Below are 56,105 nucleotides of genomic sequence, written 5' to 3' on the forward strand. Positions count from 1 at the left end.
GGCGGAGCGTCGATGGATCGGCTTATTCTCTTGCGGCACGGCAAGGCGGAACGAGATGCGGGCAGCGGCGAGGACTTCGACCGCAAGCTGACGGACCGCGGCGTGCGCGAGGTGGGCGAGATGGCGGCGAATCTGGCCGATCTGGGCCTGCTGCCGGACATTGCGCTCGTGTCCTCGGCGGTGCGCACGCGCGAGACCTGGGCCGCGGCCTGCGCCGCCTTTCCCAATTGCGCCGTCCGGTTCGAGCGCTCGCTCTATCTGGCCGAGGAACGGACGATCCGCGACCTGGCCGAATCGGCGGGCGAGACCTCGCGCACCGTGATGGTGATCGGCCACAATCCGGGCCTGCAGGAACTGACGATCCGGCTGCTGGCCGAGGGCTCGGCGCCTTCGACCCTGATCGCCCGCGCTCACGCCGCCTTTCCGACGGCGGCGGCGGCGGTGTTCCTCTTCGACGCCGGGGGCCGTCCGTCCTATGACGGCCTCTTCTATCCGCGGGGCTGAGATGGCGCGCATCTACAAGATCCTGCCGCGCGCGGAGTGGCGCGCAGCCCAGGTGGCTGGCGCCTTCGCCGGTTCGGCGGTCGATCTGGCCGACGGCTATATCCACTTCTCCACCGCCGCCCAGGCGGCCGAGACGGCGCGACGCCACTTCGCCGGCCAGGCCGATCTGGTGGTGCTGGAGGTCGAGGCCGACGATCTTGGCGCGGCGCTGAAATGGGAGCCGTCCCGCGGCGGCGATCTCTTCCCGCATCTCTACGGCCGTTTGCCTGTCGCAGCGGTGCGCGCGGTGACCGAGGCGCCGCTGGGCGCCGATGGCGTTCCGCAGCTTGGGGATCTGGCATGAGCCTGCACGACATCGCCGCCCGCGCCATGCACGCCTTCGATCCGGAGGATGCGCATCGCCTGACGATCCGGGCTCTGGCCGCGGGCCTGGGGCCGTGCGCCGGGGGCGACGATCCGATCCTGGCCACCGAGGTCGCGGGGCTGAAATTGCCGAACTGCGTCGGCCTGGCGCCGGGCTTCGACAAGAACGCCGAGGTGTTTCGGGCGATGCTGCGCGCCGGCTTCGGCTTCGTGGAGTGCGGGACGGTCACGCCGCTGCCTCAGGCCGGCAATCCGCGCCCGCGCCTGTTCCGCCTTTCGCAGGACCGCGCGGTCATCAACCGCATGGGCTTCAACAACGAGGGACTGGAGCGCTTCGCCGCGCGCCTGGCCTGGCGTGGGCCGGGCGTGGTCGGGGCCAATATCGGCGCCAACAAGGACGCTGAGGATCGCATCGCCGACTATGTGACCTGCCTGCGCCGCCTGTGGGGCCTGGCGTCCTATTTCACCGTCAACATCTCCTCGCCCAATACGCCGGGCCTGCGCGCCTTGCAGACCAAGGCCGCGCTGGAGGAACTGCTGGGCCGCGTGGCCGAGGCGCGCGATTCGCTGCCGCCGGAAGGCCTCGTCCCCATCTTCCTGAAGGTTGCGCCGGACCTGGAGGACGGCGAGGTCGAGGCGATCGTCGAGACAGTGGCGGCCGCCGGCCTCTCGGGGATCATCGTCTCCAACACCACGATCACCCGGCCGGGCCTGTCTTCGCCGTTGGCCGCCGAAGCCGGCGGGCTCTCGGGACCGCCGCTGTTCGAGCTCTCCACGCACATGCTGGGACGGTTCGCCGACGCGGCGGCGGGCCGCGTGGCGCTGATCGGCGCAGGGGGAATCGCCTCGGGCGCGGACGCCTACGCGAAGATCCGGGCGGGCGCTTCGGCGGTGCAGTTCTATTCCGCCATGGTCTATGAGGGGCCGGGCCTGGTCACGCGGGTGAAGCGCGATCTGGCTGCGCGCCTGCGCGTCGATGGTTTCACCAGCGTCGCCCAAGCCGTGGGCGCTCGTTGAGGGATCGAGGCCTTATTGCAGAGCTTGCGGCGAAGCCCCGCGTTGCCGAACCGTTCCGGGTGAAGTAACGGGGAGTTGTGATGGCGGACGCCCCCTCTCCCCCGGCGCCCAACAAGCCGCCCGCGCGCCGCTTCTTCTGGCCGGGCGGTCTGTCCGCACGCCTGCTGATTCTGACGATCCTGTTCGTAGCGGGGGCCAGCGCCTTCGCCTTGCCCGCCGCCCTGGCCTCGTTCGAGGAACAGTGGCTGCTGGACCGCGTGCGCGCCGCCGAACTCGCCTCCATGGCCACCGAGGTCGCGCCCGACCAGGTGCTGAGCGAGAACCTGGCCTCGCAGATGCGCGACACCGCCGGGGTCCAGACGGTGGCCATACTCGACAATGACGGCAACCGCTTCCTGAAGGTGCCGGGTCCGCGGCTGGACGAACCGCCCTATCTGGTCGACCTGCGCGACCAGGCGCCGGCGTCGTGGCTGTCGGCGCCGTTCCAGACCCTGCTGGGGAACGACGGGCGCATGGTGCGGGTGATCGCCGAGCCGCGCTTCTACAAGGCCCAGTTCATCGAGGTGGTGGCGCCCGACACCGAGCTGAAGGCCGAGCTGCGCGACTATCTCTGGCGACTGCTGGCGATCATGGGCTTCGTCTCGGCCATCGCCGGCGGACTGGTCTATCTGTCGCTCAATTACTTCCTGGTCCGGCCGATGCAGCGGATCACCCGCTCGATGGAGCGGTTCGCCGCCGATCCCGACGATCTGCAGGCGCATATCGAGCCGTCGGGCCGCCGCGACGAGATCGGCCGCGCCGAACTGCAGCTCGAACGCATGCAGGAAGAGCTGCGCGCCGCCCTGAATTCACGCGCCCGGCTGGCGGCGCTGGGCGAGGCGGTGGCCAAGATCAATCACGACCTGCGCAACATGCTGACCAGCGCCCAGATCGCCTCCGAGCGGCTGGCGGCGCTGAAAGACCCCAAGGTGTCACAGGCCTTGCCGCGCCTGGAGCGGGCGCTGGACCGCGCGGTCAAGCTGGCCTCGGACGTCCTGACCTATGGCAAGACCGAGGAAGCCGCCCCCGATGCGCGGCCGATCCCGCTGGCGCCGGCCATCGAGGCGGCCTCGGAAGAGGCGCGGTTGTCTCTGGAGGGCACTCAGCTCGTCTCGCTGGTGGGGGCCGGAGAACAGGTGAACGCCGACCCGGACCAGCTTCACCGCATCCTGGTGAACCTGATGCGCAATGCGCGCGAGGCGGTGGAGCAGCAGGCGGGCCGCGACAAGCCCGGCCTGATCGAGGTGAGCCTGTCGCAGGCCGAGGGGCTCAGCGTGATCCGCCTGGCCGACAACGGTCCTGGTGTTTCGGAGCGGGCGCGCGAGCGCTTGTTCCAGCCCTTCGCCGGGTCGACCCGGCCGGGCGGCGCGGGCCTGGGCCTGGCCATCGCCCGCGAGCTGGCCCAGGGGCACGGCGGCGACCTGTTGCTGGCCGAGACCGGGCCGCAAGGCTCGGTCTTCGAGTTGCGCCTGCCTGGCGCGCCGCCGCCGCTGGCGCCGCCGAAGCGCCGCCGTGCGAAGAGCGCCGGCGCCTAGAACCCCTTGGCCACGCCCTCGCGGCGGTCGTCGGCGCCGCCTTGCAGGCCTTGCGGCGTCACCTTGACCCCATGCAGGCCCGAGCCTTCGCCGCCGCTGCCCTTGAACACGATCCCCTTGGCGGCCAGGGCGTCGACGACGCCGGGCGCATAGCGGTCGGGTTCGGAAGCGAAGCTGTCGCCGCGCGCCACGAGATTGGGCAGCTTGAAGGCGTCCTCGACGCTCATCTTCCAGTCCAGGATCGCGACCAGCGCCTTCAGGTTATAGGCCAGGATCGAGTTGCCGCCCGGCGACCCGATGGCCGCGACGAGCTTGCCGTCCCGGTCCAGCACGATGGTCGGGGCCATGGACGAGCGCGGCCGCTTGCCGGGGGCCACCGCATTGGCCGCCTGGGTCCCGTCGGCGTTCTGCGGCGACCATGAGAAGTCGGTGAGCTGGTTGTTGAGGAAGAAGCCGCCGACCATGCGGCCGGTGCCGAAGATGCTCTCGACCGTGGTGGTCATCGACACCACGTTGCCGGCGGCGTCGACCACGACGAAATGCGAGGTGCCGCCCGGTTCCTTGGTCGCGTCGGGGGCCAGGGCTCCGGCGCCGCGCGGCGTCCCGGGAGCCGGCGCCGGGCCGGCGACCTCGCCGATCAGCTTGGCGCGCTGGGCGACATAGGCCGGGTCCAGCAGTCCCTCGATCGGAACCGGGGTGAAGGCGGGGTCGCCGAAATAGCGATCGCGGTCTGCGTACATCAGGCGGCTGGCCTGGGTGAACAGGAACCAGGCCTGGGGGTCGGCCGGGCCGCGCTCGGCGATGTCGGTGTTGGCGAGGATGCCCAGCGCCTCCAGCAGCGCCGCCCCGCTCGAGGGCGCGTCCGGCACGCAGACGACATAGATGCGGTAGGGGCCGCAGACGGCGTCCCCGGCCTTGGGTCGGTAGGCCTTCAGGTCCGCCAGGGTCATGGTTCCCGGCAACGGCCCCTGCGCGACCTTGGCGACGATCGCCTCGGCCAGCGACCCCTCCAAAATGGCCTTTGGGCCCTCGGCGGCGATCTTGCGCAGGCTGGCGGCGTAGGCGGGGTTCTTCAGCACGTCGCCGGCCTGGTAGCGCTGGCCGTCCGGCTTGGTGAAGTAGGCCTTGGCGTCGGGGGTCTGGCTCTGCGAGAATGGGCCGGCGATCATGCCGGCCAGGCGCGGGCTGACGACGAAGCCATCGTCGGCCAGCCGCTCGGCGTCGCCGAACAGGTCCTTCCAGGCCAGCTTGCCGTGCTGGGCCTGGGCCATGGCCAGCATGGCCACTGCGCCGGGCACGCCGGTCGCCTTGCCGCTGGTCACCGCCGCCGGAAAGCTGAGCGGCTTGCCGTCCTGCAGGAACATGTCGGGCGTCGCCCCGGCCGGCGCAGTTTCGCGGCCGTTATAGGCGATGACCTTCTTCGTGGCGGCGTCGTAATAGGTCATGAAGGCGCCGCCGCCGAGGCCCGAGCTCTGCGGTTCCACCAGGCCCAACACCGCCTGCACCGCCGCTGCGGCGTCGACCGCCGAACCGCCCTTCTTCAGCACGTTCAGACCGGCCTCCACCGCCAGTGGGTTGGCGGCGGCGACCATGACCTCGCCCGTCGCGGCGCTGGCCTTGGTCGGCGCCGGCGGCGGGGATGCTGTCTGGGTGGTGGCGCAGGCGGCCAGGGCGAGGGCGAGCGGAAGGGCGCTGAAACGCTTGAAATGGAACACGGACACCACGCGAGCGGCAGGGGGAGGAAAACGCCACCATAGCGTTCCGGGCGTGGACAACAAATGCGCAGGCTGCTTTCGATGCCGATTATGAGCCAGCCCGCCCCCGGACCTCGCAACCTGATCACCGACGTTCCCGGCCTGCAGGTCGGCCAGGCCCATGACGAGGCGGTGCGGACCGGCGTCACAGTCATCCTGCCCGACGACCGCGCCGTCGCTGCCTGCGACGTGCGTGGGGGCGGGCCGGGCACGCGCGAGACCGATGCGCTGGCGCCGGAGAACCTGGTCGAGGCGGTGGACGCCATCGTGTTGTCGGGCGGCTCGGTCTACGGCTTGGCCGCCGCCGACGGCGTGGTCGCCTGGCTGGGCGCGCGCGGTCGCGGCTATGGCCTGGTTCCGCGCGACGGCGTGCCGCGCTCGCCGGTCGTCCCCGGCGCGATCCTCTATGATCTCGCCAATGGCGGCGACAAGGGTTGGGGCGAAGACCCACCCTATCGCCGCCTGGGCCGCGAGGCCGTCGCCGCCGCCAGCAGCGACTTCGCCCTGGGGACCGCCGGGGGCGGCTATGGCGCCATGGCCGGGACGCTGAAGGGCGGGACCGGTTCGGCCTCCATCATCGCCGCCGACGGGATCGCGGTCGGCGCGCTGGTGCTGGTCAATTCGTTCGGGTCGGTGGTGGCTCCAGGCGGCGGCTTCTGGGCTGCGCCCTACGAGATCGGCGCCGAGTTCGGCGGGCGGGGAACCGCCGGCCTTGCCGCCGCGCCCGACGCCTGGGGCCTCGCCAAGTCCGATCCCAAGGCGCGGATGAACACCACCATCGCCTGCGTCGCCACCGACGTCGCCCTGACCCCGGCCCAGGCCAGGCGGGTGGCGATCATGGCCCAGGACGGCCTGGCCCGCGCTATCCGCCCCGTGCACGCCCCCTTCGACGGCGATGTGGTCTTCGCCCTCTCCACCGCCCGCCGGCCGCTGGGCGCGGAGGCGGACTTCACCGTCGCCCGGATCGGCGCCCTGGCCGCCGACGTGCTGGCCCGGGCGGTGGCGCGGGGTGTCTACGAAGCCGCCGGCTGGCCAGGGGCAACCACCTGGCGCGCCGCCTTCGGCTGACGTGGCGAAAGTTCCGCTGTGATTTCAAGGTGTTGAGGGCGGTGTGGGCGAGCGACCCGCCACCCTGAACAAAGAAAACCGTCCCGATCGAAATTTTTGCCCCGTCCCGGCTTGCCAACCCGCCCAGCCCCGACTAGGTTCCGCGCCCTCGCCGCAAGGCAAGACGCGCCCGTAGCTCAGCTGGATAGAGCATCAGACTACGAATCTGAGGGTCGGACGTTCGAATCGTTCCGGGCGCGCCATTTTCTCTTTAAAATCAACATCTTGTTGAGAGTTCACGGTTTCCGAGAACGCGCGGCGCGTTCGAGTACCGGATAGGTACCGAACGGAGCGTCTTAAGGCGGGCTTCGCGCCCGTAGCGGAAGTTGGCATTTGGGTTGGAAGCGGACGTCGTCGCGTTCTGTCCGCGGTCGCACGCGAAAGAAGATGACCGAACCGGACAACCACAGTTAGGGTTTCTACCCGGTGTGCCAATTAGATACTGGCGCAGTTCGGGGAGCCGGCGGCGGGTCCGCTAACGGCGAGGGCGCAGTCGTTGGATAGCTATCTGACTATCGCAGAGGCGGTTTTGCGCTTGGCGCGTCGACCGCTGTCTTCTCGCGAAATTGTCGAAGTGGCTTACCGGCATGATCTCGTGCCCTCCAGGCTCTTTGGCAAGACGCAGCACAAGACCGTAGGGGCACGACTGAGCGAGGATATCCTCGCCCGGCGCGACCGCAGCCTTTTTTACCGGAGCGAGCCGGGCAGATTCTTCCTGAGAGAATTCCTCGCCGCCCCAGACATTCCAGAGGCCTATCGTTCTCCAATCGTGGCGCGGCGTCGCCAGCGGGAACTGAAGAGAGGGGCTCCGCTCGCTATTAGACGAGCTAATGCAGTAGCGGCGGCTACCGCACTTCGATCTGCTACTGACAAGCTCCGGCTCATCATCGACATGTGCCGATTTCACTACAGCGATCCGACAAGCAACCGGAGCGACCCTGATGAGCTTCACGTCTGGTCGTTCGTGATGTTCATGCGCGGCTCTGAGGTGCTGACGTACCGACATGGGCGGTATCGGGAAGGACGGGACACGTTCCTAAAGCGCCGATCAGTTGGGTTTTTCACGCCGGTCGCGGACAATGACCTCGACCTATTCGATGAGGGCGATCACGGCATTGTCGCAAGCGGCCTCCGAGCAATCGCTTTTGACCTAGACCTTCCTCATGTTGTCTTTAGCGGACGCTTTCATAACTCACCCACAAGGATCGAAGACCTAGTTGTTGCAGAAGATGAGACGGGACACGCTGACCTGCTGGCGGTGGTTTCCATGGAGTGCCCGCCTCACTTTGAGCCGCTTACGCGGCGTCTTGCGATCAACGATCTAAGCTGGATGCGATTGGACGTTCCAATCAACCACATCGAAGATTTCGACCCTTGGTCTCAAGAGGTCGTCCAGAGAGCGCAGCGACAGCACGCGAATAGCGGCGAGTAGCACGGTGAGGCCTTCTGCTCGCGGATTCATTGGCCAACAAGAGGCCAACTACATTCACCTTTTGTTGGGGCATCCTGAGCCCAAAGGCAAGGAATCGGCGCTCGAACTACTGTGCGCGCATTACCGAGGTGGACGACGCCTTCGTGATCCACACGGGATTTGCCAGACACTCACCGGCCTCTTGTACCATCCAAACCCAAGCGTTCGACGCTGGACGTTCAACGCGATAGCCCTGGTCGGGAATAAGGCGCAGAACCTCGACGCAACCCTCGACGCTCTTGAACGGAATCGCGGCGACGACGACATCTTTGGCGCTGGAATGGCTGCGCTTCTCGCGCTTGCGGGTGAAACAGAAACTGAGGCACGTCTGAAGTCGATCGGTGTGGAGCTGGACGGTGCGGTCTTGCTAGCTGCCGCGCAGCAGGCACCCTCCTACAGCGAGAGGCTTTCGACGCGCCGCGTTAATCCTGACCACGCATCAGCGTCGGAGCTAAGGCTCGCCGCCGTTCTCGTCGGCCTTAACAAGGCACCTCGTCACCTATTCACATTAGGACACGAGAACGCTGCTGTGATCGGCAGTCTAAACGGCCACGACGACAAGCAGGTCGCCCAGTACGCCGCCTGGGCGGTGTGGGAACATCCAGACCTTGACCTTAGCCACCTCGGCTTCCCGCCAGCGCGGCTAAGAGATCAGCCTCCCGACGTAAGGAAGTACGGGTTCCGCCTGTTGACCGCCGATGACGCAACGGTAGAGCGTCACTTCGATTTCATTGCAGAGGCTACCTTTGACGAGGATCGGAAAGCCCGCGAAGGGTTGGCGATGGGCCTAGTCAACTCCTACGTTGCAGGCCTAGAGGAAGTCACGCTGGAGTGGTTCGCCCGAGAGCCCGAAACTGCGATCAAAGACGCGATCCTGGATCATTTCGTAGCCCATGCAGACCGGTCACCCGTCTATGAAGATAGTGCGAAGGAGGCCTACCGGAAGGCCGCCACCGGCTCCATGTTACGCGCTAGGCTCGAAGCCCAGGCAGAGGGAAAGCCGATCTTCCGCGAGTTCAAGAAGATCGAGTTTCAAGCGGCGTCTTTGGACCTGTTCGGGGCGGATACGGGATTGTTGGGAACTGTAACCGTGAACAAGACCATCAACGTGCAAGCGCAGAATATTGGGGTGATCGCCGACACATCGAATGTTGAAGGCGGCATCAACCAAAGTGCGACGAACCATGTGGAACAAGCGCAAGCGCACCTTCAGAGCCTGCTGGAGTTGCTCGATAAAGCAGGGGCCGATGACAAGCTGAAGGAAGGGAAGCAGCTTGCGTCGGAAGCGCTAGGGAAACCCACCAAGGGCATGGTGGAAAAGGTTCTGGGCTGGATGACAACGGCGAAGACCGCCTCGGGCCTCGTGGTGGCCAGCGTCGAAAACTTCGAAAAGCTAGCACACAAGCTCGCAGAGTTGCTGCCCCACCTGCCGCTAGGGTGACTGCACCCCTACGGATGCCGGCGTTGCGCAACTGGCAATCAACTCTAGCAATGCTAAGCGGTCTGGAACCAAACGTACCCAACTTCGGCTATGAGCCCAAGGCGTCACCGGCAATTCCGGTCTCATCAGGTGTCTAGCAAGTCTCGCGGATGCACGCCCAGCGCCGCCGCAAGCCGGCCAAGCACGCTGACTGACGGATTGCGCCGGCCGCGTTCGATCCCGCCCAGGTAGGTCAGGTCGATCTCAGTCTCCATGGCGAGTTGCTCCTGCGTGAGCTTCCGCTCCTTACGCAGGCGGCGCACGTTCGCCCCGACAACTCGACCCCAATCCATTCCATGGATGGGCCGTTCGGCGCTCCACAGGGTCTAGGGACTATAAGCCCGATTTCGTTGACACGGTCGGAGGGCGTGGCATGCAGGGACCATGTTCGATGCCTGGGCGCCTGAAAACTCAGTCCTGCGGGAGAAGGTGCTGGAGCATGTCTTCCTGTCGGAGCTGGCCAAGACGCTGCTGCTGGACATGCAAACGCCCTTCGAGGTCCTTCGGTCCGAGTTCGACGGGCATGGCTACGACGTGGTCATCGAGGCCCGGGGCGTCGTTCGGCACGTCCAGCTCAAGGCGACCCGGCTCGGCGGGAAGCGGGCCAAGGTGGACGTAAACCTCAGCCTGACCCGCAAGCCGGGCGGCTGCGTCGTGTGGTTCATGGTGGACGAGACGACGCTGGAGATCGGCCCTTACCTTTGGCTCGGCGGTCGGCCGGGCGAGCCGCTGACCGCTCGCGGGGCGAGGCCGGCGCGCCATACTAGGGGCAATGCCGCAGGCTGGAAGGCCGAGCGGCGCGGGATCGTCGAGGCGCCGAAGGGCATGTTCACCAGGATGGAGACGATGGAGGAGGTCGCCCAGGCGATGTTCGGGGTCGAGGACGACCACCTGACGCTGCTTCGTCGGCACCTTCTGGAGAGAGGCCATCCGCTGGAGGCCGTCGTGGTCAATCCTGGGCTGACTTGGGAGCGCTCGGTGGACGTGGCCTACATGGTCGATGGCTACGAGCTCGCCGAAGCGGCCGGGCTGGGCGATGTCCACCAGTTCGCCAACGGCTGCCGGGCTACGGCCGAGGCAGGCGGACGGTGGCCCGCCGACCTGCTGGAGCTATGGGTGCTGCTGTTCCTGGAGCACCGCAGGGACCACATGTCCGGCGGGATCGGGCTCGGCTTTGAAGCCGAGCCTTCACCGCTGCTGGACGATCTGTGTCAGGCATTCGTCGGCGCCCTGGCGGCTGAGCGCCGCTGAGAGCGGTCAGTCGAACTGAGCATCCTCTGGCCAGCGCTCGTGCCTGACCCAGCGCTCCTCAAGGGGGCCGTAGAAGTTGATCGGCACCATCTCGCGCCGGTAGCCGTGGGCCCGCAGGTCGCGGGCCGCCTCGCTCTCCATCCGAGACGTTACGTCGTCGAAGTCGACGCCCATGAAGATGCAGAGCTCCTTGGGCGTGGTGACCTCACAGCCGGCCAGCGCCGCCCGCACCGCCTTGTAACGGGCGCTCCAGGTGATCGGGTACGTGAAGGGCTCCAGCATCACGCCCCCCGCAGCGGATCGCCGCCCCGCGTCAGCGTCGGCCAGGTGGTCTGCCCGATGGCGCCGATGGGCGGCGTGCCCTGCACCACGAACGGCGGGGTGTTCTCGGTGACGTCGATGGCCAGGTACTCGGCGAAGGCGCCGGGCTGGCCGATCAGGCCCTCGGCGACCGAGCGGGCGGCGGCCTCGGTGGCGCCGTGGGCGACGACGGTGTTGACGCCGTCGGCCCGGCGCTTGCGGGGCTCGTCGGCGTAGAAGACGAAGGTGGCCATGGTCAGTTCTCTCCTTGTTGGTCGGGGGCGGTCTGGTCGTCGTCGCTGACGGGGAGACCCTCGGCGACGGCCTGCTCGGCCTGGATCATCCGGGCGATCTTCAGGACACGAAGGTTGTCGGGCGCGCCGCGCTCGAACGTGGCCTCGTCGTTGGCGACCTCTTCGGCGAGGCGCTCGGCCTCCATGATCGACAGCACGACCTTGCGGTGGTCGCCGCCGACCAGGGCCTCGGCGAGATCATGGGACGAGAAGGGCCGCTGGTTCGGCATGAGATCAGCCACGCGTGAGCAGAGGGCGGCGCCGAGCTCCATGTCCTTGGTGGCGGCCGCGTACTCGGCCAGGGACGCGAGCTCGGCCGGCCCGGAGGCGGCGATCTGCTGGAGGATGCGGCTGCGACGCTCGGAGCCGAGGTTCTCGCGCATGAGCATCTGGACGGGCGACTTGTAGTGGTCGCGGACGGCCACGAGCTCGTCCCTCAGGCGGACGGCCTCCCGCAGGAGGGCCACGCGCTTGTCGTAGGTCTCGCGCTTCAGCTCGCCGCGGCGGCCTGACGCCGCCCGGTTCACGAGCGGAGTGCGCTGAGAGGGAGGCAGGTCGGAGAGGGACTCCTCGATGGACTGGCGCCGACTCCGGACCTGCTCTTCAAGTTGGTCGAGCAGGCGACGCTGCGCCTGCCGGTTTTCATTCGCCTGTCGGAGTTTTCCGCTTACGTCCGTCACGGACGCCCAGCGGGCTCCGAGAGCCGCCTTTCGTATTCCCATGTCGTTCTCCACTTCCGGCTTTGCATCACGCGGGGCCTGTGGGTCGGACATCGACGCGGCGTCAGCCGCTTGCCGTCCCCGCCACCGCGGTCAGGCCACCCATTCGGCGGCCAGGACGTGATCAGAATGTGCGGTGGGGCGGTCGGCGCGGACCATCATCCGAGGTCGACCGAAGGCGACCTCGGATGCACTGATCAGCGGGGCTGCTTCGCCAGCCAGTTGCGACGATAGTCCTCGGGGAACGCGGCGAAGATCGCGTCCAGAGGCAGGTGGCCGGGCCCGATTTCCACCTGAGCCCTGCGGGCGGCGGCGAACACGGTGGCGAGGGGTACGACCGCCCTGGTGGGGATTTCACCTTGGTCTGCAAGACGCTGGAAGCGTTCTCGATCAGCTCGCTTCGCCGAGACAATAAGCTTCCGAGGCATATGCTTGTGAGGGCGCTTCGTGGAGATCACGATTGATCCTCCTCGGCGCTGATGAGGTTGAAGCGCTTCTCGGCCACAGCGCGGATGGTACCCGTGCAGCCCGTAGCCAGCAGCCAATCGAAGTAGTCGCTGGTCAGGAAAGGCAATTGCTCGGCGGCCGCCCAAAACGCTGCGAGCCTGAGCCTTACTTCGCCCTCGTCCAACTCCCAATCAGCGAAGGCGCTGGCGATCCGATCCATGGCCATGGGCCCCAGGCATTCCCAGGCTTCGTGCATATCCCCAGGGGTGATCTTGAGGGGATAGGAATAGCCATTCATCAGCACATCAAGCGCGGTCTGCTCAGCGCGCGGGTGATCAACGTTGGACATATCAATAGCTCCTGTTCTGGGCCTCGATGGCCTGAAGAGCACATTGTTGATCTAGCGCTGAAAGTCATCTAATGCCTTGTTTTTATAGATAAACAATGGTCCTAAGTGTCTCGGTATGCCGAAGGTGCAAGATGACTGGCCAGAATGGCTGAGGGAGCAGGTGGGACTTCGGTATGCCGAGGTGCGGCATGACCCGCGATTGGCCGCCCGCTTCATGAGCAAGGGTGACATCGTCCGGGAGTACGCACGGCATCTCCAGGAGGTGCGCGGCGAGCCCGTCACCTATCCGAAGATCAAGGCGATGCTCGAAGCCCTCGACCGGGGCTACGCCGACAAGACCGACCAGCTAAGCTTCGCACTCTATCGCCATCGGCATTGGAGCAAGCGGTTTAGGTTGGACCCGTTTCCGAACGGCCAGGCCGTCTCTATCGAGGGCCGGTCTTATCGGAGCATCAGGGAAGCCGCCAAGGGGGAAGGAGTCTCGCCGGAGACCGTGCGGCGCCGGATCAGGGCGAAGCGACCCGGATGGTCGTATTGGGAAGGCACGGCCAGCGGACCGGCCCGGTAGGCCTCAGAGCTCCTCGGTGTTCTCCCGATGCCGAGCCTGCCCGACGGCCGCCTGGGCCTCCCAGGACGACGCCGAGGGCGCCGGAGGCACGACCAGGGCGCCGCCCGTGTTCTTCACGCTGACGTCCACGCTGACCCCGCTGTCGCGGTAGCCATGGCGGCCCTTGAGGGCGAAGATCAGGGCGGTCGTGTCCCCGCCGCGGGCCTTGTCCATCAGGAGGGAGACGAGCTCCTCCTCCTCGACCTTCTTGGTCTCGGCCAGGGCGGAGGCGATCCGGTGGTCCTGGACCCGAAGGCGCATCCAGGTCCGGTAGTTGACGCCGAGGGCGCGGGCGATCTGCGTCTCGGGCACCCCGCGCCGGCAGGCGTCCAGGATGGTGGAGACGTCGCCGGGGGCGATGACCACCTTCCGGCGGTCGGTCCGGGCGTCCACCGGGGCGGTCTCGCTGTGCTCGGCTCGGTGCTCGGTAGGTTCGGTCGCAGACAAGTCCTTACGCTCCTTGGCTTTCGGGAGCGCCGACCCTCGAACTCAACATCTCAGGGTCTTCACGCGCCCACGCGCGCGCGTTTTGTGTCGCGGGTTCTGCGCCTTCGGGCGCCATCGTTGGCGGGGCTGTCCGGCGATGTGGCTAAGGGGGCCGTCTGCCAATTCGCCGAAGTGGGGGTAGGCAGGTAGACAGGTAGACGACCACTTTCCGAAACTTTCCCGGTTGTCGGGCTCAACGGGCGGGAATGGGCAGTGTCTGCTGCGCTGTTTCGATTAGATTGAGAATACTACCTGTCTACCCTGTCTACCTATCGAAAACTCCTTACAGAACTATAGCTTATGGGTAGGCGGGGGCTGCTTCCCGAGCGAGCGCCCCCCTGTCTACTGTTTGACCTCAGCTGGTCGTAAAACGCCCCTCTGCGAAGGCGTCAGCCCTAGCGGCCGCTGAGACGGCTGCCCAGTGGTCGTGATTGGTCAGCGACCAGAGGAAAGAGGAGGTGCGGCCGGATCGATCCTGCTTCTTGTAGCGCTCGTGCTTGATGGCCTTGGCTTCGTTCTGCAGCCAGTTGCGCACCCTGTGTTGCAGGTTCCGAGTGCGATTGGCGATGGAGGTGGGGATCGCCCCCAAGACATCCTCGATCCGAACAAGCTCGGCGTCGAAGGGGTAGACCTGCTCCTCCAGGAGAGACGCAAGATACTGCTCAGGCTCACCCTGCGAGAGCGACTTCATCTCTTCCTTGCCGGCGGTGGTGGGCGCGACCCCCTTCGGGCTGAGGGCGACCTCCCGCTTCGACAGAAAATCTGCGACTGCCGCGGGGCCATCGCCATCGAGGAAGGCGAACAGGCTTTCGTAGTAGGCTGCGTCCTTCTTCTCGGCCGGCGAGAATACGACGAGCCACCTCCGATCGTCCTTTTCGATGGGAAGGGCGTCGGCGTAATTGGTGAAGCAAATCAGATTGAGATGGTTGGGGATGTTATAGGCCCGGCCGTAGAGCTCCCGGATAGTGAGGTACGGATCGGTGATCACCGGCTTGAGCCGGTTTGCGATCTCCTGCCGGCCAAGGGTCATGAGTTCCTCAAGTACGGCGATCTGCGCCCCCTCCTGCCAACCTGTGTAGGTTTCGCTGACGACTGAGTTGGAGGGGCGCGAGATGTTGGGCTCACCCACGATCTGGCCCACCAGTCGGCCTAGCCAGCTCTTGCCTGTGCCATTGGCGCCGCGCACGAGAAGCGCGAAGTGGATCTTCTCCGAGGGCCGCCGCACTAGAAGCGAGAGATAGTCGAGGACGTAACCCCGCTCGCGTTCGTTGGGGAACAGGTAGGCCATGTGCTCCATGAAGATGGTGACGTCGCCAGCCCTCGGCTTGACGCTCGTGTCACGCCAGATGTTGTAGAGCCGCCCTCCATAGGGATTGGCAACATGCTCAGGCTGATCAGGGAGGTAGACGAGCGACTCGAACTTCTCGATGGGAAGGCGGTCCTTCCAAATGGCGCTCAAGATGTCACCGTCCGGCCAATACCCGCCCTTGAACGACTTGAACTGAGCGGCCGAAAACTTCTTCGTGTCGCGGCGGCGCACGAAGCACTCCGCATCGACAACCCATGCGTACTCGTCCGCCAGCTTACGGCTGACTTCCTGCAGCGCCTCATCCGGGAAGTCGTGCTCGGCGCTGTCGCGAGGCAGGAGATCAGCGCGTCCGGCGTCGACAAGCGCCTTGAAGAGCGTCTTCACGGTGACCCTGCGGCCCGCGCTGTCCGCGTGCAGGCTGTCCCAGCGACGACCGATGATCCAGGCAGCATCGGAATACTGCGGATCACCGGTGGACCACGCGATGAACTCCTGCCTGCCATCGCCAGCGGTGGCGTGGTGGCTGGCCATCATGATCTCCAGCCATCGAGCCTGGTCGCGGAATTGCGTGACGTCGAGGCCGTCGAGCATGGCGGCGAGTTCCTCGGGCGTATGCTCACCACCACCCGACGTGCTCGTCACCGAGGGACGCCGCGCGACGTCCATGAGGGACGACGGAGCGGATCGAACAGCGCTGAGCGGGACGGCGAGCACATCGTCATCCCACCGGTAGGGCAGGCGGGTGCCAGGGTGGACTGAGCCGGCGGCCACGACCTGACGGCCGAGGGTCTTGAACTCGATGCCGGGGTATTCCTTCAGCGTCTCGCTCAGGAGCATATCAGCGGGCTTGAGCATGTAGATATGCTTGCCGCCAGAGCCGGTGATGACGGTGGGGTAGTTTCCGAGATCGAAATCGAGATCCTTTTGAAGCCGGGCCAGCGGATCGTCCCCGTCCTCGAAATTCCGCGGATCGACATCCAGGACCAGATCGACGTCTCGAAGGCGGACGCCGACATTCGCGCCGCGCTGCATGTGAGCATGAGCGTCCTCGGTCGAGATGGGCGGGTCCTGGCGCCAGCCCTTGAACGGCGCCTTGCCGATCGGGCGACCCTTCTGGTCGACGGCGTCCGGGGCATGGAGCGGGATCAGCTCGTAGCCCGTGCCGGCGTACGCCTCCAGTTGCTGGGGCTCGAACGAGGGCGTGGCCTTCCGCTCGGGCGCAGCATGTTCGACATGTTCATTGCTCATGTCTCCCGAGCGGTCGCACCAGGGCGCGCCGGCTTCCCTATTCCGGTCGGCGTGCCCACCCCTCTCCTGAAAATCGCTCATCGCGCCACCTCGCCACGCACGAAGGCGTCGAGTTCGTTGCGGTGATACCGGACGAGCTTTCCGTTGATCACGTGGTAGGGCGGACCCTCGCCGCGGGCCCTCCAGGTCTTCAGTGTCCCAGGCGCACAGCCCAGGTAGGCGCCGGCGTTCTCGCAATCGAGCCAGGGGCTCGGCGCAGCCTGCGCGATGGCGTCGAAGACGACCTGGCGGAGGCCGTCGTAGGTAATGTGTTCAGTCAAGGCATGACTCCTCGGTCCCGCCGAAGCGGGTTCATTGAGACGCTGTATGGATCTGTCTGAATGAGGAGGCCGGCGCCCGGAGACGCCGGCTGCGCTCGTTATCCCGGAGGACCTCCCTCGGAGCGCGGACAGCCTAAGATCACAAAATTCCCAGCTGTAAACCTATTACTTCTCGTCTTGCTGGTCGTCGTTGAGCGGCCAGATTGGGCCGAGTACGAGATCCTCGAGCGCCTGCGCATGCGGGCGAAGGTGCTCGACAAGGTGTTCGGCGTGGACGTAGCCGCCCGACGCGCCGGGCAAGCGTTGTCCGAGCAGCAGGGCGCTCTCGGCATAGGGCACGCCTGCCGCGATGAAGAGCGTGCGGGCGTGGTGGCGGTACTCGTGTGGGCTCGGCAGCGCCCGGCGCTGCTCTTTCGGCTCGACGATCCGGCCGCAGGCGCTGTTCGGCGACGGCCAGAGCCAGGGACTGCCCAGCGGCTCGTCGGCCGCCAATCGGTCGGCGATGATCGAGCTGAGCCGCTTGCCCATCGGGAAGAGCATCTGCCCGCCCGTCTTCATGTGGCGGAACGTCATCACGTTGGCCGTCAGGTCGATGTCCTCCCGGCGCACCTGGAGAATCGAGGAGCGGCGGGCACCCGTCAGCATCATCGCCCGGTGTAGGTCCCGGCGGATCGGGCCGCAGGTCTCGGTCTCCTGCCACCAAGCGGTGAGGTCGAGGGCGCCCACCTCGCGGCGGTTCGAGGTCGGCACCCGCAACACGGCTACCGGGTTCTTCTCGATCGTCTCGTCCAGGCGCATGGCCGTGTTGATCACCGCGCGCAGGGTCCGCATGACGCAGGAGGCGGTCGTCTGGCCGCGCTGCTTCTTCAGGGTGTCGTAGAGGTCGCGGACCTCGGTGCGGGTGATGTCGGCCACCGCCCGGCTGCGGAAGCGGGTGAGGTACTTGTCGAGGTGGTAGCGATAGCTCTCGGCCGTCGCCGGCCGGAACTGCTTCTCCGACAGGTGGTGGTCGAGCGCCGCCTTGAGGGTGACGCCGGTCTCGTCGGGACCGGCGGTCGGATCGACGCCGGATTGGATCTGGCTCATCAGCGCTTTTGCCCGCGTGCGGGCCTCACGCAGGCCGATCCGGTCACACCGGTCGATCTTCACCCGCACGGTGCGGACGTGCCGCCCATTCCGCCTGACGTCGCCCTGGACCGCGTAGGTCTTGGTCGACTTGTGGCAAACGACCATCAGGCCCTTGACCTGCTCGTCCCGCCAAATTCCAGAGCCCGGAGCGAGGTCCCTAATGCGGGCCTCGGTCAGGTTCACGACTGCCATTCATCCACTCCACGAACACCGAAATGAGCACCGTGAGGACGCCTCCCGTGAAGCACCTCACATTACCCATCGTGTCGCTCAAGCCTTTGAAAGTACGCCATTAATCGCCCATGGCGCGCCCCTGGTCACCCGGACTCCGCCCAGCTACGAATCTGAGGGTCGGACGTTCGAATCGTTCCGGGCGCGCCATTTTCTTTCAGGCAACGCAGTTTCGCTTGGTTTCGAGGCCTGTGTGCCTTGAACACACTTGTGATATCTTCAAGCCTCAAGCCTGAGGGGCGGCCGCCCCGATCCTACGCCAAGGCGACGGCCCCGGTCAGGACCGCGGCGGCGAGGGCGAAGAGGCTGAGCAGCAGGGCCCAGGGCAGGCCGAAGCGCTGCAGGGAGCCGACGTCGCAGCGGATGAGGCTGGCCACCAGATAGATCGGCGCGATGAACGGGCTGATCACGTGCAGGGGCATGCCGACCATCGAGGCCCGCGCGATGTCCTCGGGCGAGACGCCGTAGGCCGCTCCGGTGGCGGCGAGGACCGGCAGCACGCCGAAGAAGAAGGCGTCGTTGGACATCACCACCAGCAGCGGCATGCTGATGAGGCCCGCGATGGGGCCCATATAGGGGCCGAATTCCGGCGGGATGGAGCCGACCAGACTCTGGGCCATGGCGTCGATCATGCCGGTTCCGGCCAGGATGCCGGTGAACGCGCCGCCCGCGAAGATCAGCGAGACCATGCTGAGCACCGCCTCGCCATGCACGGCGAGCTTTTCGCGCTGCTCGTGCAGCCGCGGGAAGTTGAGCGTCAGGGCGATGGCGAACGCGCTCATCACCAGGGCGGGTAGGGGCATGAAACCCGTCACCATGCCGACGACCAGGCCGAGGGTGAGCAGCAGGTTGAGAATCAGGTTGCGGGTCTGCTTGGGTGTTGCGGGCGTGACGTCGTCCGGTGGGACGAAGCTGCGCCCCGCCGCATGGTCGGCGGCCAGGCGCCGGCGCTCGAGCCGGCCGAACAGGTAGGCGAGGGCGAGGATGGCCAGCAGGCAGAGGCCGAGCGCCGGCAGCAGCGGGCCGACCACGTCCATGGTCTCCACGCGAAGCGCGGTCGCCGCCCGGGCGGCCGGACCGCCCCAAGGCAGCCAGTTGATCACCGAACTGGAGAGCCCGAGCAGGATCGCCAGGATCAGGAGGTTCATCCCCAGGCGGCGGTAGACCGGGTACATGGCCGAAATGGTGACCAGGGCCGTGGTCGCGCCGTCGCCGTCGAGGGAGACGGTCATGGCCAGGATCGCCGAGCCGACCGAGACACGCACGGGATCGTCGCCGGCCACGGCGAGCACCTTGCGCACCAGCGGCTCGAAGAGACCCGCCTCGATCATCACCGCGAAATAGAGCAGGGCGAAGACCAGCATCAGGCTGGTAGGCGCGACCGCCTTGACGCCCTCGATCATCATCTCGCCGAGCTGCGGAGAGAAGCCGGCCAGCGCCCCGAAGATCACTGGGACCAGGATCAGGGCGACGACGGCCGAGAGCCGCTTGGTCAGGACGAGCGCCAGGAAGACGCCGAAGGCCGCAAAACCCAGGACCGAAAGAGACACCGCGTTCCCCCATGTCGCCGGCCTTTGCGCCTGCGGGGATCGCAGCGGCCTGTGGGCTCGGATGCCTCCATGCTGGCGCAAGGCGCCATGCATGTACGGCATGGATAGATGCGTTCATTGCATCGGGGGGCGGATCGTCAGGCCTTAGGGTCGCCCGGGAAATGGACAGGGCGAGATGACGGCGGGCAGAACCCTCTACGACAAGATCGTCGATGCGCATCGCGTGCGGGACCTGGATGCGGAAGGCCGCCAGGTGCTGCTCTATGTCGATCGCACGGTGCTCAACGAGTACACCAGCCCCCAGGCCTTCTCCGGGCTGCGGGAGGCGGGCCGCCGGGTCTGGCGTCCGGGTGCGGCGCTGGGGGTGGTCGACCACGTCAATTCCACAGCGCCGGACCGCGGCGCGGCCATGCCCGATCCGGGCGGCCAGCGGCAGACCGCCTATTTCGCCGAGAACTGCCGCGACTTCGGCATCGAACTCTATGACGTGCTGCACCCGTTGCAGGGCGTCGAACATGTGGTGATGCCCGAGACCGGACGGGTCCTGCCCGGCATGGTGCTGGCCGCAGGGGACAGCCACACCACCACCTATGGCGCGCTGGGGGCGCTGGGTTTCGGTATCGGCACGTCTGACATCGAGCACTACCTGGCTACCCAGACGGTGATCTACCGGCGGCTTCGTTCCATGCGGGTGACGGTGGAGGGGCGTCTCGGGCTCGGCGTCACCGCCAAGGACGTGGTGATGGCGCTGATCCGTCAGATCGGCGCGGCCGGCGCAGTCGGCCATGCGATCGAGTTTGCGGGCGACACGATCGAGGCCCTGAGCGTCGAAGGCCGCATGACGCTCTGCAACATGGCCGTGGAGTGCGGCGCACGCGGCGCGCTGGTCGCCCCGGACCAGACGGTCTTCGACTATCTGGAGCCACGCGTCGCCGGGCTTGGCGGTCGCTGGCGCGAGGCGGTGGAGGCCTGGCGCGGCTTGCGCAGCGATCCGGACGCCAGGTTCGATCGGGATGTGCGGGTCGACGCCGCCGCCATCGCCCCGATGGTCACCTGGGGCGTCAGCCCCGATCAGGCCGCGCCCATCGACGGCCTTGCGCCCGATCCCGCCGCGGCGGCCGATCCGGCGGTGAGGCGCGACCTCGAGCGGGCGCTCGCCTATATGGGCCTGGCGCCCGGCGCACGGCTCGACGCCATTCAGATCGACCGGGCCTTCATCGGCTCCTGCACCAACGCCCGGCTGGAGGACCTGCGCGCCGCCGCCGCGGTGGTGAAGGGGCGGCGGGTGGCGTCCCGGGTCCGGGCGATGGTGGCGCCGGGCTCCAGCCTGGTGCGGCGTGCGGCCGAGGCCGAGGGGCTGGACCGCATTTTTCAGGACGCCGGATTCGAATGGCGGCAGTCGGGCTGCTCCATGTGCCTGGCCATGAACGACGACGTGCTGGCGCCGGGCGAACGCTGCGCCTCCAGCACCAATCGCAACTTCGAGGGCCGGCAGGGGGTCGGCGGGCGCACCCACCTGATGAGCCCGGCCATGGTCGCCGCCGCCGCGATCCGCGGCCGGCTGACCGACTGCCGCGATCTCGCGACGGAGGCCTGAATGGAGCCCTTCGTCCTCGCCGAGGGGCGTGCCGCGCCCCTGCCGGCGGCCAATATCGACACCGACGTCATCATGCCCAAGCGGTTCCTCAAGGGGATTGACCGCACAGGCCTCGCGGACGGCGTGTTCGCCGATCTGAGGTTCGGCGCGGACGGGACGCCCCAGGCGGACTTCATTCTCAACCAGCCCGGCTGGCGGGGCGCCTGCTTCCTGGTGGTCGGGCCGAACTTCGGTTGCGGGTCGAGCCGGGAGCATGCGGTGTGGGGGTTGCGTCAACTGGGCGTCCGGGCGCTGATCGGGACCAGCTTCGCCGGGATCTTCTTCGACAACTGCGCGCGCAACGGCCTGTTGGCCGTCTCGATGAGGCCCCAGCAGGTCGAGCTGCTAACCTGCCTGGCGGCCGATCCCTCCTGCAACACCTTCCGCCTCGATCTCGACGCGCAGACTGTAACCGTCGCTGGCGTCGTCGAGCGCTTCGAGATTGACGGGCTCCTGAAGGCCATGCTGATCGAAGGCCTCGACACGGTCGGCGCCACCCTGAAGGGGCGCGAGGAGATCTGCGCCTTCGAGCGCCGGCACTTCCAGGCCTTTCCCTGGCTCGCAGACCCTGGAGTTCGTCGATGAGCGCAACATCGCGGCGGGTGGTCGTCACCCAACGCTTCTTCGATCCGGCGGCCGTGGCGCTGCTCGCGGGGGCCGGTTGCGAGGTGGTGATCCACGAGCCGCCGCCGGGCAAGGCGGACGGCGACTACACCGAGGACGAACTGACGGACCTGCTCGCTGGGGCGGGCGGCTGGATCGTCGGCCATGCGCGAGTGACGCGCGAACTCCTCACCGCCTTGCCAGAGCTCGTGGTGATCTCCCGGCGGGGCGTGGGCTATGAGCGGGTCGATCTGGAGGCCGCCCGCGACCTTGGCCGCGTGGTGACGATCGCCGCCGGCGGCAACGAAGCTTCGGTGGCCGACCATGCGCTCGGACTGATGCTGGCCGTGGCGCGGCGGTTCCGGGAATCCCAGGCGCTGATGGAGGCTGGCCGATGGTCGATCCTGATGGGGTCGGACCTCTATCGCAAGACGGTGGGGGTGATCGGCCTCGGCCGGATCGGACGCAGCCTCGTACAGCGGCTTTCCGGCTTCGAGGCGCAGGTGCTGGTCCATACGCCGAGACCCGACCCGGCCCTGACCGGCGTCCGATACGTCGCCTTGGAAGAACTGCTGGAACACAGCGACTATGTGTCGATCCATGCGCCGCTGACCGACCAGACCCGGTTCCTGATCGACGCCCGCGCGCTGGCCCGGATGAAGCCCGCCGCGATCCTGGTGAACACCGCGCGCGGCGGGCTGGTGCAGGATGCGGACCTGCTGGACGCACTGACGGCGGGCCGCCTGGCGGGAGCGGGCCTCGACGTGTTCGTCAGCGAGAGCGACGCGGCCTTCAAGCCGGTGACGGAAAAGCTGCTGGCCCTGCCCAACGTGGTGGCGACGCCCCATGCCGGCGCCTCCTCGTACGAAGGCCTGGCGCGGACCAACGCGATCGCCGCCCAGTCGGTGATCGCGGTTCTGGACGGCGGCGACCCCGCGCCAGGGTGCGTGGTGGCCGACGGGCGGCCGCGCCGCTAGAGCGTGATCTGTTTCGACAGAACCGGATCACGCTCAAGACTCTTTGAATTTAGAGCATTTTCTGCTCCGAACTGGCGTCCATTTCGGCGGAAAATGCTCTAGTCTGCGGCGAGCAAGGGAGGATCGTCGGCGAGCGGATGGAACTGGACTGGTTGGAAGATTTCCTGGCCCTGGTCGAGTTCGCGCACTTCTCCCGCGCGGCGGAGAAGCGCAACATCTCGCAACCGGCCTTCAGCCGCCGGATCCGCATGCTGGAGGCTTGGGTCGGCGCGCCGCTGTTCAATCGCGACACCCACCGCATCTCCCTGACCGTCGCCGGCGAGCAATGGCGGCCGGTGGCCGAGGATCTGCTGCGCCGCGCCTATCTGGGGCGCGAGCGCGCCCAGGACGCCGCCGGGGCCCACGGCGCCACCGTGCGCTTCGCCTCGACCCACGCGCTCTCTGTGACCTTCTTCCCCGAGTGGCTGGAGCGCACGGAGGCCCAGCACAATCTCGGACTCGCGGTGAGCCTGGCCACCGACAGCATGGCCGGCTGCGAACAGAAGATGCTGCAGGGAGAGGCGCACTTCCTGCTCTGTCATCACCATCCCTCGGCTTCGGTGTCGTTCCGTCCCAACTACTTCCGCTCGGTCGATATCGGCCGCGACCTGCTCGTGCCCGCCAGCGCGCCGCGGCCGGACGGCCCGGGGCCGCTCTACGCCTTGCCGGGGACGATGGCCGAACCCCTGCCGCACCTGACCTACGCCCAGGTCTCGGGCATGGGGCGGATCCTGGCGGCGAACCTGGCGCTGGACGGCCCCTCGGCCTGGCTGACGCCGGCCTTCACGGCGCACATGGCCACGGTGCTGGCCATGATGACGCGGGCGGGGCGGGGCGTTTCGTGGCTGCCCATGAGCCTGATCGGCGGCGACCTGGACGCCGGCGCCCTGGTCCGCGCGGGCGGACCGGAGTGGGACGTGCCGATCGCCATCCGCCTCCATCGGCCGCGTGCGCGCCAGAGCGAGGCGGCCGAGCGGTTCTGGTCGGTGGTGAAGGCCATGCACGAGGCTGAGCCCGCGGCCTGATCGCTGCGGCGTTCATGTGCAACGCGCATGAATCGATGCGTCCGGCGCAACGGTCGGCGCACTATAGAATGGTTGGAGAACGGGCGTCCCCGAGGGCGCGCAGGGAGCGAGCATGCAGGCGCAATTCACTCAGGTCAGGCTCTTCGTCCCGGTCGGCTCGCTGGGCGCGGGCGTGCGGGCCGACGAAGTCGAGGCGGCGATCGAACGCGGGTTCGACGTCATGGCGATGGACGCCGGATCGACCGACAGCGGCGCGGCCTATCTCGCCACCGGCACGTCGAAGAACAACCGCAGCGCCGTAAAGACGGACCTGCTGCTGGTGATGGGCGCGCAGGCCAGGACGGGCGCCAAGCTGATCGTCGGCACCGCGGGCCAGGCGGGCGGCGATGCGAATGTGGACTGGACCGTCGAGATCGTGCGCGAGATCGCACGGGAGAAGGGCTACCGGCCCAAGATCGCCGTGATCTATTCCGAGCAGACGCAGGCGGCGATCAAGGCCAAGCTCGCCGCTGGACGGGTGCAGCCCCTGCCGCCGCTGGGCCAGCTCGACGAAGCGACCCTCGAAGCCTGCGATCACATCGTCGCCCTGATGGGCCCCGAGCCCTATGTGGCCGCCCTGGAGCAGGGCGCCGACATCATCATCGGCGGGCGCAGCACCGATCCGGCGGTGCTCGCCGCCTTCCCGATCTGGAAGGGGGCTCCGGCCGGGGCGGCCTGGCATGCGGGCAAGACCGGCGAATGCGGCGCCCAATGCACGCTCGGCTCCAATCTCGGGACCGGCGTCTTCCTCACCATCGACGCCGAAGGCTTCGAGGCCGAGCCCCTGCTGCCGCAGAACAAATGCACCGTGCACACGGTCTCGGCGCACATGCTCTACGAGAACAAGAACCCGTTCCAACTCCATGAGCCGGGCGGCATGCTCGACGTGAGCAACGCCCGCTACGAGCAGGTGAGCGACACCCGCGTGCGCGTCACCGGCTCGGTCTGGACGCCGCGGCCCTACACCATGAAGCTCGAGGGCGCGGGCGGCGGCCTCTACCAGACCCTGATGCTGGTCGGCATCGCCGATCCGTTCGTCCTCGAGAACCTGAACCTGTTCCATGACCGGATGCAGCGGGCCCTGACCCGCCGCATCGAGCGGACCATGGGCGAAGGGGTCGGCAAGTTCGACATCTCCTTGCGGATCTATGGCTGGAACGCGGTGTCCGGCCGGCCGGTCCCGGACGATGCGCCGCCTCCGCGCGAGGTGGGCGTCCTGTGCGTGATCACCGCCGAGACCCAGGATCTGGCCAACCAGATGGCCAAGGCCTGCAATCCCTACTTCTTCCACCTGCCGCTCGCCGACGGCATCGAGTTGCCGAGCTACGGCTTCCCCTGGACCCCGGCCGAGGTGCCCCGCGGCCAGGTCTACGAATTCAAGCTCAATCACGTGGTCGAGGTCGATGATCCGCTGGAGCTGGTCCGCTTCAAATGGATCGACCTGGCCGCCGCGCTGGAGGACGCCCATGCCTAAGCTGAGAGACGTCTGCCCTCGCGTGCGATCCAAGGTCGCCGGCCCGTTCTGGGTGACCATCGACCTCTTCTTCGACAGCCGCGAGGCTTTCGACCGCTACCATGACGACCCGGCCATCCAGCCGCCCTCGGTAGCCGCGGTCTATGGTGTCGATCCCGCCCTGGTCGCGCTCTACAAGGTCCCGGACCTTCACATGGTCAAGATCTCCTATCCGCGGCCTGCGCCTCAAGGCGGGGTGGTGGAGCGCGACATGCATTCCGGCCAGCAGTTCGTCTTCCTGCTCGACGTGGAGATGAGCTAGGCGCCCGGCAGGCGTCCTGCCGATGGCCCTTTGAAATCGCGGCGCGATGGCATAGCTGCGGACTCTGTCCTGGAGATCCGCCCATGCTGGAGCGTCTGAGATCGCATCTGTCGGCCGACGGCTTTGCGCGTGCGCAGGCCGAGGAGATGCAAGACGCGGTGGGCGCGCCGGCCGTCGGCGGCTGGGAGGACTATGCCCGCTCCTGGAACGACCTGGCGCCAGACCGCTTCATGGCCGACGGCGGCCGCTATCGCCGCCGTCGGTACGGCGTCTTCGAGGCCGCGCCCGGACGGCTGGTCCGCCAGCCGCACCAGCCGCACTATCAGAGCCGCGACTACAACAGCCTCAACGGCGGCGTGGAACGCTGGTTCGAGCCGATCACCGAGGTGGTCGCCGCCTCGCCTGTGACGGAACAGGTGGTCGGCCTCTGCCTCGACGTCTTCGGCTCGCGGCGCCCCGATCCCGGTTATCCGTGGCGCCTGGAGATGCACCAGTTCCGCATCGAGGCCAGGCCCGGCGAGGCGGGCCAGCCGACGCCGGAAGGCGCGCATCGGGACGGGGTCGACTGGGTGCTGGTCATGCTGGTGGCGCGCGAGAACATCGCCGCGGGCGTCACCAATATCTTCGATCCGCAGGGCAGGTCCCTGGGCGCCTTCACCCTGACCCAGCCGATGGATGCGGTGTTCATCGACGACGCCCGCGTCTTCCATGGCGTGACGGCGGTCGAGCCGGCGGACCCGGTCAGGCCCGCCTATCGCGACGTGCTGGTGGCGACCTTTCGCAGAAGCTGAGGCGAGCGGCTTGGCGCGCGCGTCTGCGCATGCGAGACGGGAGCCCGATCAACGGGGGACCGTCTTGGCCGGCAGCATCGCGCTCTATCATCCGTCCGCAGGCGTGCGGCCGAAGACCAACCCGTTCGGGAAGGACGTCGCCAATGTCGAGCTGTTCCGCGCCATCCTGAAGCACGGCGACTTCGACGAAGTCGATTTCCACGTCTCCAGCGACATCACCGCCGCCGACCTCGTGCAGGGCCTGTTGGACGGGCCCTCGCCCAAGCAGGTTTCGGTCCGCGCCTTGCTCGACCAGGCTGCGCCGGTGCGGGCCGGCGCGCTGGTGCGCGGCGTGCCGGACCTGTCGGACATGGCCTGGCTGCGCCGCTCCACCGGGCACGAGGCGGACTACAGCCTGGTCGGGATGGTGCACACCTTGGCGCCGCCGGCCATGCGCGAGGTGATCGGCAAGGCCGCGACCTCGCCCCTGCAGCCGTGGGACGCCCTGATCTGCACCTCGCCGGTCGTGCAGCAGGCGCTGACCACGATGTTCGACGAGTGGACGGACTATCTCGCCGACCGCTATGGCGGGAGCCGGCGCATCCGCCCGCACCTGCCGCTGCTGCCGCTCGGCGTCGAAGGGGCGCGCTTCGCCGCCCTGGCCGATCGTCCCGAGGCGCGCAAGGTCACGCGCGAGGCGCTGGGAGCGGCGGAGGCCGATATCGTCGTCCTGTGGGTCGGCCGGCTGTCCTTCTTTGAAAAGGCCTTTCCGCAGCCGATGCTGCGGGCGATCGAGGAGGCCGCGGCCAAGGCCGGCGACGGCGTGCGCGTGCATTTCGTCCAGCTCGGCTGGTTCCCCGACCCGGCGACGCAGAAGCCGATGTACGAGGAGGCGGCCCGCGCCTATGCGCCCTCAGTCGTGGTCCATCACCTGAACGGCAACGACGCCGATCTGGTCGGTCGCATGTGGGCGGCGGCCGATATCTTCCTGTCGCTGGTGGACAACATCCAGGAAACCTTCGGGATCACCCCGCTGGAGGCGATGGCGGCCGGCCTGCCGGTGGTGGTCAGCGACTGGGACGGCTATCGCTTCACGGTGCGCGACGGGATCGACGGGTTCGGGGTGCGCTCGCTCGGCCCCGCGCCAGGGCTGGGGCAGGGGATGCTGAACCGGCATCTCTTCTACGGCATGAGCTATCAGTCCTATGTCGGCACGCTGGCCCAGCACACGGCCGTGCATGTGGGTGATGCGGCGGCGCGGATCGCCGACCTGATCGCCTCGCGCGAGCTGCGGATGAAGATGGGCGAGGCAGGCCGGAGGCGCATCGCCGAAGCCTTCGATTGGCAGGTTGTGGTCGGCCAATTGCAGGAACTCTTACAAGAGCTGGCCCAGGTCCGCGCCTCGGCCGCCCGCGAGGCGCCGCGCCACCGGAGCAACCCCCTGAAGGGCGAGCCCTTCGGCGCCTTCTCGATCTTCCCGACGCAGGTCCTGGCGGCCGGAACGCGCTTTTCGGTACGGGCGGGCGCCGGCGAAGGCGACCTCGACCGGGCGCAGGCCGTCAAGCTGGACATGTTCGCTTCGGGATGGCGTGCGCCGATGGACGGTTGCCGCGCGGTGGTCCGGCGGCTGGCCGCCGAGGGCGAACTCTCGCTGGAAACGATCCTCCAGGACGCGCCCGTCGCCCAGCGTCAGGCCCTGGGCCTGGCCCTGGTCTGGATGTGCAAGATCGGCTTGCTCGACTGGCGCTGACTACTGAAGGCCGAGCGCGCGGCTGACGGCGAAGATCGCCAGGCCCACCAGCCCGCCGACCAGCGTGCCGTTGACCCGGATGAACTGCAGGTCCTTGCCGACCTGAAGCTCCAGGCGCTCGACCACGCCCTTGGCGTCCCAGCTCGCCACCACCTGGGCGACGAAGCCGCCGATCTCGCGCCGGCGCGGGGCGATCACCTGGCGGGCGAGGATGCGGGCCCAGCCGTTGAGCCGCGCCTGCGCGCTCTCCTCCGCATGCAGCCATTCGCCGAGCGCCAGCAGCAGGGCTTCCAGCCTCGCGGCCAGTTCGGAGCTGCGCCCGTCGCTGAGCTTCTCGATCAGCTCGTCCCAGAGGCCGCGAGCCTGGACGCGCAGGGCCGGGTCGTCGAGCAGCCGGGCCTTCAACACCTCGCCACGGGCGATGAGGTCGGGATCGTGAGCCAGGCGCTCGATGTAGCTTTCGATCCAGGTCTTGAGTTCCCGCCGCCAGGGATGGTCGGGCTCGCGCATCTCCACCAGCAGTTCGCCAAGCCCGGTGGTGACCTTCTGGGCGATGATCCGGTCGATGAACCTGGGCATCCATTTCCAGGACTTGGCCTCGACCTTCTCCTGGATCGCCGCTTCGTTCTCCGCGAGATAGGTCGCCAGCTTGTCCAGGCCCCATTCGAAGGCGACCTGCGAGCGGCCCTCGTTCCAGACGGCGGCCAGCAGCTTGGAGGCGGTCGGCGCGGCGGGTACGGCGCGCAGGCCGGCCAGGGCGGCGGACCCGGCCGTTTCACGCAGCATGTCCTTGGGCAGTTCGCGCAGCACGCCGGGCAGGACGGCGGCGAGACGCGCGGCCAGCCGCCGGGCGTTGCGCGGCTGGCGCAGCCATTCGCCGCCCCAGCGCGCCACCTCGATCTGGCGCAGGCGGCTGTCCAGCACCTCGACGGTCAGGAAATTGTCGGCGAGGAAGTCGCCCAGGGCCTGGCCGATGCGGTCCTTGTTGCGCGGGATGATGCCGGTGTGCGGGATCGGCAGGCCGAGCGGCCGGCGGAAGATCGCCGTCACCGCGAACCAGTCGGCGCAGGCCCCGACCATCGCCGCCTCGGCGAAGGCGCGCGCATAGCCGAGGCTCCCGGCCAGGTCTGGCCGCGCGCGCAGGCCGTAGCTGGCGGCCAGGAACACGCCGGCCATGGCGACCAGCAGGCCGGTGGCCATGGCCTGCATGCGGCGCAGGTCGCGGAGCTTCTGAACGTCGCGGACGGATGCGGTCGCGAGGGCGGCCATGCGGCGATCCTAGAGGTTCGCCGCCGCCTCGTCGTCCTCCTTGGCGCGTTTCGTCTCGGCGTCGCGACGCCGGCTCATGGCCGCCGAAATGCTGTCGGCCGTCTTGCGGATGGTTTCGCTGACCCGCGCGTCGAAGTCGCCCACGGTGCGGTTGAAGGCCGAGTCCGGACCCAGGCTCTCGGTGATCTTGCGGCCCAGCACCGACCATTCGTCCTGCAGCTTGCGGGCGATGGCGTCGAAGTCCGCGCCGGTTCCCGAACCGATCTTCTCGCCGAGCGCGGTGCGGGACGCCGCGGCGATGAAGCCCGAGCGGCTCATGCCGCGGGCCTCGGCGGCCTGGTCGATGCGCTTCAGGAGCTGCTCGCCGATGGAGATGTTCACCCGCACCGGCGGGTCTTCCACCGAGATGTCGACCAGGAAGGGGATTTCGCCGGCGGCGGCGTTCACCGCCTCGGCCGCGGTCGGGCGCGGCCATTCCTGGCCCTCGTCGGTCAGGCGCTGCAGCTCGCGCTGGATCGCTTCGCGGGCGGCGGCGACCAGATCGGCGATGCTCCCGCCGGAAACCGACAGGCCGGGCAGATCGGGAACCCTGGCCTGATAGCGGGACTGCTGATCGCCCGCGGCCAGGGCGACGAAGACGAGATTGGGCATGGGCGTCTCCATGAAACAGGTCAGCGCCTTATGTTGTGTATTTTTGCGCAATTGCAACCGCGCCATCGCGAGCCAGCGGAATCATGCGAAGAGGCGATCATGCCCAGCCCGCCCGGTTTGCCCGAGTTCGACCTGCCGATGATCTTCGGAGATTCGATGGCGGGCCTCGGATTCCAGTCCGGGGTCGCGCGCCTGGCCTTCGCGGCCAACACCGCCGACGAGGCGGGCCAGGAGCGGATGGTGAAGTCCGGCTACCTGATCCTGACGCCGAGCTGCATGCTGGAACTGCGCAGCCAGATCGACCAGATCCTGACCGAGCTGGAACGCCAGGGGGTCATCAGCTTCACGCCCGAGAAGCTGGACGGCTGAGGTCGCCGCGGCGCGCCGCGGCCGCCGCCTTCAGCGCCGCGCGTTGCACGCCGTCTGGCATGGTGGCGAGCCAAGCCTGAGGCGACAGGCGCTCGATCACCCGCTTGCGGCCGGCTTCCGACAGGCGCTGGGCCAGGCCCGGCTCGGTGCGGATGCGGCGCAGGGCCTCGGCGGCCGCGTCGATGTCCGGGTCGGCCCACATCTGGCCGCGATAGATGCCCTGGGGGTCCTCCACCGGGACCAGCCTGGCCGGCACGACCATGGCGCAGGTCTCGTCCATGAAGTCGAGATTGCCCGACCAGCCGGTTCCGATCATCGGCGTGCCGAGCGCCATGGCCTCGGCCATGATCAGGCCGAAGCCCTCGGCCCGGTGCAGCGAGACCACCGCGTCGGCGGCGGCGATCAGCGCCTTGACCTTCGCATAGGGCCACACCTCGTCGATCACCTCGACGTTCGGCGGCGCCATGGCGCGCAGCTTGGCCAGCAGATCGGGAAACAGCTTGCCGTTCTGGGTCTTGATGACCAGGCGCGCGGTCGGGTCGTCCGGGAAGGCGCGGCCGAAGGCGGCGATAATCCCTTGCGGGTTCTTGCGGGCCATGGACGACTTGAAGTCGAACAGGGTGACCGCCAGGAAGCGCTCGTCGCGCGGCGCCGGCTCGACGTCGCGATAGTCTTCCATGAACAGCGGAACCGGCACGGTGCGGACCGGCGCACGGGCGCCTTCCAGCGAGGCGCCGGTGAAGCTGGATGGAACCCAGACCTCGTCCATCATCGCCGCGTCGCGCAGCCACGACTTCGGCGCGCGCGGCAGTTCGAACGCCCAATAGCCGTAGCGGGGGCCGCGTACGTTCTTCGGCCCCAGATAGGCCAGGGCCGCGAGCAGTTCGGGGGCGTTGCAGTGGAAGATCCAGGCGCCTGGCGATCGGGCGGCGTCGGTCGCGCCGATCCAGTCGAGGCGGGCGCCGGAGATGTCGACCTTGTCGACCGGCGCGCCCAGGGCCTCGAAGGCGCGGGCGCAGAGGATGGCCGAATGGGCGATGCCGTAGGAGCCGCCGAAGTCGCCCACCACCCGGATCGGGCCGGAAAAGTCGTCGCCGGCGTGGGGCGCCTCGGCTTGGTGGCGGACATAGGCCTTCAGGGCCGGACCCAGCACGGGCTGGGCGATCGTGCGCAGTTGCGGGGGCAGGGCGGCGCGCCAGGCGCGGCGGATGGAGGTAAGCAGACTCATGCGCTGGCCGAACTCCAGGACACGCCCTGGCTGAGCAGGGCCACCGCGTCGGCCGGGACCAGTCCAGGCGCCGTGCGGAAGATGACGATGTCGGCGCGGGCCGGCGGCAGGGCCGGGACGCCTTGCGGGGTGCGGAAGCGTGCGGCGCCCGCGTCATAGACCAGGGCGTCGCCGCCCGCCGCCTCGGGTGTCCAGCGCTCGGCGACCAGCAGGGTGTGGACCTGGCCGGCCGGCTGGGCGCGGGCGGGCTCGGGCGCCGGGCGGCGGACGGTCAGGCGCGCCAGTTCGAACATCGGGTGGCTGTCGACGCTGGGCGGCAGGGCGGCCAGGTCGATCCCGTATTCGGCCAGGCCCCCGCCGATCAGCCAGCGTAGGAAGCCGAAACGGCCGTTGAAGCCGGTCAATGGAAACAGCTTCTGCAAGTCGCCGCGGCTTTCCCAGATCGACAGGAACAGCCGGGGGAAGGGCAGGCCGCGGGCGAGATCGCGCACCGGCGCATCGAAGCCGGAGCGCAAGGTCGCCCCCACATGCCGCGGCCAGGCGGCGCGGTGGGCCAGGCCGTAGGCCGCGAACCGGAGCCTGGCCTCGGAAAGGTCGCCGGCGACGTAGCGGGCGGCGCGTATGGCCAGGCTGGGATCGGCGAAGGTCTCCAGCGGCGCCAGCCGGGCGTTGAATCGACCCTCCACAGACTCCGGTCCCAGCAGCCAGGCGCGCAGCCCCGCCGGGTCGCTGGCGAAACGGTCGCGCAGGTCGCGCCGCGCTCGCGTCAGGGCGGCGATGGCCGGCGCGTCCGGCGTGGTGGTCAGCCAGGTGGCGAGGTCCGCCGAGGAGGCGAGCCACGGCCCTTCGCCGCGCGGCCCTTCAGGATCGCGCACGGTCGCGCCGGGGCGCACCGACACCCAGGTCTCGGCCGCCGCGGTCAGGCCGCCGCCGAAATCCTCGCCCGCGCGGGCGGCGGCCAGCATGCGGCGGCGGTCGGCCTTGTCGACCAACTGGCCGGACGGGAAGGCGGCGTGGCCGTAGGGTGTGGCGGAGGCCTCGACATGGCCGTTGCGCAGCAGGGCGGCGGCGTATTCGGCCATCAGCGCGGCGAGCGGGCCGCCGGCCGCGACCTTCACCCGATCCTGGTGCTTGGAGAGCAGGCCTGGATGCAGCGGGTCGAAACCCGAGAAGTGGAAGAAGACCAGGGGCTGGCCGTCGACCCGCCAGCCGCTTGCGTCTCGGGTCACCTCGCGGCCCTCGAGGTTCCAGTAGGCGAGGTTGAGGGCCGGGCTGCGCAGGATGGCCAGGTCGCTCACGAAGCCGGGCGCCAGGTCCATCCACTTCTGGTCGGTGAAGAGGCCGGCGGCGAAGTCGGCGCGGCAGTCGAAGCGCAGCTTCTCGCCCCACCAGTCCAGCAGGTCGAAGATCTGCGGCTCGGCGCGGGCGGCCATGAAGCCGAGATTGTACGCGCCCGATTGCAGCAGGGTGTGGTCGCTGGGGCTGGCCTCGCCGCGCAGAGGCCGGGTGGCGTGGGGGGTCAGGGCCAGGGGCGCGCGGGCCAGCGCCTGGCGCACTTCGTCCAATGGCCGATAGACCCAGATGTCGGGGTCGAGATAGGTGCAGCTTCCCATCCCGTCCTCGGCTAGCAAGGCCTTGAAAGCGTGCGGCTTGACCGCGGTGTTCAGCTCCAGGGCGTCGTAATAGGCGCACTTGGCGGCGAAGTCGGGATCGAGATAGGCCGCGTCCAGCACCCGGATCGCGGGGTCCTTGAAGGCGATCTGGCCATCGGTGGCGATCACCACGCGCCGCGCCTTGGGCTCGGCCGCGGCCAGGCTCTCCATCAGGCTGGCGGCCTGGGCGGCGTAGTTCCGCGATACGATGGTGAAGATGACATCCACGGCCGGTCCCCTGACGTCAGGCCGCGGCCAGCAGTTCGTCCAGCCGTTTGACGTCCATGATCGGCGAGGCGACGCCGGCTTCGATACGCATGACCTTGTTGCAGTAGAGGCGGATCAGGTCGAGCTCGTGCGAGGCCAGGACGAGGATGCCGGCCCGCTCCATCAGGTCGAGGATGCGCTTGTGGGCGAGCTTCTTGAAGTCGGAGTCGCCGACGGCGATCCACTCGTCCATCAGGATGACGTCGGCCTCGACGGCGGTGGCGACCGCGAAGGCCAGCCGCGCCTGCATGCCGGCCGAATAGGTCTTGAGCGGCATGGCCAGGAACGGGCCAAGGCCGGTGAACTCGGCGATTTCGGTCAGGCGCTCGTCGATCTGCTTGGTCGACAGGCCCGCGATCCGGCCGCGCAGGCGGATGTTGTCGAGGCCGGTGGCCGAGGGGTCGATGCCGAGGTTGAGGTCCAGCATGGCCGCGATCCGGCCGTGCACGTCGATCGTGCCCTCGTCGGGCTCGTAGGCGCCGGCCAGCGCCCGCAGCAAGGTCGTCTTGCCCGAACCGTTGTGGCCGATCAGGCCCAGGCGGTCGCCCGAGCGCAGTTGCAGATTGACCTTGGAGAGAGCGGTGATCTCGGGCGCGCCCAGGCCGGTCTTGCCCAGCTTGCCGCCCACGGTGATGCGCGCCAGGTGCTTCTTCAGCGACTTGGAATCGACCCCGTAGACGGGGAAGCGCAGGGTCAGGTCGGTGACCGTGATCGAAATCTCGGGGGCCTTCATAGGTAGTGCACGATCCTGCGGCGGATGTTGGCGAAGGCGGCGAAGGTGGCGATCCAGCCGACCACGGCCATGATCGACAGGCCGACATAGGTGATGGGGGCGACCGCTTCGCCCAGCAGCGGCGCACGCGCCACCGTCAGCAGGTGGTAGAACGGGTTGAACAGCAGGACCGCGTGATCGACCAGCCGCCCGCCCGGCAGCCAGAAGACCGGCGTCATGAACATCGCGAACTGGATCACCGAGGCGACGATCTGCGGGATGTCGCGGAACCGTGCCGAGGCCAGGCCGGCGGCCAGGCTCACCCACGAGATGTTGGCCAGCATCAGCAGCACGCCGAGCAGCGCGAGGGGGACGTCCGCCTGACGCCAGTGGTCGTAATAGACCAGCACGCCGACGATGATCACCAGATGGTGCAGGAAGTTGATGACGTTGCGCATCACCGTGCGCCAGACGAAGGTCATCATCGGCAGGGACGTTTGGGACAGGATGCCCGAGGCCTGGACGAAGGCGCTGCAGCCCTCGAGGATGACGTTGGAGATCATTCCCCAGAAGACGATGCCCAGCGCCACATAGGGGATGAACTCCTGCACCGGCACCTTGAAGAGGTTGGCGTACAGGAAGCCGATCCCGGCCACCATCAGGCCCATGGACAGGGTGATCCAGAATGGGCCGAGGATCGAGCCGCGGTAGCGCGACACGACGTCGTGCCAGGCCAGCGACCAGGCCAGTCCGATCCGCTCGAACGAGGCGCGCAGATCGGCGAACGCCATGCTGAAATCGTGCATGGGCCCGCGCCGTCCGGTGCGCACCATATGTTGTACGGATTGCATTCAGTCTCCCGAGCCCGCAGCTCTATGCCGGTGGGTAACAGGTCGCATTTTGCGGCGCAAGCATGGCGCCGGGCGTGGAATCCAAAGGAAAATCCGCGCCTGCGGGCAGGTCCGGCTTCCTCACGCCGACCAGGACTCCGCCCCGACCGAGGTGAAGCGCGCCGCCTGGGCCGCGCCGCCGAACTTGCCGAGCAGCCGCTTGAGTCCCTCGCGGCGAGTCGGGTCGACCAGGAACATCATGAAGCCGCCGCCGCCGGCCCCGGAGACCTTGCCGCCGAACACGCCGAAGCTCTTGGCCGCGTCGTAGACCGCGTCGATCCCCGAGGAGGAGATGCGGTTGGCCAGCAGCTTCTTCGAACTCCAGCCGGCGTCGAGCAGGGCGCCGAAGCGCGGCAGGTCGCCGGCGACCAGGGCGTCGCGCATCTCGAAGGCGCCGGCCTTGAGCGCATGCAGGCCCCCCAGCGACTTCTGGGCATGGCTGCGCATGTTGGCGGTCTGCTCCTCGATGATCGAGGCCGACTCGCGGCTGACCCCGGTGAAGTAGAGCACCAGACTGGCCTCCAGCTCCTTCAGGATCCGGTCCTCGATCGCCACGCTCTCGACCTCGGCGCGGCCGCCCTCGAAGAAGCGCATCAGATTGAGGCCGCCGAACGCCGCGGCGTACTGATCCTGCGCGCCGCCGGCCAGGCCGAGCTCGCGCCGCTCGATGTCGAAGGCCAGGCGCGCGACCCCGTAGGGGTCCAGGCTCAGGCCCATGAAGCGGCGCATGGCCTCGACCATCGCCACCACCAGGGCCGATGAGGAGCCCAGGCCCGAGCCGGGCGGACAGTCCGCATAGGAGACCAGGGTCAGAGGGATGGCGCGGCCCCCGGCGTAGTCGACCATGAAGCGGTTGTAGACCCCTTTCAGCAGGCGCAGCGGCTCCTCGGTCGGCAGGGGGGCTTGGGCTGGCCCCTGCCAGGCCTGGTCGCGGTCGGCCGCCACCAGGCGCACCTGATCGTCCTCCCGCGCCTGGACCGTGACATGCGCGAAGAGGTCGATGGCCGCATTGAGGACGACGCCGCCGTGCTCGTCGCAATAGGGCGAGACGTCCGTGCCGCCGCCGCCGAAGCCGAGCCTGAGGGGCGCGCGGGCGCGCACCAATTCATGACGCATTGTGGGCGCTCTATCCCCGAACGTGATCAACCGCAGGGCGCGGGGGTAGTCGGCGCAGGCGGGCTTGGCAACCGTCATCGGTGTCGCGCCGCCTTGCCGACGCGCGATAGAATTGGGGGCGGTCCTGGCGAGGAGACCAAGCGGTGTCTATGTGGGCGAGGGCCGCCGTCCCGCCTCCCTTACGGCCGCGTCCCGGATGAACAGCATGAAGTCGATTCCTACCCTGGCGGGCGTGGCCGCGGCCCTCCTGCTTTCGGCCTGCGGGCAACCGGCGCCCTGGGCGCGGGCGGCCGCCGCGCCGCAACCGAGCCAGGCCGTCCGCAACGAGCGTGTCCAGGCGGTGGCGTGGAACGAAGGCGCCGGCCGGTTCGAACTGCGCGGCGCGCCGCTGCGGGCCGGCCGCCTCTGGACCTTCGAAGGCGCCACCGACGGCTTCGTGCTGGCCGGCGGCGAGGTGCTGCCCAGCACGCCGGCCGGGCTGGAGGTGCGAAACCTCGGCCCCGACGCCGCCTTGCGCTCGCCCAAGGGCCTGGCCCTGGACGGTGAACGCTATTCGCTGGTCCTGGTGCGTCTGACCCGCACGCGGGCCGGGGCGGAATGGGACGGGAATCTCTTCTACAGCACCGAGGCGCATGGCGAGACCGGCGGCTTCCGCGCCAAGCCGGCGGCTGGCGGCGATCCGGCGCCTGGCGAGACCGTGGTGCTGGTCTACGACATGGCCAACCTGAAGGCGGGCGGCGACGACTGGATCGCATCGCTGATCGACCAGATCCGCCTCGACACCGACGACGCCTCGGGCGGCGCCTTCGTCGTCCATCAGGTGGCCGTGACCGAAAATCCAGGCGCGGCGGCGTTGGCGCAGTCGCCGCTGCGCACCGCCAGGATCGCCGATCACTGAGGCATGAGCCTTCAGGCCGCCGCCGGCGTCTTTCCCAGCTCTTCCAGCCGCGCCAGGTAGCGCAGGCCGATGGCGCGTGCGCTGAAATGGGTGCGCATGTGGCGGCGCGCGCGTTCGCCCAGGGCCTGAGCGTAGCGCCGGTCGTCGACCAGCCGCCCGATCAGCTCCACGGCATGATCGACCGAGGGTTCGGCCCAGACCTGGCCCTCGCCGAACAGGTAGGCGCCCGGCGCCACCGGCACGAGTTCGCAGTCCACCAGCAGACTGGTCTCCGGGGTCATGAAGTCGAGATTGCCCGAATAGTTGGTGGCGACCGCCGCGCGGCCCATGAACATCGCCTCGGCGGGGCCGCGTCCGAAGCCCTCGGCGCGGTGCAGCGAGACGAACACGTCGGCGCAGCGGGCCAGGTTCTTGATCTCGTTATCCGACAGCTTGCGGGTGATGGACTGCACGCGGCCGCCCAGGGCGCGCAGGCGGCGCTCCAGCTCCTTGCGCGCCGGGTTGGCGTCGTCGCCGCCCTTGTACTTCACGACCGCATGCAAGGGCGCGTGAGGGCGCAGGGCGATCAGCTTCTCGAACGCCTCCAGCATGGCGAACGGGTTCTTGCGCTCGGCGTAGGATGAGAAGTCGAAATAGAACAGGCAGACGAAGGCGTCCTCGGGGATGCCGAAATGACGCCGCCCCAGCAGCGAGGAAACGGTCAGCTCGACCGCCTGGGACATCGGAACGACCGGGCGGTCGACCGCCGGGGCGATGGCTTCGTGGATGAAACCGGACGGCGCCCACACCTCGTCGAACCGCTCGAGGATTCGCGCCCAGGGCTCGGGATATTTCGCCAGCTCCCAGGCCGGATAGATGATGTTGTAGGCGCGCTCGAAGGCGTCCCGGCAACCGCGCTGGTCCAGAACCCCCATCGCCTGGTCCACCTCGTCGGCGTTCAGGGAGAAGAAGTTGACCTTGTCGCTGAGCCCCTGGACCACGGAGGGGGCGAACTCCCGCTCGAAGTCGGCGTCGCGCTGGCGTTCGATGCCGTAGACGTCGAGCAGCCCGGGGGTGACGCCGGCCGCGCGGAACGCACGCCAGGCCGAGCGGGCGTGTTCGCCCATGCCGATCGGGGAGAAGGGGTGGCCCACCAGGACCAGGTCGGGCGACGTCATGACTTGTCCAGCAGGTCGGCGTCCGCGGCGTTCTTCACCGCCTCCAGCCAGGCGTGACCGAAGCGCTGGTCCGGCTCCAAGTGCGCGCCTTCGCCCCATTCGTTCCAGGCGTTGATGAAGACGATGCGCTCGTCGCCGAAATTCTGCCGCCGGGTGTCCTCGAACGCCGCCTCGGTCCAGGCCTGGAAGGCGCCCGGCGTGGCGTGCTGGTAGACCCAGCCGCCATCCTGGCGGCGGGGCGTGTTGTCCCACGACGGCATCACGCCCCGGAAGCGCTTGTGGCCGAGCTGGGTGGTGTCGAGGAAGGTGCGGACCATCTGGCGGTAGTCGTTCACGCGGCCGGTGAAGCGCGGATTGTAGAGCGGCCCCGGCGGATGGATCAGAGCGCCGGCGCCGGCCGGCGGGAATTCCACCGAGGCGTCGAAGCCGAGGTCGGCCGGATCGGTCCTGCCGCCGGCTTTCTCGAAGCTTTCGACGAAGGCCAGGTAGATTTCGCCGACGCCGGCCTTGCGGCAATGCTCACGCCAGGTTTCGGCCCAGGCGCGGGCGTCCGGCAGCAGGCCGGGGCGGTAGATGAGCAACAGCGGCCTGCCGTCCACGCGGATGTAGTTCGGTCGGGTCAGATAGGGCTCGATGGCCGCGATAGAGGCCTCGGCGTCGCCGGGTTCGTAGGTCTGGGCCAGCAGGACGTCGCGCTCCTGGCCGTCCCAGGTGCGCGTCCAGTTCTCGTTCGCCCAGCAGAGGCAGAAGGGAAAGTCGCCTTCGGCGCTGTCCAGCAGCGGCTCCAGCGGCGCCTCCAGCACGCGCCGCCCGCCGGTGAACCAATAGAAGTAGTGGCAGAAGCCGCCGATCCCGTAGCGGCGCGCCAGGTCGGCCTGACGCCGCATCGCCTCGGGATTGGAGAGGTCGTAGAAGCCGAGGTCGGCCGGCACGTGCGGCTGATAGTGCCCGCGATAGTTCGGCAGGGCGCGGCTGACATTGGTCCATTCGGTGAAGCCTGGGCCCCACCAGCGGTCGTTCTCGGCGATGGTGTGGAACTGCGGCAGGTGGAAGGCGATGGTCCGCACGCGGTTGAGCGCTTCCAGTTCCTCGGCCCAGCGCTCGACGAACGTCTGCTGGTTGCGCACCGCCAGCCGCTGCTTGTAGCCGGCGTCGATCGAGTTGGAGGTGATGCTGAGATGGTGGACGATCTCGGCGCCCGGCTCGTAGATGATCCGCAGGCCGCGCGCCCGCAGCCGGAAGCAGAGGTCGGAATCCTCGCAATAGGCCGGGGCGAAGGCGAGGTCGAAGCCGTCGAGTTCGGCGAACATTTCGCGGCGGACCATCAGGCAGGCGCCCGAAGCGTAGTCGACCTCGCGCCGCACGTTCCAGCGCGGCAGGGCGGGGTCCTCGAACAGGCCGATCATCTCGGCGGTCCCGTCCACGCCGATCCGCGCGCCGGCCTCCTGCAGGCGCCCGTCCGGGAACAGCATCTTGGGGGCGACGGCGCCGACGCGCGCTTCTTCGGCGTAGGCGCTGCGCAACGCCGCCAGCCAGCCGGGCCGGACCTGGACGTCGTTGTTCAGGAAGACCAGGAATTCGCCCTTGGCCAGGTCGATGGCGCGGTTGCAGGTGCGGATGAAGCCCTGGTTCTCGGCGTTCGAGACCAGCACCAGGCCTTCGACCTTGGCCAGCACCGAGGCGGTGGCGTCGGTGGAGGCGTCGTCGATCACGATCACCTCGGCCTCTTCGAGCCCCCCTTCGGCCTGCAAGGCGGCCAGGCATTCGAGGGTGAAGGTCAGGTTGTTGTAGGCGGGGATGACGATCGAGACCGCCGGCGCCGCGGGCCGCTCGAAGCGCAGCTCGGCTGCGGCCTTGGCCACCTCGCCAGGGGCGACCTTGATCAGGTCGAAGGGTTTGGCCTTCACCCCGCCCAGGGCGCGCTCGCGGATGCGGCGGTGGGCGGCCTTCATGTCGCGATAGGCCTGGAGGTCGTAGGCGCCGGGGTCTCTGGCGCGGCCGGCGGCGCGAAGCTGCTCGAACAGACCCGCCTCGCCGGTGGGGCGTAGCTGGGTGGCGCCCGGCTCGGGCTTGGGCGCGCGGCTCAGCGCCCAATGCTCCAGGGACGAGATCGGCTGCTCGGCCGCCTCCGGGTGTTCCAGCAGATAGGTCAGTTCGTTGAAGTCGGCCGCGGGCGACACGCCCTCGAACGCGCCTTCGGTCAGGTAGTGGATCACCGGATGGGCCGCCTGCGGCGTCTCGGCGGTCTGCTCCATATAGAAGGCGGTGTCGAAATGGATCGACGGATCGCGCCGCTCTTCGAAGCCGTAGGCCAGGAAATGCGCCAGGGGGCTCACCCCCATCGGGGCGGCGTCGCGATAGCGGTCCATGTACCAGATCGGCTCGAACAGCGGGTGCGGGGTGCGCCCCTCGGCCGCGCCGCTGGCGACGTAGTGCAACAGCGGGGCCGCACCGGTCTCGGCCACGTCCGGATAGGTGGCCAGATACCAGCCCCCGTTGAACAGCGGGTGCGGCTCGTAGCCCTTCTTCCAGCCCTCGCGCAGATAGTGGATCAGCGGATTCTCGCCGCTCTCGGCCACCTCTTCGACCTGGCCGACATAATAGCGCACGTCGAACAGCGGATGCGGGTCGTAGCCCTCGGCGACGCCGCGATGTACGAAATGCTGCAGGGCGGTCAGGCCGCTGGCGGCGATTTTCACCGCATGGCGGCCGCGATAGTCCTTCAGGTCGAACAGCGGGTGCGGGTCGCGGCCTTCGCGGTCGCCGGCCACGAGGTAATGCGCCAGCGGCGCCCAGCGCGACCCGGCCAGGTCCTCGTTGCGCTGCAGATACCAGGCCTGGTCGAACAGCGCCTTGGGATTGGCGCCCGCGTCCGGCCCGGCCCGCACATAGCCGACCAGCCCGCGGACCGCGCCGCCGTCGCGGCCGACCGCGGTCTTCAGACCGAAGTCCCAGAGGCCGGACCTGGCGATCAGGGCCGCGCGCCCCGGCCACTTGGCCCGCGCCAGCATCAGGTCCATCCGCTGCTCGGCCTCGCCCTTGTCGGCCACGCCGACCCGGCGGGCGGCGGCCTTGCGGAACCGCGCCCAGCGGTCCTCGGCCACGACCCGGCGCGCGCGATGAAGGTCGCGTCGCTTGGCCAGAAGCGCTTCGGCTTTGGAATCCTGGGGGGAAGTTTTGAGGTCGTGCGCCAATGAACCCACTCTCGGACGGGCTGCTTAGCGGCCGGCGAGGGTCGTGTCGACTACGGCCTCGATATGCGCGCGTTCGCGCCGCAGGGCGTCGATCTCGTCCTCCAGCGCCCGAATCTTCTGTTCGCGCAGGGCCGCGAGCTGGCGTTCGTAGAGCAGGTCGGCGCGGGTCGAATCGAGAGTGCTGGTCACCGGTGTGACCAATACGCCCATCTCTGTCCGCATTTGAGCGATCTTCGCGGCCGCTCGGTCCAGCGGCGCGCGATCGGGCGCCTGGCCGGCTGCGGCGGCGGTGAACCAGTCCAGCACCTCCTGGGCCATCGGGCCGACCAGCGGCGTATCGGCCAGGGCGCCCTCGCCGGCGTTGTGGCGCAGGTCCGGGGAGAGGAAGCCGTCGATCTCGGCGGCGGCGCGTTCGGTCAGGCGCGGCAAGGGCGCGCCCAGCGCCCGCTCCATGGCCGCGACCTCCGAGCGCCAGTCGGCGAGCAGGTTGTCATAGGAGACGAAGGCGCGCGGCAGATCTCGCGATCCGGCCTCGGCCGCCAGCATGTAGAGCGTCCAGAGCAGCACCGACTTCTCCACCGGGAAGCGGTCGCGCCGCGCCAGCGACCCGGCCACCGCCAGCGGATGGCGGACCGGGATCACCACACGGGCGCCGACGCCCGCGGCTTCCAGCACCTCGCGCCACATCGGCAGCAGCACCGAGACGCGGGGGTCCTTCAGCAGCGGATGGATCGCCTCGCCGAACTCGGCGCGGAACAGTTGGACGGCGCGGGCCTTCCACTCGGCCTCGGGCTCGGGGGCCAGCGGCTGATAGGGCAGGTTGAACGGATCGTCCCAGGCGCTGCCCGCCGCGCGCAGCCGCTGGTCGTTGAAGACCGAGATCTTCCAGGGCTCGAAATAGCCCTTCGCATTGTGCTCGTCGCCCGGCATCACGTTGTCGGGCAGTTCGGCGCCGGCCAGCGCCAGCAGTTGCGCCGTGGCCGAGGTGCCGGACCGGTGCATGCCCAGCACCAGATAGGCCGCGCGTTCGGAGGTCTGTCGCATCGTTCTGTCCCGCCTGCGGCCCCCGCGGCGCAAGTTCGCTTCCGCTGTATGGCCGCTCGCGCCGGGCTGCAAGGCCGGGCGGTTGATCGGCCGGTCCATCTGTTGCAAACCCGGACCTCGCCCCGCGGGAGAAATTCGCAGCATGGCCGCCACGGCCTCAACCGACCGCGCCCATCGCCTGATGCTCGTTGCGGTGGACGGTGAATTCTACCGCCAGGTCTATGCCGACCTCAGCTATGACGAGGTCGATCCGGCGCGGCACTACGACCTGACCGGCTGGCGTGAAGGCCGCGATCCGGCGCCGTGGTTCTCGACCCAGGCCTATCTCGACGCCCATCCCGATGTCGCTGCGACGGACGGCAATCCGTTCGCCCATTATCTTTCGCGCGGCTGGCGCGAGGGGCGCGAGATCGCCGCCTCCCGCCTGGCGGCCGGCTATCACGCCCTTACTGAACAGCAGCGCGCCGCCCGGCGTCCGGCGCGGTTCTCCGACGCCGAACTGGCCGCGGCCCGCACCGGGTTCGACGTTCGCTATTACCTGGCGGTCAATCATGACGTGGCGCAGAGCGGCGCCGATCCGCTGTTGCACTTCCTGGTGCATGGCTGGCGCGAGGGGCGCGATCCCAGCCATGATTTCTCCGTGGCCGACTACCTGACGCTCAATCCCGACGTCGCGGCCAGCGGCGTCCATCCCTTCCTGCACTATGTTCTGCAAGGTCGCGCCGAAGGCCGTGAGACCAAGGTCGCGCGGGATTTCCGCGAGGAGGCGCTGGCCCAGCTCAAGCCGTTCGCCGAGCGGCTGGCCGACTCGCGCCGTTGGGCGCGGCCGGTCGAACTGCGGACCGCGGCCGACCTGATCGCGGCCCTGGCCTCGGCGGAGCGGCGCGGGCTGCACCTCACCTTCGGCCAGGACGACTACAGCCGCTCGGTCGGCGGCTCCCAGCTCTGCGTCCAGCGCGAGTCCGCCCAGTTCGCGGCGATGGGGCGCAACCACCTGCATGTGTATCCGGTCAACGGCTGGCCGACCGTGCGCAGCGGGCCGACCGAAGCGCCGATGGGCGTGCTGCTCAACGGCCAGGCGCTCGGCGCCTTCGTCCCGGCGGCGATCGTCGAGGCCTTGAAGGCCGCGCGGCCGCCAGGCCCCGGCAGCCTGGCGATCCACAACATGCTCGGCCATTCGAGCCGCGACGTGGCCGACATCGCCCGCGCCGCCGGCCTGAACGGCGGCTATTTCTGGCTGCACGACATGGGCGGGCTCTGCGCCGGCATCCATCTGTTGCGCAACGACATCGAATCCTGCGGCGCCCCGCCCCAGGGCAGCCCGGCCTGCGGCGTCTGCGTCTACGGCCCGGCCCGCGCCGCGCACGTGGCCGAGCATCGCCGCCTGTTCGAGCGCCTGGACCTCATCGTCGCCGCGCCCTCTCAGGTCGCGCTGGACGCCTGGCGCGCAGGCGGGGACCTCGACGCCTGCGGCGAAGTGGTGCTGCCGCACGTGCGGCTTTCTTCGCCTGGCGAGATCGTCGACGCGCAGCCCGGCCCCTTGCGGATCGCCTTTCCGGGCACCCCGACCCTGCACAAGGGATGGCCGATCTTCCGCCACCTGGCCGCACGTTTCGCCGCCGACGCGCGTTACGAGTTCCTGCACATGGCCTCGAAGCCGATGGCCGGCGCCCTGGCCCGGCACGTGCCGGTGACGGTCACGGCGGACGATCTCCTGGCCATGCGCCGGGCCCTGCTGGAGCACGAGGTCGACGTGGCGATGATCTGGTCGCTGTGCCTGGAGACCTTCTCTTTCGCCGCCTATGAAGCGGCCTCGGCCGGCGCCGCCGTGCTGACCGGCCCCGACAGCGGCAATGTCGCCGCCTTCGCCGCGCAGGGTCACGGCCTCGTCCTGCCCGACGCCCGGACGCTGGAGGCCTGGTTCGAAAGCGGAGAAATTCTGCAACTGGCGCGCACGGCGCGCGGCGCGCGAACCTACGACATGACCTATAGCAGCCTGACGGCCGAGCTGGTGGAGGACCAGTCGTGAAGGTCACCTGCTTCTCCAGTTTCACCTTCGGCTATCTGGACCGCGCCCGCGTGCTGTTCGCCAGCCTGCGCCGGTTCCACCCGGACTGGGACCTGGTGGCCCTGATCACCGACGAGCCGCCCCCCGGCTTCACCCTGCGGGTCGAGGACGAGGCGTTCGACCGGGTCGTCTATGCGACGGACCTCGACATTCCGGACCTGCGGGGCTGGCTCTTCAAGCATGATGTGGTCGAGGTCTGTACGGCGGTGAAGGGCCCCTTCATCCGCCAGGCCTGCGAGACGGCCGAGGTGGTGATCTATCTCGACCCCGACACCGCTCTTTTCGAGAGCCTCTCGCCGTTGCTGGAGCGGCTGGAGCGCGACAACATCCTGCTGACGCCACACCTGCTCGATCCGAACACCGAGCGCCAGGCGATCCTCGACAACGACCTCTCGGCTTCGCGCACCGGCATCTTCAACCTGGGCTTCGTGGCGATCCGCGCCGCGGGAGAGGGGCTGCGCTTTGCCGACTGGTGGAGGTCCAGGCTGCTGGAGTTCTGCTACGACGACATTCCCGCCGGCCTCTTCGTGGACCAGAAGTGGTGCGATCACGTCCCGGCGCTGTTCGACAAGGTCGGGGTGGTGCGCGATCCCGGCTACAATGTCGCCTCCTGGAATCTCAGCCAGCGGCGGGTGGAGATCGGCCGCGACGGCGCTATCGGCGTCAACGGCTTTCCGCTGCGGTTCTGGCACTTCACCAAGCTTGGCCCAACGGGCGATGCGATGACGCGGCGCTACGCCCAGGGCTCCTCGGCGGTCTACGAGATCTGGCGCTGGTACAAGGAGCAGGTCGCCGCCGCGGCCGCGCCGATCCCGGCCGGCTACTGGGCCTATGGCGTCTATTCGGACGGAACGCCGATCGCGCGCGCGCACCGCCTGGCCTGGCGCGAGCGGCCCGACCTGCAGGCAAGGTTCGCCGACCCGTTCGCAGCGGACGGGTTCAAGGCCTGGCTCGAGGCCGGGCAAGACGAAGACGCGGGCGCAGCGTGACGGAGGCGGCGATGACGCAGGCGGACGGCGCCGTGGCGGGCGAAGACCTTGTCGCCAAGGTCGAGGCCCTGGCGCGGCTCTATGCGGCGGCCCGCGCCGGCTTCCAGCGGGACGAGGCCGAGGCCGGCGTCGCGCGGGCGCGGCTGGGCGAGGCCCTGACCGGCGCCCTCATGGCGCGCGAGCGGAGCGAGGCGGACGCAAGGGCGCTGGCCCTGGCGGGCTATCGCGCCGCCGCTGCTCGCCATGCGCGCCCGCGTCGTCGCAGCCGGCTGGACGCGCGCCTCGACAAGGCGCTGGAAAAGCTGCGTTCGCTGGGCCGCGCCCTGGTGATCGCCCGCTCGGGCCTGTGGGATCCTGCCGCAGGCGGCCTGCGGGCCATGGCCGCCTATGCGCGCCGCGGCCCCGATCCGGCTGTGCAGCCGGCCGCGCTGTTCGACCAGGCCTGGTATGTCGCCGGCCGCCCGGACCTGGCCGCCTCGCGCGGCTGTCCCCTGACGCACTACCTGGTCCACGGCGCAGCGGAAGGGGCCAGCCCGCACCCGCTGTTCGACGGCGCCTTCTACGCCGAACGCAACGCCGCCGACCTGGCGCGGACCGGCCTTGGCCCGCTGGAGCATTTCGTTCGCGTGGGGGCGGCGCAGGGCTGCGACCCGCATCCGCTGTTCAGCATCGAGTACTATGTACGCCAGGCGCCCGACCTGATCGCCTCGGGCGCAAATCCCCTCCGGCACTATCTGTATGAAGGCTGGCGGCGCGGCATGAGCCCGCACCCGCTGTTCGCGCCCGATGTCTACCTCGCCCAGATGGCCGCGGCCGGCGCGCCGGAAGGGCCGCCGCTGGTCCACTATATCGTTTCGGGGAGCGCGGCCGGCCTGAAGCCTCACCCCCTCTTCGATCCGCGCTGGTACGGGGCGGAATATCCCGATGTGGGCGAAAGCCGGCTGGAGCCGCTCACCCACTACGTCGTCGCCGGCGGGGCGGAGGGGCGTCATCCCAGCCCCTGGTTCGACGCCCAGCGCTACGCCGCCCTGCGCGGCGACCAGCTCGAGCCCGGCCGTAATCTCTTGATCGACTACCTCCAGGGCGGCGCCTGGGCGATCGGCGAGCCCATGCCTGGCCGCGTCGAGGTCGATCTGCTGGGAACCCTGGCCGAGAGCGTCGGCATGACCCCGCTCGAGCACTGGGCCCGGCGGGAAGGGACTCAGACCCCCAGCGCCTGAAGCTGGGCGTGGGCCTCGCGATAATAGGCTTCCACGTAATGGAACGGGCTGAGGCCCCAACGATGCCCGGCGTCGGCGATCCGCAGCTCCGGCGGAACGGCGACCCGCCGCGCGGCGGGCAGCAGATCCAGGAACGAATCCTGGTAGTAGGCGAGGGTGGCGTTGTGGTCGGCGATCCGGCCGCGCTTGCCGGTGAAGATCTCGACCTCCTCGGGCAGGTCGCGGACCTGGCCGTCCTGATCGAGGTGGCGCGTGGCCCACTGCGCCTCGTGCAGGATCAGCGTCGCATCGGCCAGCGGGGTCGAGGCGATCAGGCCGGCCATCTCGCGCATCGCCTGTTTCCAGAGCAGGTCGCTGGCCGGCGTCGCCCGCGCGATCGTGCGGGCGACGGCGAAGACCGGCTGCGCCAGGAAGCCGCTGACGTCCAGCTCCCAGCTATGGGTCACCAGCGTCCCGCCGACCGAGAGGATGTCCAGCCGTTCGTCGATGAAGTCGAAGATCAGGTGCGTGGGCCGCCAGGCGACCAGGGCGGCCAGGGCGGTCTTGGTCAGGTCCGCGACCATGGACCGGTAAGGGAAATCGGCCAGTTCCGGCGCCGGCGGCGCCAACTCGACCCCGGCCAGCGGCGCGGCCAGCAGGCTCGGCAGGCTGGTGCGGCATACATACAGCAGCTCCTGCGGCGGCGCTTCGCCCACGATCGGCCACACATCGCGGGTAATGCAGCTCCCGATCACGGCGACCCTTGGCAAAGGTTCGATTCCTCACGTCTTAGGCGAACTCGGTCGCCCCTCAACAAGTCCCACGCGAATCCTGCGCGGCTTCGTGCAGCATTGACATCCTTAAGAGGCCCAAGCATGTCTCGCGCGTTTTTGGCGCAAACCGCCTTGGACTTCGAGCACCCAAATCAGCCATGGTCCTCTTGGCCATCGGCGGCGAGCACCCACGGAACAGCGCGGCGCGCATGAAAATCTTCAATCCGCTCGCGGATCTGCCTGACAATCCGCTGACCCGCGCGATCAAGGAGGGGTACACCCCCCTGGCCTATGCGGGCCTCTTCAGCCTGGTCTCGAACCTGCTGTACCTGGCGCTGCCGATCTTCACCTTCCAGATCTACGGACGGGTGATGGCCAGCTACAGCGTGCCGACCCTGCTGGTGCTCACCTTCATGGTGCTGCTGGCCTTCCTGATCTCGGGCCTGATCGACGACTACCGCGCCAAGGTGCTGATCAACTACGGCGTGGCCATGGACCAGCGGGTCTCCGGCCGCGTTTTCTCGGCGCTGTTCGACTCGGTGATCCGCGGCAATCCGGCCGCCCGCTCCCAGGCCCTGCGCGACCTCGATAGCTTCCGCCAGATGATGACCGGGCCGGCCTTCGGCACGGTGTTCGACCTGCCCTGGATGCCGGTCTTCATGATCATCCTGTTCATCATCGACCCGATCATCGGGCTGGTCACCATGAGTGGCGCGGGGTTGCTGGTCCTGGTCGCCTACCTGCAGGACAAGGCGACGCGCCCGGCCCTGAAGGAGGCGAACGACGCGGCTCTGCGCAGCTACGCCTTCACCGATGCGGCGCTCCGCAATGGCGAGGTGGTGCGCGCCATGGGCATGGTGCAGCCGCTGGGCGCCCGCTGGGCGACCTTCCGCTCGGTGACCATGGAGCGCAGCGCCAACGCCAGCGAGCGGGCCAGCGTGCTGAGCAACGTCTCCAAGTTCATCCGCCAGGGCATCCAGGTGCTGATCATCGCCCTGGGCGCCTATCTGGTGGTCAAGGGCAAGATCCATTCCGGCCTGCTGTTCGCCAACATGATCCTAGCCGCCCGCGCGCTGCAGCCGATCGAACGGCTGGTCGGCTCCTGGGACTCGCTCAACAACGGCTATCGGGCCTATGAGCGGCTCAACACCCTGTTCGCCGAGTACAAGCCGACCAAGGCCACGACCACCCTGCCCAAGCCGCTGGGCCAGCTCTCGGTCGAGGGCGTCAATTTCGCGCCCCAGGGGGCGACGCGCTTCGTGCTGCAGGGCCTCAACTTCAAGATCGAGCCGGGCGAGATGCTGGGCGTCATCGGCCCGTCGGGCGCGGGCAAGTCCTCGCTGGCCCGCCTGGTGGTGGGGATCTGGCAGCCGAACACCGGCCACGTGCGGCTGGACGGCGCCGACGTCTATTCCTGGGACCGCGCCGAGTTCGGCCGCCATGTCGGCTACCTGCCGCAGGACACCGAGCTCTTCTCCGGCAGCATCCGCGACAACATCGCCCGTTTCCGCCCCGACGTGGACGACGAGCAGGTGGTGAAGGCCGCCCAGATCGCCGGGGTTCACCAGCTCATCCTGCGCCTGCCGAACGGCTACGACACCGATCTCGGCGACGCCGGCCACGTGCTGTCGGCCGGCCAGCGCCAGCGCGTGGGCCTGGCGCGGGCGCTGCTGGGTCAGCCGCGGCTGATCGTGCTGGACGAGCCGAACGCCGCCCTCGACGCCGAGGGCGAGGAGGCGCTGGTGGGCGCGCTCGACGCGCTCAAGGCCGGCGGTTCGACCATCGTCATCGTGTCGCACAAGCCCAGCGTCTTCCGCTCCGCCGACAAGATGCTGATGCTGCGTGACGGCCGTATCGAGATGTTCGGTCCGCGCGACCAGGTGATGGCGCGCGTGGTTCAGCCTGCAACCCCGCGTGCGATCGAGGCCGGCCGATGAAGATGGATTTTCACGCGCCCAAGCCGTACGTCGCGCCCTCGTTCGACGACAAGGATCTGGCGCCGCTGGACCCTGAACTCGAACGGCGCATGCGCAAGCCGATCGTCGCCGGGGCGGCGGTGGTCGGGGTGTTCGTCGTCGGCCTGACCCTGTTCTCCGCGGTCGCCAGGATCGACAGCGCGGTGATGGCGCCGGGCATGGTCCGCGTCGAGGACAACCGCAAGACCGTCCGCCACCTGCAAGGCGGCACGGTCAGGCAGATCCTGGTCAAGGAAGGCCAGCACGTCCGCAAGGACCAGGTGCTGCTCACCTTCGACGAGGTGCAGCCGCGGGCCACCAACGACGTCTTCCAGAACCAGCAGGACGCGCTGATGGCGCAGTCGGCGCGGTTCCAGGCCGAGGCGACCGGACAACGCACGGTCGCGTTTCCGCCGGAGCTGACCTCCCGCGCCGCCGATCCGCGCGTGGCCGGAATCATCCGCGACCAGGACTTCCTCTTCACCTCCCGCCTGCAGTTCTTCGAGACCCAGAGCTCGGTGCTGGCGCAGAAGCTGCAGCAGCTCGAGACCCAGATCAGCGGCGTCCAGGCTCAGGTCGATGCGGTCAACGAATCGGACCGCCTGACCAAGGAAGAGCTGGCCGGCTATCAGACCCTGTACGAGAAGGGTTACGCGCCCAAGACCCTGATCCTGCGCTATCAGCGCACCCTGGCCGACCTTGCCGGCCGCCGGGGCTCGCTGCTGGCCGAGATCACCCGCCTGCGCGAGCAGATCGGCGAGACCCGCCTGCAGATCACCACCCTGAAGGAACAGCGCATCAGCCAGGCGGCCGAAGGCCTGCGTCAGATGCAGAGCGGCCTGGCCGAGGTGACGCCCAAGCTCGCCGCCGCGCGCCAGACCCTCGATGCGGCCACCGTCCGCTCGCCGGTCGACGGCTATGTGCTCGACCTGACCCAGTTCACCGTGGGCGGCGTCGTCGGGCCGGGCGAGCGCCTGATGAGCGTGGTGCCCGCCAACGCTCCGCTGATCGTCTCGGCGCGAATCAAGCCCCAGGACATCGATGTGGTGCATCCGGGCATGAAGGCCCGCGTGCGTCTGTCGGCCTTCAACGCGCGCCGCACCCCGCCGGTCGAGGCCGCGGTGCTCACCGTTTCGGCCGACCAGCTGGTCGACGAGAAGACCGGCGAAGGCTACTTCCGCGCCGATCTGAAAATCCCGCCGCAGGAGCTGGCCAAGCTGCCCAAGGGCGACAAACTGAGCCCCGGCATGCCCGCCGAAGCCATGATCGTCACCGGCCGGCGCTCGATTCTGTCCTATGTCGTCAGCCCCCTGACCGACACCATCCGCGACGCTCTGCGCGAGGATTGATCGTTAATATTCCGTTCCCGCGCACCGCCGTTTGGCAGGGGTTTTCACCCGTTTTTGGTGTTGCGCATCCCCCCCGCTTCCGATACGTCTTCCTCGGGCTCGTTTAACCTTCGCCACGACCCTGTTGCGGCGCGGGAAGGACCGCTGGGACCGCTCCATTGGAAAATGGTGGCCAGGCGTTTCGGGGGTCCGCGTGACACAGACTGGAGAGAAACATGGCTGAATACATTTTCGAAACCATGACGCAGGCTGACGCTGATGCGTTCACTGGTTCCGACACCCTGAAGTTTTCGACTGCGGGAGCTAGCGGCTCGCAGGTGGTCGTAACTTTCACCAACCTCACCTTCCCGGATCCGGAAACCCACACGGCGACCCTGGTCTTCGCGGGGAAATCGCTGACGTTTCAAACGCCAGCCGCTGTCGCCTCGGCTTCTTTCGCCGATGGCTCGAAGCTCTATATCGGCGGTCAGGGTAGCGACGCTCAATTGGGCACGGCTCTGTCGGATGGTTTCTGGGGCAATGATGGCAACGACAACTTCGTTGGCGATGCGGGCGACGACCTGATCCAAGGCAATAAGGGTAACGACACCCTTTCCGGCGGCACGGGCAATGACTCGATGTACGGTGGCCAAGGTGATGACATCATCACCGTGGGCTCTGGCAACAATTTCGCCCAAGGCAACATCGGTGACGATCGGATTTTTGCGGCCGAAGGCAACGACACTCTGCTGGGTGGTCAAGGTGCCGATACCATCGACGCTGGCGCTGGCGACGACTATGTCAGCGGCGATTTGGGTAACGATAGCCTTGCTGGCGGCGCAGGTAACGATCAACTGCTTGGTGGTGACGGGGACGACACCATCAGCAGCGGCGCGGGCGCTGACACCGTTTCGGGAGGAGTGGGCGCTGATCACATTACCAACTCGGGTGGCAATGATTCGGTCGATGGCGGTGACGGCAATGACACCTTCGTCGGTACCGGTACCGACAACGAAACCGTCTTCGGTGGCGCTGGCAATGACCAAATCTCGGCCGGAGCTGGCAACGACATCGTCAATGGCAACACTGGCAACGACACCATCAATGGTGAAGCTGGTTCTGACACCTTGTCGGGTGGCCAAGGGAATGATGTGATCAATGGTGGCGACGATGCCGACTGGCTCGCCGGCAACATCGGGGCCGACACCCTGACTGGCGGTAAGGGAAGCGATACCCTTCTTGGCGGTCAGGATAACGACAGCCTGAATGGTGGCGACGATGCCGACCAACTGTATGGCGACCTCGGTAACGACACCCTCGATGGCGGTCTTGGTAACGACAGCGTGTCCGGCGGTGCTGGGGATGATCGGATCACCAACACCGGTGGTAAGGACACCGTATCGGGCGGCGATGGTAATGATATCATCGACGTGACCGGTGACGGCACCAACGCTAGTGTAGCCTATGGTGATGCTGGCAATGACAGCATCCTGGGTTCGGTCGGGGCAGACACCCTCAACGGCGGCGATGGTAAAGACACCATCAGTGGCGCGGATGGCAACGACGCCATCTATGGTGGCGCTGGAGATGATATCGTTACGGCCGGCGACGGTAACGACACCGTCTACGGTGAAGATGGTAATGACAACATCAACTTGGCCGCTGGGGCTGCTACGGAGCAGAACTCGGCGGATGGCGGCGCTGGAGCTGATACGATCGCCGGTGGCATCGGTATCGACTATATCCTTGGTGGCGCTGGCGCTGACCAACTGAGCAGTGGCGGCGGTGCTGACACCATCAGTGGCGGTGACGATAACGATACCATCACGGGCGGGGCTGGTAACAGCGTGCTGAATGGTGATGCTGGTAACGATCAGATCGTTGGTGGTTCCGGTAGTGAGGTGATTTCCGGCGGCGCCGGCAATGATACGATCACCTCGGGCGGCGGTACCGATACTGTTTCCGGCGGTGATGGTGCTGATCAGATTACCGGCGGCACGGGTAACAGCGTGCTGAACGGCGATGCTGGTGCCGATACGATCGCCGGTGGCGCGGGTAATGAAGTCATCAGCGGTGGCGCTGATGGCGACGTCCTTTCGTCGGGTGGCGGTACCGACACCATCTCTGGTGGCGACGGTGCGGACACTATCACGGGCGGTGCTGGAGCCAGCAGGCTCAACGGTGATGCGGGTAACGATGTTATCAACGGCGGCGCTGGTGTTGAAACGCTCTCGGGCGGCGACGGCAACGACACCATCGTTGGCGGCGGTGGCGGTGACCAGATTATTGGCGGTGCTGGCGCTGACCAACTGACCGGTACGGTTGGGGTTGCTGATACCTTTGTGTTCAACTTCGGCGACTCGGCGGCTACAGCGACTGACGCCACGACGGCTGATGTCATCACCAACTTCGAAGGTGTTGATGCCATCAAGCTGGGTGTCGCCGGGACCGTTGCAAACTACGACGAGCAAACCGCGCTCAGCTACGCTGACGCTTATGCAGCTGCGAAGGTGCTGATCGAAGCAACCGATGGGACCAACCGTGACATCGTCGCCGTTACCGTGAATGGTGCGGATACCTACATCTTCGCCGACGGAAATGGTTCCAATACCATTACGGCTGTTGTGAAGCTGACCGGCGTGCTCGCAGCCGGTGTTGATGAAAGTGACTTCATCTAATTCCAAGATGAGTGAATTCTGGAGCCGCCCTTTGGGGCGGCTCTTTTTTTTTGCGTGAAAGCTGGCGTCAGTGAAATGTAGCGGCTGACTTGGAACCGAGGATAACTGCTAATTAAACTTGAGCTCGAAGCTCCACATCAACCATGAGTGAGGGCGTAGCGAGAGCATTAGCCTAATGGCTTAGCGAGTGGCGGTTGCCGGTCAGTAAGAAATGCCGGTCAGGGCATGAAGGCGCGCATTGTCTTCAGCGTAGAGCTCTCGCATCAACGCGATGTCATGCTTTGAGAGGGAAGCTGAGCTTGCTGGACCAACATGGACCGATCGTCGATCGGTCGCCGCTGGTGATGGTGCGCCTAGAAAGGCGTTGAGGCGGGCGAGAGGATCTGCAGGCCTTTGCTTTAGATCATCGGCCTCGATGATGAGAACTTGGCTAGGGGGGAAAACTCCGAAGAGGCGTTCCAGTTGTTCGCCATAGAACCCTCTTTCCACATAGGAAATCTCTCGATCGACACCCCAAGGGATTCTGCATTGCAGGCGCCTACGCCCCTCGCGGATACACCATGAGAAGTCATGCGACTCTACTCCTCGCGCGGCCTCCATCTTCCAATGGGACCAGGCCCGTTCCACCGGATCGCGTAGCATGACGACGATCTTCATGTCGGGATTGTAAGCCGCCATGCGCTCCAGGCAGTTTGGCCAGTAGATATAGATGGGCGTCGCTTCACCTCGGATTAGAGAGCGGTTCCAATCGAACTGTGCATGGTAGCTCTCATATGCGGGCGACTTCCAATTAAGCGAATCGTCATCAAAAAAGTGAGCTTCCTTCGCTATCGCCATGCCATATGCCGGGTCGTTAGAGAGGTAGTCGTGTAGTGCGGTGGTCCCGGCCTTTTGAACGCCAACGACGACAAAATCGATCAAACGCATTTGATATTCTAAGCGCTTAGTCGCGCCCTCTGTCGGATCTTCAGGATGCTGGATACAGCTTCATCGTTCTGCCGACACGCGATAAGAGAAGCGCAAATCCTGCGGGCCTAGCGAAACTAGTCGCCCGTATAGCTACACAGGGGACCGAGAGCTTGATTACCACCATTGACGAGGAGCGCGGAGAGGTCATCGTCAAGAGCGGCGATGCTGAAGTTCGCCATAGTCTCGCAAGTGCGGAAGGTTTCGCGGCGGCCTCCAAGGCTTGGCTCCGGGCTACCTGGGATTCCAAATACGTCTACTCATTTGCTTGGATGGGCCGGCCGATCATCCAGTTGCCGGAGGATATGATCCGCCTGCAGGAGGTGATCTACGCGCTCCAACCGGACGTCCTGGTCGAGACCGGGGTCGCCCACGGTGGAAGTCTGATCTTCTACGCTTCGCTGTTCGAGGCGATGGGTAAGGGCCGGGTGATCGGTGTCGACATCGAGATCCGCCCCCACAACCGCATGGCCATCGAAGCCCATCCGATGAAGAAACGCATCGAGCTGATCGAAGGCTCCTCGACCGCGCCTGAGGTCCTTGAGCAGGTGAAGGCTCTCATTAGACCGGGCGAAAAGGCGCTGGTGGTGCTCGATTCCAATCACACCCATGCCCACGTGCTGGAAGAACTCCGGCTCTATGGCGAACTGATTGAGGTCGGCTCCTATGTAGTCGCCACAGATGGTATCATGGCCCAGGTCAAGGGAGGCCCGCGTACGGCCGAGGACTGGGACTGGAACAATCCTCAGAAGGCGGTCCACGATTTCGTGGCGCAGGACAAGCGCTTCGTCGTCGAAGAGCCGATCTTCCCGTTCAATGAAGGCGTAGTGAGCGAGCGCGTGACCTATTGGCCTGATGCCTTCGTCAAGCGGATCGCTTGAGCATGAAAGCCGTCCTCCTCGCCGGCGGTCTCGGCACTCGGATTTCCGAGGAAAGCCACCTGAAGCCGAAGCCCATGATCGAGGTCGGGGGGCGGCCGATCCTGTGGCATATCATGAAGCTCTACTCTCACTACGGCTTCAACGACTTCATCGTATGCCTAGGCTACAAAGGTTATGTGGTGAAGGAATACTTCGCCAACTATGTCCTGCACAACGCCGACCTGACCGTCGATCTGGCCAAGGGCTCGGTCGAATACCACGCCACCAATCACGAGCCGTGGCGCGTCACCCTGGTCGACACGGGCGCGGAGACCATGACCGGCGGGCGGATCAAGCGCGTCGCCGACTACCTGCCCAAGGACGAGCCGTTCTTCCTGACCTATGGCGACGGCGTGGCCGACATCGACATTCGCGCCCTGCTCGACTTCCACAAGGCGCACGGCAAGCAGGCGACGGTCAGCGCCGTCTCTCCGCCCGGCCGCTTCGGCGCGCTGGAGATCGTCGAGGGCGCCGTGAAGCGGTTCATCGAGAAGCCGCCGGGCGACAACGGCCTGATCAATGGCGGGTTCTTCGTGCTCGAACCCTCGGTGATCGACCGGATCGCCGGCGATTCCACGGTCTGGGAACTCGAGCCGCTGGAAGGCTTGGCGCGCGACGGCCAACTGATGGCCCGGCCACACGACGGCTTCTGGGCGGCCA

The 56,105-nt window shown here is 67.8% G+C and carries 51 protein-coding genes and 1 tRNA gene (1 of these 52 running past the window's edge); 28 read left to right on the forward strand and 24 right to left on the reverse strand.

The annotated features are described in order from the left end of the window. From ACE3TL_RS03665 to ACE3TL_RS03680, 4 genes are all read left to right on the forward strand, one after another. Positions 1-504 (forward strand): histidine phosphatase family protein (locus ACE3TL_RS03665; RefSeq protein WP_374577370.1); only part of this gene is annotated, 504 nt, incomplete at its 5' end. 1 nt (position 505) lies between these two features. Beyond that, a complete protein-coding gene (locus ACE3TL_RS03670) occupies positions 506-847 on the forward strand; it encodes a DUF952 domain-containing protein (RefSeq protein WP_374577371.1) in 342 nt (113 codons plus the stop codon). Further along, positions 844-1,884: a quinone-dependent dihydroorotate dehydrogenase gene (locus ACE3TL_RS03675; RefSeq protein ID WP_374577372.1), complete on the forward strand. Its 1,041-nt coding sequence runs from the start codon at positions 844-846 to the stop codon at positions 1,882-1,884. The genes ACE3TL_RS03670 and ACE3TL_RS03675 overlap by 4 nt, the downstream gene beginning before the upstream one ends. A gap of 80 nt (positions 1,885-1,964) precedes the next feature. Further along, positions 1,965-3,458 carry a sensor histidine kinase gene (locus ACE3TL_RS03680; RefSeq protein ID WP_374577373.1) on the forward strand — a complete coding sequence of 498 codons (1,494 nt, stop codon included), beginning with the start codon at positions 1,965-1,967 and terminating at the stop codon, positions 3,456-3,458. Here the strand turns inward: ACE3TL_RS03680 and ggt are convergent. Continuing rightward, positions 3,455-5,173, reverse strand: a complete 1,719-nt coding sequence (gene ggt / locus ACE3TL_RS03685; protein ID WP_374577374.1) for a gamma-glutamyltransferase — start codon at positions 5,171-5,173, stop codon at positions 3,455-3,457. The two genes, ACE3TL_RS03680 and ggt, sit on opposite strands and share 4 nt — an antisense overlap. Before the next feature lie 90 nt (positions 5,174-5,263). On the opposite strand from ggt, the gene ACE3TL_RS03690 reads away from it, so the two are divergent. The 4 genes from ACE3TL_RS03690 to ACE3TL_RS03705 all read left to right on the forward strand — a co-directional run bounded on the left by ACE3TL_RS03690 (position 5,264) and on the right by ACE3TL_RS03705 (position 9,231). Then, positions 5,264-6,280, forward strand: a complete 1,017-nt coding sequence (locus ACE3TL_RS03690; RefSeq protein ID WP_374577375.1) for a P1 family peptidase — start codon at positions 5,264-5,266, stop codon at positions 6,278-6,280. 165 nt (positions 6,281-6,445) lie between these two features. Continuing rightward, positions 6,446-6,522: transfer RNA gene (locus ACE3TL_RS03695), tRNA-Arg, on the forward strand. A gap of 293 nt (positions 6,523-6,815) precedes the next feature. Beyond that, positions 6,816-7,751, forward strand: a complete 936-nt coding sequence (locus ACE3TL_RS03700; RefSeq protein ID WP_374577376.1) for a winged helix-turn-helix domain-containing protein — start codon at positions 6,816-6,818, stop codon at positions 7,749-7,751. Positions 7,752-7,755: 4 nt separating this feature from the next. Continuing rightward, a complete protein-coding gene (locus ACE3TL_RS03705) occupies positions 7,756-9,231 on the forward strand; it encodes a hypothetical protein (protein ID WP_374577377.1) in 1,476 nt (491 codons plus the stop codon). Between the two features lie 125 nt (positions 9,232-9,356). On the opposite strand, the gene ACE3TL_RS03710 is transcribed toward ACE3TL_RS03705, so the two are convergent. Next, on the reverse strand, positions 9,357-9,563 hold the full coding sequence (locus tag ACE3TL_RS03710; protein ID WP_374577378.1) for a helix-turn-helix domain-containing protein: 207 nt from the start codon (positions 9,561-9,563) through the stop codon (positions 9,357-9,359). Positions 9,564-9,654: 91 nt separating this feature from the next. On the opposite strand from ACE3TL_RS03710, the gene ACE3TL_RS03715 reads away from it, so the two are divergent. Continuing rightward, positions 9,655-10,521, forward strand: coding sequence for a hypothetical protein (locus ACE3TL_RS03715; protein WP_374577379.1), 867 nt, complete (start codon positions 9,655-9,657; stop codon positions 10,519-10,521). A gap of 6 nt (positions 10,522-10,527) precedes the next feature. On the opposite strand, the gene ACE3TL_RS03720 is transcribed toward ACE3TL_RS03715, so the two are convergent. From ACE3TL_RS03720 to ACE3TL_RS03740, 5 genes are all read right to left on the reverse strand, one after another. Next, entirely contained in the window at positions 10,528-10,803 is a 276-nt protein-coding gene (locus tag ACE3TL_RS03720; protein WP_374577380.1) for a hypothetical protein, read from the reverse strand. Next, entirely contained in the window at positions 10,803-11,075 is a 273-nt protein-coding gene (locus ACE3TL_RS03725; protein WP_374577381.1) for a hypothetical protein, read from the reverse strand. Before ACE3TL_RS03725 ends, ACE3TL_RS03720 begins: the two co-directional genes overlap by 1 nt. Positions 11,076-11,077: 2 nt before the next feature. Beyond that, the gene (locus ACE3TL_RS03730) at positions 11,078-11,641 is read right to left on the reverse strand and encodes a hypothetical protein (protein ID WP_374577382.1); all 564 of its coding nucleotides are present in this window, start codon (positions 11,639-11,641) and stop codon (positions 11,078-11,080) included. A 389-nt stretch (positions 11,642-12,030) separates the two neighbouring features. After that, positions 12,031-12,291: a hypothetical protein gene (locus ACE3TL_RS03735; RefSeq protein ID WP_374577383.1), complete on the reverse strand. Its 261-nt coding sequence runs from the start codon at positions 12,289-12,291 to the stop codon at positions 12,031-12,033. After that, positions 12,288-12,629 (reverse strand): hypothetical protein, encoded by a 342-nt coding sequence (locus tag ACE3TL_RS03740; RefSeq protein ID WP_374577384.1) that lies wholly within the window; start codon positions 12,627-12,629, stop codon positions 12,288-12,290. Before ACE3TL_RS03740 ends, ACE3TL_RS03735 begins: the two co-directional genes overlap by 4 nt. Positions 12,630-12,744: 115 nt before the next feature. On the opposite strand from ACE3TL_RS03740, the gene ACE3TL_RS03745 reads away from it, so the two are divergent. Beyond that, the gene (locus tag ACE3TL_RS03745) at positions 12,745-13,197 is read left to right on the forward strand and encodes a hypothetical protein (protein ID WP_374577385.1); all 453 of its coding nucleotides are present in this window, start codon (positions 12,745-12,747) and stop codon (positions 13,195-13,197) included. Positions 13,198-13,200: 3 nt separating this feature from the next. Here the strand turns inward: ACE3TL_RS03745 and ACE3TL_RS03750 are convergent, their stop codons facing one another. The 5 genes from ACE3TL_RS03750 to ACE3TL_RS03770 all read right to left on the reverse strand — a co-directional run bounded on the left by ACE3TL_RS03750 (position 13,201) and on the right by ACE3TL_RS03770 (position 19,508). Next, positions 13,201-13,683 (reverse strand): hypothetical protein, encoded by a 483-nt coding sequence (locus ACE3TL_RS03750; RefSeq protein ID WP_374577386.1) that lies wholly within the window; start codon positions 13,681-13,683, stop codon positions 13,201-13,203. Positions 13,684-14,077: 394 nt separating this feature from the next. After that, positions 14,078-16,279, reverse strand: coding sequence for a bifunctional DNA primase/polymerase (locus ACE3TL_RS03755; protein ID WP_374577387.1), 2,202 nt, complete (start codon positions 16,277-16,279; stop codon positions 14,078-14,080). A gap of 77 nt (positions 16,280-16,356) precedes the next feature. Next, positions 16,357-16,599, reverse strand: a complete 243-nt coding sequence (locus ACE3TL_RS03760) for a helix-turn-helix transcriptional regulator (protein WP_374577388.1) — start codon at positions 16,597-16,599, stop codon at positions 16,357-16,359. A gap of 165 nt (positions 16,600-16,764) precedes the next feature. Further along, a complete protein-coding gene (locus ACE3TL_RS03765) occupies positions 16,765-17,919 on the reverse strand; it encodes a site-specific integrase (protein WP_374577389.1) in 1,155 nt (384 codons plus the stop codon). Between the two features lie 293 nt (positions 17,920-18,212). After that, on the reverse strand, positions 18,213-19,508 hold the full coding sequence (locus ACE3TL_RS03770) for a CitMHS family transporter (protein WP_374577390.1): 1,296 nt from the start codon (positions 19,506-19,508) through the stop codon (positions 18,213-18,215). 175 nt (positions 19,509-19,683) lie between these two features. On the opposite strand from ACE3TL_RS03770, the gene leuC reads away from it, so the two are divergent. From leuC to ACE3TL_RS03810, 8 genes are all read left to right on the forward strand, one after another. Beyond that, positions 19,684-21,105: a 3-isopropylmalate dehydratase large subunit gene (gene leuC / locus ACE3TL_RS03775; RefSeq protein ID WP_374577391.1), complete on the forward strand. Its 1,422-nt coding sequence runs from the start codon at positions 19,684-19,686 to the stop codon at positions 21,103-21,105. Then, positions 21,106-21,729: a 3-isopropylmalate dehydratase small subunit gene (gene leuD, locus ACE3TL_RS03780; RefSeq protein ID WP_374577392.1), complete on the forward strand. Its 624-nt coding sequence runs from the start codon at positions 21,106-21,108 to the stop codon at positions 21,727-21,729. It begins immediately after the preceding gene. Further along, positions 21,726-22,724 (forward strand): phosphoglycerate dehydrogenase, encoded by a 999-nt coding sequence (locus ACE3TL_RS03785; protein ID WP_374577393.1) that lies wholly within the window; start codon positions 21,726-21,728, stop codon positions 22,722-22,724. Before leuD ends, ACE3TL_RS03785 begins: the two co-directional genes overlap by 4 nt. A 137-nt stretch (positions 22,725-22,861) precedes the next feature. After that, positions 22,862-23,788: a LysR family transcriptional regulator gene (locus ACE3TL_RS03790; protein WP_374577394.1), complete on the forward strand. Its 927-nt coding sequence runs from the start codon at positions 22,862-22,864 to the stop codon at positions 23,786-23,788. 112 nt (positions 23,789-23,900) lie between these two features. Continuing rightward, positions 23,901-25,301, forward strand: coding sequence for an acyclic terpene utilization AtuA family protein (locus ACE3TL_RS03795; protein ID WP_374577395.1), 1,401 nt, complete (start codon positions 23,901-23,903; stop codon positions 25,299-25,301). Beyond that, entirely contained in the window at positions 25,294-25,602 is a 309-nt protein-coding gene (locus tag ACE3TL_RS03800) for a DUF4387 domain-containing protein (RefSeq protein ID WP_374577396.1), read from the forward strand. The genes ACE3TL_RS03795 and ACE3TL_RS03800 overlap by 8 nt, the downstream gene beginning before the upstream one ends. An 83-nt stretch (positions 25,603-25,685) precedes the next feature. Next, positions 25,686-26,393 (forward strand): 2OG-Fe dioxygenase family protein, encoded by a 708-nt coding sequence (locus ACE3TL_RS03805; RefSeq protein ID WP_374577397.1) that lies wholly within the window; start codon positions 25,686-25,688, stop codon positions 26,391-26,393. 64 nt (positions 26,394-26,457) lie between these two features. After that, positions 26,458-28,122 carry a glycosyltransferase family 4 protein gene (locus tag ACE3TL_RS03810; RefSeq protein WP_374577398.1) on the forward strand — a complete coding sequence of 555 codons (1,665 nt, stop codon included), beginning with the start codon at positions 26,458-26,460 and terminating at the stop codon, positions 28,120-28,122. Here ACE3TL_RS03810 and ACE3TL_RS03815 read toward each other — a convergent pair whose 3' ends face one another. Further along, positions 28,123-29,391, reverse strand: coding sequence for a DUF445 domain-containing protein (locus ACE3TL_RS03815; protein WP_374577399.1), 1,269 nt, complete (start codon positions 29,389-29,391; stop codon positions 28,123-28,125). Between the two features lie 9 nt (positions 29,392-29,400). Continuing rightward, entirely contained in the window at positions 29,401-30,042 is a 642-nt protein-coding gene (locus ACE3TL_RS03820) for a type II toxin-antitoxin system HicB family antitoxin (protein ID WP_374577400.1), read from the reverse strand. 99 nt (positions 30,043-30,141) lie between these two features. On the opposite strand from ACE3TL_RS03820, the gene ACE3TL_RS03825 reads away from it, so the two are divergent. Further along, positions 30,142-30,411: a hypothetical protein gene (locus ACE3TL_RS03825; RefSeq protein ID WP_374532459.1), complete on the forward strand. Its 270-nt coding sequence runs from the start codon at positions 30,142-30,144 to the stop codon at positions 30,409-30,411. On the opposite strand, the gene ACE3TL_RS03830 is transcribed toward ACE3TL_RS03825, so the two are convergent. The 5 genes from ACE3TL_RS03830 to ACE3TL_RS03850 form a co-directional block, all read right to left on the reverse strand. Beyond that, positions 30,386-31,639 carry a glycosyltransferase family 4 protein gene (locus ACE3TL_RS03830; RefSeq protein WP_374577401.1) on the reverse strand — a complete coding sequence of 418 codons (1,254 nt, stop codon included), beginning with the start codon at positions 31,637-31,639 and terminating at the stop codon, positions 30,386-30,388. The two genes, ACE3TL_RS03825 and ACE3TL_RS03830, sit on opposite strands and share 26 nt — an antisense overlap. Further along, positions 31,636-33,519 (reverse strand): hypothetical protein, encoded by a 1,884-nt coding sequence (locus ACE3TL_RS03835; RefSeq protein ID WP_374577402.1) that lies wholly within the window; start codon positions 33,517-33,519, stop codon positions 31,636-31,638. The genes ACE3TL_RS03830 and ACE3TL_RS03835 overlap by 4 nt, the downstream gene beginning before the upstream one ends. Before the next feature lie 16 nt (positions 33,520-33,535). Next, complete coding sequence (locus tag ACE3TL_RS03840; RefSeq protein ID WP_374577403.1) at positions 33,536-34,291, reverse strand: ABC transporter ATP-binding protein; 756 nt, start codon at positions 34,289-34,291, stop codon at positions 33,536-33,538. Beyond that, positions 34,288-35,121 carry an ABC transporter permease gene (locus ACE3TL_RS03845; protein WP_374577404.1) on the reverse strand — a complete coding sequence of 278 codons (834 nt, stop codon included), beginning with the start codon at positions 35,119-35,121 and terminating at the stop codon, positions 34,288-34,290. The genes ACE3TL_RS03840 and ACE3TL_RS03845 overlap by 4 nt, the downstream gene beginning before the upstream one ends. A 120-nt stretch (positions 35,122-35,241) precedes the next feature. Beyond that, positions 35,242-36,276, reverse strand: a complete 1,035-nt coding sequence (locus ACE3TL_RS03850; RefSeq protein WP_374577405.1) for a dehydrogenase — start codon at positions 36,274-36,276, stop codon at positions 35,242-35,244. Between the two features lie 205 nt (positions 36,277-36,481). Here ACE3TL_RS03850 and ACE3TL_RS03855 point away from each other — a divergent pair, with 205 nt between their 5' ends. After that, complete coding sequence (locus ACE3TL_RS03855) at positions 36,482-37,174, forward strand: hypothetical protein (RefSeq protein WP_374577406.1); 693 nt, start codon at positions 36,482-36,484, stop codon at positions 37,172-37,174. An 11-nt stretch (positions 37,175-37,185) separates the two neighbouring features. On the opposite strand, the gene ACE3TL_RS03860 is transcribed toward ACE3TL_RS03855, so the two are convergent. The 3 genes from ACE3TL_RS03860 to ACE3TL_RS03870 all read right to left on the reverse strand — a co-directional run bounded on the left by ACE3TL_RS03860 (position 37,186) and on the right by ACE3TL_RS03870 (position 42,569). After that, positions 37,186-38,331, reverse strand: coding sequence for a glycosyltransferase family 4 protein (locus tag ACE3TL_RS03860; RefSeq protein ID WP_374577407.1), 1,146 nt, complete (start codon positions 38,329-38,331; stop codon positions 37,186-37,188). Continuing rightward, positions 38,328-41,435: a glycoside hydrolase family 99-like domain-containing protein gene (locus ACE3TL_RS03865; protein WP_374577408.1), complete on the reverse strand. Its 3,108-nt coding sequence runs from the start codon at positions 41,433-41,435 to the stop codon at positions 38,328-38,330. Before ACE3TL_RS03865 ends, ACE3TL_RS03860 begins: the two co-directional genes overlap by 4 nt. 114 nt (positions 41,436-41,549) lie before the next feature. After that, on the reverse strand, positions 41,550-42,569 hold the full coding sequence (locus tag ACE3TL_RS03870; protein ID WP_374577409.1) for a sulfotransferase family protein: 1,020 nt from the start codon (positions 42,567-42,569) through the stop codon (positions 41,550-41,552). Between the two features lie 142 nt (positions 42,570-42,711). On the opposite strand from ACE3TL_RS03870, the gene ACE3TL_RS03875 reads away from it, so the two are divergent. The 3 genes from ACE3TL_RS03875 to ACE3TL_RS03885 are packed head-to-tail and all read left to right on the forward strand — an operon-like array spanning position 42,712 to position 46,846. Continuing rightward, positions 42,712-44,598, forward strand: a complete 1,887-nt coding sequence (locus ACE3TL_RS03875) for a hypothetical protein (protein ID WP_374577410.1) — start codon at positions 42,712-42,714, stop codon at positions 44,596-44,598. After that, positions 44,595-45,626 (forward strand): hypothetical protein, encoded by a 1,032-nt coding sequence (locus ACE3TL_RS03880; RefSeq protein WP_374577411.1) that lies wholly within the window; start codon positions 44,595-44,597, stop codon positions 45,624-45,626. The genes ACE3TL_RS03875 and ACE3TL_RS03880 overlap by 4 nt, the downstream gene beginning before the upstream one ends. Positions 45,627-45,637: 11 nt before the next feature. Next, a complete protein-coding gene (locus ACE3TL_RS03885; protein ID WP_374577412.1) occupies positions 45,638-46,846 on the forward strand; it encodes a hypothetical protein in 1,209 nt (402 codons plus the stop codon). On the opposite strand, the gene ACE3TL_RS03890 is transcribed toward ACE3TL_RS03885, so the two are convergent. Further along, on the reverse strand, positions 46,828-47,595 hold the full coding sequence (locus ACE3TL_RS03890) for a DUF6270 domain-containing protein (RefSeq protein ID WP_374577413.1): 768 nt from the start codon (positions 47,593-47,595) through the stop codon (positions 46,828-46,830). The genes ACE3TL_RS03885 and ACE3TL_RS03890 overlap by 19 nt on opposite strands. Positions 47,596-47,807: 212 nt before the next feature. Here ACE3TL_RS03890 and ACE3TL_RS03895 point away from each other — a divergent pair, with 212 nt between their 5' ends. From ACE3TL_RS03895 to ACE3TL_RS03905, 3 genes are all read left to right on the forward strand, one after another. Then, positions 47,808-49,535 (forward strand): type I secretion system permease/ATPase, encoded by a 1,728-nt coding sequence (locus tag ACE3TL_RS03895; RefSeq protein ID WP_374577414.1) that lies wholly within the window; start codon positions 47,808-47,810, stop codon positions 49,533-49,535. Continuing rightward, the gene (locus ACE3TL_RS03900) at positions 49,532-50,902 is read left to right on the forward strand and encodes an HlyD family type I secretion periplasmic adaptor subunit (RefSeq protein WP_374577415.1); all 1,371 of its coding nucleotides are present in this window, start codon (positions 49,532-49,534) and stop codon (positions 50,900-50,902) included. The genes ACE3TL_RS03895 and ACE3TL_RS03900 overlap by 4 nt, the downstream gene beginning before the upstream one ends. A gap of 215 nt (positions 50,903-51,117) precedes the next feature. Next, the gene (locus tag ACE3TL_RS03905; protein WP_374577416.1) at positions 51,118-53,559 is read left to right on the forward strand and encodes a calcium-binding protein; all 2,442 of its coding nucleotides are present in this window, start codon (positions 51,118-51,120) and stop codon (positions 53,557-53,559) included. A gap of 201 nt (positions 53,560-53,760) precedes the next feature. Here the strand turns inward: ACE3TL_RS03905 and ACE3TL_RS03910 are convergent, their stop codons facing one another. Then, complete coding sequence (locus tag ACE3TL_RS03910; RefSeq protein ID WP_374577417.1) at positions 53,761-54,486, reverse strand: sulfotransferase; 726 nt, start codon at positions 54,484-54,486, stop codon at positions 53,761-53,763. A gap of 152 nt (positions 54,487-54,638) precedes the next feature. Here ACE3TL_RS03910 and ACE3TL_RS03915 point away from each other — a divergent pair, with 152 nt between their 5' ends. Next, positions 54,639-55,406 carry a cephalosporin hydroxylase family protein gene (locus ACE3TL_RS03915; RefSeq protein ID WP_374577418.1) on the forward strand — a complete coding sequence of 256 codons (768 nt, stop codon included), beginning with the start codon at positions 54,639-54,641 and terminating at the stop codon, positions 55,404-55,406. A 2-nt stretch (positions 55,407-55,408) separates the two neighbouring features. Next, a protein-coding gene (gene rfbF, locus ACE3TL_RS03920; RefSeq protein ID WP_374577419.1) for a glucose-1-phosphate cytidylyltransferase crosses the window boundary here: on the forward strand, positions 55,409-56,105 show its 5' portion. 77 nt of this gene lie beyond the right edge of the window; 697 of the gene's 774 nt are visible here — the first part of the coding sequence; the start codon lies at positions 55,409-55,411; its stop codon lies off the right edge, out of view.

Source organism: Phenylobacterium sp., from assembly GCF_041920015.1.
GTDB lineage: Bacteria > Pseudomonadota > Alphaproteobacteria > Caulobacterales > Caulobacteraceae > Phenylobacterium.

What these genes read in the sequence shown, in the direction of transcription:
- ACE3TL_RS03670 (WP_374577371.1), top strand. Translation starts at nt 506, where the DNA reads ATGGCGCGCATCTACAAGATCCTGCCGCGCGCGGAGTGGCGCGCAGCC.
- ACE3TL_RS03675 (WP_374577372.1), top strand. Translation starts at nt 844, where the DNA reads ATGAGCCTGCACGACATCGCCGCCCGCGCCATGCACGCCTTCGATCCG.
- ACE3TL_RS03680 (WP_374577373.1), top strand. Translation starts at nt 1,965, where the DNA reads ATGGCGGACGCCCCCTCTCCCCCGGCGCCCAACAAGCCGCCCGCGCGC.
- ACE3TL_RS03690 (WP_374577375.1), top strand. Translation starts at nt 5,264, where the DNA reads ATGAGCCAGCCCGCCCCCGGACCTCGCAACCTGATCACCGACGTTCCC.
- ACE3TL_RS03710 (WP_374577378.1), bottom strand. Translation starts at nt 9,563, where the DNA reads ATGGATTGGGGTCGAGTTGTCGGGGCGAACGTGCGCCGCCTGCGTAAG.
- ACE3TL_RS03715 (WP_374577379.1), top strand. Translation starts at nt 9,655, where the DNA reads ATGTTCGATGCCTGGGCGCCTGAAAACTCAGTCCTGCGGGAGAAGGTG.
- ACE3TL_RS03720 (WP_374577380.1), bottom strand. Translation starts at nt 10,803, where the DNA reads ATGCTGGAGCCCTTCACGTACCCGATCACCTGGAGCGCCCGTTACAAG.
- ACE3TL_RS03725 (WP_374577381.1), bottom strand. Translation starts at nt 11,075, where the DNA reads ATGGCCACCTTCGTCTTCTACGCCGACGAGCCCCGCAAGCGCCGGGCC.
- ACE3TL_RS03740 (WP_374577384.1), bottom strand. Translation starts at nt 12,629, where the DNA reads ATGTCCAACGTTGATCACCCGCGCGCTGAGCAGACCGCGCTTGATGTG.
- ACE3TL_RS03745 (WP_374577385.1), top strand. Translation starts at nt 12,745, where the DNA reads ATGCCGAAGGTGCAAGATGACTGGCCAGAATGGCTGAGGGAGCAGGTG.
- ACE3TL_RS03755 (WP_374577387.1), bottom strand. Translation starts at nt 16,279, where the DNA reads ATGAGCAATGAACATGTCGAACATGCTGCGCCCGAGCGGAAGGCCACG.
- ACE3TL_RS03765 (WP_374577389.1), bottom strand. Translation starts at nt 17,919, where the DNA reads ATGGCAGTCGTGAACCTGACCGAGGCCCGCATTAGGGACCTCGCTCCG.
- leuC (WP_374577391.1), top strand. Translation starts at nt 19,684, where the DNA reads ATGACGGCGGGCAGAACCCTCTACGACAAGATCGTCGATGCGCATCGC.
- leuD (WP_374577392.1), top strand. Translation starts at nt 21,106, where the DNA reads ATGGAGCCCTTCGTCCTCGCCGAGGGGCGTGCCGCGCCCCTGCCGGCG.
- ACE3TL_RS03785 (WP_374577393.1), top strand. Translation starts at nt 21,726, where the DNA reads ATGAGCGCAACATCGCGGCGGGTGGTCGTCACCCAACGCTTCTTCGAT.
- ACE3TL_RS03790 (WP_374577394.1), top strand. Translation starts at nt 22,862, where the DNA reads ATGGAACTGGACTGGTTGGAAGATTTCCTGGCCCTGGTCGAGTTCGCG.
- ACE3TL_RS03795 (WP_374577395.1), top strand. Translation starts at nt 23,901, where the DNA reads ATGCAGGCGCAATTCACTCAGGTCAGGCTCTTCGTCCCGGTCGGCTCG.
- ACE3TL_RS03800 (WP_374577396.1), top strand. Translation starts at nt 25,294, where the DNA reads ATGCCTAAGCTGAGAGACGTCTGCCCTCGCGTGCGATCCAAGGTCGCC.
- ACE3TL_RS03805 (WP_374577397.1), top strand. Translation starts at nt 25,686, where the DNA reads ATGCTGGAGCGTCTGAGATCGCATCTGTCGGCCGACGGCTTTGCGCGT.
- ACE3TL_RS03815 (WP_374577399.1), bottom strand. Translation starts at nt 29,391, where the DNA reads ATGGCCGCCCTCGCGACCGCATCCGTCCGCGACGTTCAGAAGCTCCGC.
- ACE3TL_RS03820 (WP_374577400.1), bottom strand. Translation starts at nt 30,042, where the DNA reads ATGCCCAATCTCGTCTTCGTCGCCCTGGCCGCGGGCGATCAGCAGTCC.
- ACE3TL_RS03825 (WP_374532459.1), top strand. Translation starts at nt 30,142, where the DNA reads ATGCCCAGCCCGCCCGGTTTGCCCGAGTTCGACCTGCCGATGATCTTC.
- ACE3TL_RS03830 (WP_374577401.1), bottom strand. Translation starts at nt 31,639, where the DNA reads ATGAGTCTGCTTACCTCCATCCGCCGCGCCTGGCGCGCCGCCCTGCCC.
- ACE3TL_RS03840 (WP_374577403.1), bottom strand. Translation starts at nt 34,291, where the DNA reads ATGAAGGCCCCCGAGATTTCGATCACGGTCACCGACCTGACCCTGCGC.
- ACE3TL_RS03845 (WP_374577404.1), bottom strand. Translation starts at nt 35,121, where the DNA reads ATGCAATCCGTACAACATATGGTGCGCACCGGACGGCGCGGGCCCATG.
- ACE3TL_RS03850 (WP_374577405.1), bottom strand. Translation starts at nt 36,276, where the DNA reads ATGCGTCATGAATTGGTGCGCGCCCGCGCGCCCCTCAGGCTCGGCTTC.
- ACE3TL_RS03855 (WP_374577406.1), top strand. Translation starts at nt 36,482, where the DNA reads ATGAAGTCGATTCCTACCCTGGCGGGCGTGGCCGCGGCCCTCCTGCTT.
- ACE3TL_RS03860 (WP_374577407.1), bottom strand. Translation starts at nt 38,331, where the DNA reads ATGACGTCGCCCGACCTGGTCCTGGTGGGCCACCCCTTCTCCCCGATC.
- ACE3TL_RS03870 (WP_374577409.1), bottom strand. Translation starts at nt 42,569, where the DNA reads ATGCGACAGACCTCCGAACGCGCGGCCTATCTGGTGCTGGGCATGCAC.
- ACE3TL_RS03875 (WP_374577410.1), top strand. Translation starts at nt 42,712, where the DNA reads ATGGCCGCCACGGCCTCAACCGACCGCGCCCATCGCCTGATGCTCGTT.
- ACE3TL_RS03885 (WP_374577412.1), top strand. Translation starts at nt 45,638, where the DNA reads ATGACGCAGGCGGACGGCGCCGTGGCGGGCGAAGACCTTGTCGCCAAG.
- ACE3TL_RS03895 (WP_374577414.1), top strand. Translation starts at nt 47,808, where the DNA reads ATGAAAATCTTCAATCCGCTCGCGGATCTGCCTGACAATCCGCTGACC.
- ACE3TL_RS03900 (WP_374577415.1), top strand. Translation starts at nt 49,532, where the DNA reads ATGAAGATGGATTTTCACGCGCCCAAGCCGTACGTCGCGCCCTCGTTC.
- ACE3TL_RS03905 (WP_374577416.1), top strand. Translation starts at nt 51,118, where the DNA reads ATGGCTGAATACATTTTCGAAACCATGACGCAGGCTGACGCTGATGCG.
- ACE3TL_RS03910 (WP_374577417.1), bottom strand. Translation starts at nt 54,486, where the DNA reads ATGCGTTTGATCGATTTTGTCGTCGTTGGCGTTCAAAAGGCCGGGACC.